The organism is Massilia orientalis (assembly GCF_030411975.2).
Taxonomy (GTDB): Bacteria; Pseudomonadota; Gammaproteobacteria; order Burkholderiales; family Burkholderiaceae_D; genus Telluria; species Telluria orientalis.
The window spans coordinates 115344-170969 of sequence record NZ_JASNRB020000011.1 but is presented as its reverse complement, the minus strand read 5'-3'; the positions used below and the strand labels follow the sequence as shown (position 1 = coordinate 170969).

Annotated in this window: 59 protein-coding genes (2 of these 59 running past the window's edge); 42 read left to right on the top strand and 17 right to left on the bottom strand. The window is 64.9% G+C overall.

The window, feature by feature from the left end; translation table 11 throughout:
- On the bottom strand, positions 1-32 hold the start of the coding sequence (locus tag QPK29_RS19010) for an FMN-dependent NADH-azoreductase (RefSeq protein ID WP_056126056.1). Its footprint begins 568 nt before the window's first position; 32 of the gene's 600 nt are visible here — the first part of the coding sequence; it begins with the start codon at positions 30-32; its stop codon lies beyond the left edge, outside the window.
- 113 nt (positions 33-145) lie between these two features.
- On the opposite strand from QPK29_RS19010, the gene QPK29_RS19005 reads away from it, so the two are divergent.
- Positions 146-1054 (top strand): LysR family transcriptional regulator, encoded by a 909-nt coding sequence (locus QPK29_RS19005; protein ID WP_371770734.1) that lies wholly within the window; start codon positions 146-148, stop codon positions 1052-1054.
- A 50-nt stretch (positions 1055-1104) separates the two neighbouring features.
- A complete protein-coding gene (locus QPK29_RS19000; protein WP_400189801.1) occupies positions 1105-1512 on the top strand; it encodes a MarR family winged helix-turn-helix transcriptional regulator in 408 nt (135 codons plus the stop codon).
- Positions 1513-1517: 5 nt separating this feature from the next.
- Here the strand turns inward: QPK29_RS19000 and QPK29_RS18995 are convergent, their stop codons facing one another.
- Positions 1518-2060 carry a PaaI family thioesterase gene (locus tag QPK29_RS18995; RefSeq protein ID WP_371770732.1) on the bottom strand — a complete coding sequence of 181 codons (543 nt, stop codon included), beginning with the start codon at positions 2058-2060 and terminating at the stop codon, positions 1518-1520.
- Between the two features lie 131 nt (positions 2061-2191).
- Between QPK29_RS18995 and QPK29_RS18990 the strand changes: the two genes are divergently transcribed.
- The gene (locus QPK29_RS18990) at positions 2192-2635 is read left to right on the top strand and encodes a MarR family winged helix-turn-helix transcriptional regulator (protein ID WP_036233287.1); all 444 of its coding nucleotides are present in this window, start codon (positions 2192-2194) and stop codon (positions 2633-2635) included.
- Between the two features lie 99 nt (positions 2636-2734).
- Complete coding sequence (locus QPK29_RS18985; protein WP_371770731.1) at positions 2735-3922, top strand: thiolase family protein; 1188 nt, start codon at positions 2735-2737, stop codon at positions 3920-3922.
- 126 nt (positions 3923-4048) lie between these two features.
- Here QPK29_RS18985 and QPK29_RS18980 read toward each other — a convergent pair whose 3' ends face one another.
- Positions 4049-4948: a LysR family transcriptional regulator gene (locus tag QPK29_RS18980; RefSeq protein WP_371770730.1), complete on the bottom strand. Its 900-nt coding sequence runs from the start codon at positions 4946-4948 to the stop codon at positions 4049-4051.
- Positions 4949-5043: 95 nt separating this feature from the next.
- On the opposite strand from QPK29_RS18980, the gene QPK29_RS18975 reads away from it, so the two are divergent.
- Positions 5044-6057 (top strand): zinc-binding alcohol dehydrogenase family protein, encoded by a 1014-nt coding sequence (locus QPK29_RS18975; protein ID WP_371770729.1) that lies wholly within the window; start codon positions 5044-5046, stop codon positions 6055-6057.
- On the opposite strand, the gene QPK29_RS18970 is transcribed toward QPK29_RS18975, so the two are convergent.
- The 8 genes from QPK29_RS18970 to QPK29_RS18935 form a co-directional block, all read right to left on the bottom strand.
- Entirely contained in the window at positions 6058-7086 is a 1029-nt protein-coding gene (locus QPK29_RS18970) for a hypothetical protein (protein ID WP_371770728.1), read from the bottom strand.
- A 45-nt stretch (positions 7087-7131) separates the two neighbouring features.
- Positions 7132-7695 carry a GNAT family N-acetyltransferase gene (locus tag QPK29_RS18965; RefSeq protein ID WP_371770727.1) on the bottom strand — a complete coding sequence of 188 codons (564 nt, stop codon included), beginning with the start codon at positions 7693-7695 and terminating at the stop codon, positions 7132-7134.
- A 4-nt stretch (positions 7696-7699) separates the two neighbouring features.
- Positions 7700-8827: an acyl-CoA dehydrogenase family protein gene (locus QPK29_RS18960; RefSeq protein ID WP_371770726.1), complete on the bottom strand. Its 1128-nt coding sequence runs from the start codon at positions 8825-8827 to the stop codon at positions 7700-7702.
- Between the two features lie 29 nt (positions 8828-8856).
- The gene (locus QPK29_RS18955) at positions 8857-9525 is read right to left on the bottom strand and encodes an SDR family oxidoreductase (RefSeq protein WP_056126071.1); all 669 of its coding nucleotides are present in this window, start codon (positions 9523-9525) and stop codon (positions 8857-8859) included.
- Between the two features lie 76 nt (positions 9526-9601).
- Positions 9602-10801, bottom strand: coding sequence for an acetyl-CoA C-acyltransferase (locus QPK29_RS18950; RefSeq protein ID WP_056126073.1), 1200 nt, complete (start codon positions 10799-10801; stop codon positions 9602-9604).
- Positions 10794-12623: a bifunctional isocitrate dehydrogenase kinase/phosphatase gene (gene aceK, locus QPK29_RS18945; protein WP_400189800.1), complete on the bottom strand. Its 1830-nt coding sequence runs from the start codon at positions 12621-12623 to the stop codon at positions 10794-10796. The genes QPK29_RS18950 and aceK overlap by 8 nt, the downstream gene beginning before the upstream one ends.
- A gap of 168 nt (positions 12624-12791) precedes the next feature.
- Positions 12792-13976 carry an isovaleryl-CoA dehydrogenase gene (locus tag QPK29_RS18940; RefSeq protein WP_056126077.1) on the bottom strand — a complete coding sequence of 395 codons (1185 nt, stop codon included), beginning with the start codon at positions 13974-13976 and terminating at the stop codon, positions 12792-12794.
- Between the two features lie 89 nt (positions 13977-14065).
- Positions 14066-14500 carry a MerR family transcriptional regulator gene (locus QPK29_RS18935; protein ID WP_371770724.1) on the bottom strand — a complete coding sequence of 145 codons (435 nt, stop codon included), beginning with the start codon at positions 14498-14500 and terminating at the stop codon, positions 14066-14068.
- Between the two features lie 136 nt (positions 14501-14636).
- Between QPK29_RS18935 and QPK29_RS18930 the strand changes: the two genes are divergently transcribed.
- The 3 genes from QPK29_RS18930 to QPK29_RS18920 all read left to right on the top strand — a co-directional run bounded on the left by QPK29_RS18930 (position 14637) and on the right by QPK29_RS18920 (position 16848).
- On the top strand, positions 14637-15689 hold the full coding sequence (locus QPK29_RS18930) for an MBL fold metallo-hydrolase (RefSeq protein WP_371770723.1): 1053 nt from the start codon (positions 14637-14639) through the stop codon (positions 15687-15689).
- A 336-nt stretch (positions 15690-16025) separates the two neighbouring features.
- A complete protein-coding gene (locus QPK29_RS18925; RefSeq protein WP_036233319.1) occupies positions 16026-16439 on the top strand; it encodes a transcriptional regulator in 414 nt (137 codons plus the stop codon).
- A gap of 235 nt (positions 16440-16674) precedes the next feature.
- Positions 16675-16848: a hypothetical protein gene (locus QPK29_RS18920; protein ID WP_200948981.1), complete on the top strand. Its 174-nt coding sequence runs from the start codon at positions 16675-16677 to the stop codon at positions 16846-16848.
- Here the strand turns inward: QPK29_RS18920 and QPK29_RS18915 are convergent, their stop codons facing one another.
- The 3 genes from QPK29_RS18915 to QPK29_RS18905 all read right to left on the bottom strand — a co-directional run bounded on the left by QPK29_RS18915 (position 16849) and on the right by QPK29_RS18905 (position 20192).
- Positions 16849-17442, bottom strand: a complete 594-nt coding sequence (locus QPK29_RS18915; protein ID WP_371770722.1) for a UbiX family flavin prenyltransferase — start codon at positions 17440-17442, stop codon at positions 16849-16851.
- Positions 17435-17752: a Grx4 family monothiol glutaredoxin gene (grxD, locus tag QPK29_RS18910; RefSeq protein WP_056126084.1), complete on the bottom strand. Its 318-nt coding sequence runs from the start codon at positions 17750-17752 to the stop codon at positions 17435-17437. Before grxD ends, QPK29_RS18915 begins: the two co-directional genes overlap by 8 nt.
- A 79-nt stretch (positions 17753-17831) precedes the next feature.
- Positions 17832-20192: a Tex family protein gene (locus QPK29_RS18905; protein WP_371770721.1), complete on the bottom strand. Its 2361-nt coding sequence runs from the start codon at positions 20190-20192 to the stop codon at positions 17832-17834.
- 138 nt (positions 20193-20330) lie between these two features.
- Here QPK29_RS18905 and QPK29_RS18900 point away from each other — a divergent pair, with 138 nt between their 5' ends.
- Positions 20331-20513 carry a hypothetical protein gene (locus QPK29_RS18900; protein ID WP_371770720.1) on the top strand — a complete coding sequence of 61 codons (183 nt, stop codon included), beginning with the start codon at positions 20331-20333 and terminating at the stop codon, positions 20511-20513.
- A gap of 11 nt (positions 20514-20524) precedes the next feature.
- Here QPK29_RS18900 and QPK29_RS18895 read toward each other — a convergent pair whose 3' ends face one another.
- Positions 20525-21295, bottom strand: coding sequence for an SDR family NAD(P)-dependent oxidoreductase (locus QPK29_RS18895; RefSeq protein ID WP_371770719.1), 771 nt, complete (start codon positions 21293-21295; stop codon positions 20525-20527).
- Positions 21296-21491: 196 nt separating this feature from the next.
- Here QPK29_RS18895 and QPK29_RS18890 point away from each other — a divergent pair, with 196 nt between their 5' ends.
- From QPK29_RS18890 to QPK29_RS18855, 8 genes are all read left to right on the top strand, one after another.
- Positions 21492-22409 carry a LysR family transcriptional regulator gene (locus QPK29_RS18890; RefSeq protein WP_056126090.1) on the top strand — a complete coding sequence of 306 codons (918 nt, stop codon included), beginning with the start codon at positions 21492-21494 and terminating at the stop codon, positions 22407-22409.
- A gap of 177 nt (positions 22410-22586) precedes the next feature.
- Positions 22587-25697 (top strand): DEAD/DEAH box helicase, encoded by a 3111-nt coding sequence (locus QPK29_RS18885; RefSeq protein WP_371770718.1) that lies wholly within the window; start codon positions 22587-22589, stop codon positions 25695-25697.
- A gap of 171 nt (positions 25698-25868) precedes the next feature.
- The gene (locus tag QPK29_RS18880; protein ID WP_056126094.1) at positions 25869-27014 is read left to right on the top strand and encodes a PAS domain-containing sensor histidine kinase; all 1146 of its coding nucleotides are present in this window, start codon (positions 25869-25871) and stop codon (positions 27012-27014) included.
- Between the two features lie 49 nt (positions 27015-27063).
- Positions 27064-27747, top strand: a complete 684-nt coding sequence (locus QPK29_RS18875; RefSeq protein ID WP_056126096.1) for a response regulator transcription factor — start codon at positions 27064-27066, stop codon at positions 27745-27747.
- A 42-nt stretch (positions 27748-27789) separates the two neighbouring features.
- Positions 27790-28488, top strand: a complete 699-nt coding sequence (locus QPK29_RS18870) for a transposase (protein WP_056330022.1) — start codon at positions 27790-27792, stop codon at positions 28486-28488.
- 339 nt (positions 28489-28827) lie between these two features.
- Positions 28828-33561 (top strand): glutamate synthase-related protein, encoded by a 4734-nt coding sequence (locus QPK29_RS18865; protein WP_371770717.1) that lies wholly within the window; start codon positions 28828-28830, stop codon positions 33559-33561.
- A gap of 198 nt (positions 33562-33759) precedes the next feature.
- Positions 33760-35223 (top strand): glutamate synthase subunit beta, encoded by a 1464-nt coding sequence (locus tag QPK29_RS18860; protein WP_056126103.1) that lies wholly within the window; start codon positions 33760-33762, stop codon positions 35221-35223.
- 72 nt (positions 35224-35295) lie between these two features.
- Positions 35296-36210 carry an NAD(P)-dependent oxidoreductase gene (locus QPK29_RS18855; RefSeq protein ID WP_371770716.1) on the top strand — a complete coding sequence of 305 codons (915 nt, stop codon included), beginning with the start codon at positions 35296-35298 and terminating at the stop codon, positions 36208-36210.
- On the opposite strand, the gene QPK29_RS18850 is transcribed toward QPK29_RS18855, so the two are convergent.
- The gene (locus QPK29_RS18850; RefSeq protein WP_371770715.1) at positions 36211-37218 is read right to left on the bottom strand and encodes a CapA family protein; all 1008 of its coding nucleotides are present in this window, start codon (positions 37216-37218) and stop codon (positions 36211-36213) included.
- On the bottom strand, positions 37208-37852 hold the full coding sequence (locus QPK29_RS18845; protein WP_371770714.1) for a dienelactone hydrolase family protein: 645 nt from the start codon (positions 37850-37852) through the stop codon (positions 37208-37210). The genes QPK29_RS18850 and QPK29_RS18845 overlap by 11 nt, the downstream gene beginning before the upstream one ends.
- A 368-nt stretch (positions 37853-38220) precedes the next feature.
- On the opposite strand from QPK29_RS18845, the gene QPK29_RS18840 reads away from it, so the two are divergent.
- From QPK29_RS18840 to QPK29_RS18720, 25 genes are all read left to right on the top strand, one after another.
- Positions 38221-39024, top strand: coding sequence for an ABC transporter ATP-binding protein (locus QPK29_RS18840; RefSeq protein ID WP_371770713.1), 804 nt, complete (start codon positions 38221-38223; stop codon positions 39022-39024).
- Positions 39021-39800 carry a lipid asymmetry maintenance ABC transporter permease subunit MlaE gene (mlaE, locus tag QPK29_RS18835; RefSeq protein ID WP_371770712.1) on the top strand — a complete coding sequence of 260 codons (780 nt, stop codon included), beginning with the start codon at positions 39021-39023 and terminating at the stop codon, positions 39798-39800. The genes QPK29_RS18840 and mlaE overlap by 4 nt, the downstream gene beginning before the upstream one ends.
- Positions 39801-39822: 22 nt before the next feature.
- Positions 39823-40296: an outer membrane lipid asymmetry maintenance protein MlaD gene (mlaD, locus tag QPK29_RS18830; RefSeq protein ID WP_160407266.1), complete on the top strand. Its 474-nt coding sequence runs from the start codon at positions 39823-39825 to the stop codon at positions 40294-40296.
- Entirely contained in the window at positions 40293-41156 is an 864-nt protein-coding gene (locus QPK29_RS18825) for an MlaA family lipoprotein (RefSeq protein ID WP_082577524.1), read from the top strand. Before mlaD ends, QPK29_RS18825 begins: the two co-directional genes overlap by 4 nt.
- A 77-nt stretch (positions 41157-41233) precedes the next feature.
- Complete coding sequence (locus tag QPK29_RS18820; RefSeq protein ID WP_371770711.1) at positions 41234-41887, top strand: MlaC/ttg2D family ABC transporter substrate-binding protein; 654 nt, start codon at positions 41234-41236, stop codon at positions 41885-41887.
- A 2-nt stretch (positions 41888-41889) separates the two neighbouring features.
- A complete protein-coding gene (locus QPK29_RS18815; RefSeq protein WP_160407269.1) occupies positions 41890-42165 on the top strand; it encodes an STAS domain-containing protein in 276 nt (91 codons plus the stop codon).
- A 141-nt stretch (positions 42166-42306) separates the two neighbouring features.
- Positions 42307-43224, top strand: coding sequence for an ABC transporter ATP-binding protein (locus QPK29_RS18810; RefSeq protein ID WP_371770710.1), 918 nt, complete (start codon positions 42307-42309; stop codon positions 43222-43224).
- Positions 43221-43988, top strand: a complete 768-nt coding sequence (locus tag QPK29_RS18805; protein WP_371770709.1) for an ABC transporter permease — start codon at positions 43221-43223, stop codon at positions 43986-43988. Before QPK29_RS18810 ends, QPK29_RS18805 begins: the two co-directional genes overlap by 4 nt.
- A 6-nt stretch (positions 43989-43994) precedes the next feature.
- Positions 43995-44231, top strand: a complete 237-nt coding sequence (locus QPK29_RS18800; RefSeq protein ID WP_198117862.1) for a BolA family protein — start codon at positions 43995-43997, stop codon at positions 44229-44231.
- A 3-nt stretch (positions 44232-44234) separates the two neighbouring features.
- Positions 44235-45485 carry a UDP-N-acetylglucosamine 1-carboxyvinyltransferase gene (murA, locus tag QPK29_RS18795; RefSeq protein WP_056126127.1) on the top strand — a complete coding sequence of 417 codons (1251 nt, stop codon included), beginning with the start codon at positions 44235-44237 and terminating at the stop codon, positions 45483-45485.
- 181 nt (positions 45486-45666) lie between these two features.
- Positions 45667-46341, top strand: coding sequence for an ATP phosphoribosyltransferase (gene hisG, locus QPK29_RS18790; protein ID WP_056126129.1), 675 nt, complete (start codon positions 45667-45669; stop codon positions 46339-46341).
- 5 nt (positions 46342-46346) lie between these two features.
- Positions 46347-47672: a histidinol dehydrogenase gene (gene hisD, locus QPK29_RS18785; RefSeq protein WP_160407423.1), complete on the top strand. Its 1326-nt coding sequence runs from the start codon at positions 46347-46349 to the stop codon at positions 47670-47672.
- Entirely contained in the window at positions 47669-48490 is an 822-nt protein-coding gene (locus tag QPK29_RS18780; RefSeq protein ID WP_056126133.1) for a DNA-methyltransferase, read from the top strand. Before hisD ends, QPK29_RS18780 begins: the two co-directional genes overlap by 4 nt.
- On the top strand, positions 48487-49581 hold the full coding sequence (gene hisC / locus QPK29_RS18775; protein WP_371770708.1) for a histidinol-phosphate transaminase: 1095 nt from the start codon (positions 48487-48489) through the stop codon (positions 49579-49581). The genes QPK29_RS18780 and hisC overlap by 4 nt, the downstream gene beginning before the upstream one ends.
- 20 nt (positions 49582-49601) lie before the next feature.
- Complete coding sequence (hisB, locus tag QPK29_RS18770) at positions 49602-50192, top strand: imidazoleglycerol-phosphate dehydratase HisB (RefSeq protein ID WP_036233394.1); 591 nt, start codon at positions 49602-49604, stop codon at positions 50190-50192.
- An 8-nt stretch (positions 50193-50200) separates the two neighbouring features.
- Positions 50201-50842 (top strand): imidazole glycerol phosphate synthase subunit HisH, encoded by a 642-nt coding sequence (gene hisH / locus QPK29_RS18765; protein ID WP_082577525.1) that lies wholly within the window; start codon positions 50201-50203, stop codon positions 50840-50842.
- A 25-nt stretch (positions 50843-50867) separates the two neighbouring features.
- Positions 50868-51644, top strand: coding sequence for a 1-(5-phosphoribosyl)-5-[(5-phosphoribosylamino)methylideneamino]imidazole-4-carboxamide isomerase (hisA, locus tag QPK29_RS18760; RefSeq protein WP_056126140.1), 777 nt, complete (start codon positions 50868-50870; stop codon positions 51642-51644).
- Positions 51645-51780: 136 nt separating this feature from the next.
- Positions 51781-52542, top strand: coding sequence for an imidazole glycerol phosphate synthase subunit HisF (hisF, locus tag QPK29_RS18755; protein ID WP_371770707.1), 762 nt, complete (start codon positions 51781-51783; stop codon positions 52540-52542).
- A gap of 18 nt (positions 52543-52560) precedes the next feature.
- The gene (gene hisI / locus QPK29_RS18750; protein WP_056126210.1) at positions 52561-52992 is read left to right on the top strand and encodes a phosphoribosyl-AMP cyclohydrolase; all 432 of its coding nucleotides are present in this window, start codon (positions 52561-52563) and stop codon (positions 52990-52992) included.
- Between the two features lie 7 nt (positions 52993-52999).
- Positions 53000-53341 (top strand): phosphoribosyl-ATP diphosphatase, encoded by a 342-nt coding sequence (locus QPK29_RS18745; protein ID WP_056126145.1) that lies wholly within the window; start codon positions 53000-53002, stop codon positions 53339-53341.
- 50 nt (positions 53342-53391) lie between these two features.
- Positions 53392-53766 carry a histidine triad nucleotide-binding protein gene (locus tag QPK29_RS18740; protein ID WP_056126146.1) on the top strand — a complete coding sequence of 125 codons (375 nt, stop codon included), beginning with the start codon at positions 53392-53394 and terminating at the stop codon, positions 53764-53766.
- 97 nt (positions 53767-53863) lie between these two features.
- The gene (gene tatA / locus QPK29_RS18735) at positions 53864-54106 is read left to right on the top strand and encodes a Sec-independent protein translocase subunit TatA (protein WP_056126149.1); all 243 of its coding nucleotides are present in this window, start codon (positions 53864-53866) and stop codon (positions 54104-54106) included.
- An 18-nt stretch (positions 54107-54124) separates the two neighbouring features.
- Positions 54125-54631, top strand: a complete 507-nt coding sequence (gene tatB / locus QPK29_RS18730) for a Sec-independent protein translocase protein TatB (protein ID WP_056126151.1) — start codon at positions 54125-54127, stop codon at positions 54629-54631.
- A 36-nt stretch (positions 54632-54667) separates the two neighbouring features.
- Positions 54668-55423, top strand: a complete 756-nt coding sequence (gene tatC / locus QPK29_RS18725) for a twin-arginine translocase subunit TatC (protein WP_371763190.1) — start codon at positions 54668-54670, stop codon at positions 55421-55423.
- Positions 55424-55460: 37 nt separating this feature from the next.
- Positions 55461-55626 carry the beginning of a hypothetical protein gene (locus QPK29_RS18720; protein WP_371770706.1) on the top strand. It continues 173 nt past the right edge of the window, so only the first 166 of its 339 coding nucleotides appear in the window; its start codon is at positions 55461-55463; the stop codon falls past the right edge of the window.

Genomic DNA, 55626 nt, shown 5'->3' with positions numbered 1-55626 from the left:
CGGGCGCTACCGTTGATTTGCAGGATGTTCATCGTGTTCTCCAGAAGTGTTGGGTCGATGGAGAACATTGTATTGAGACTCTGCGACGGGATTAAGCCGGGTTTCCGGATATCATTGTTCCATTTATGGGACGGGAGTCTGGGCCATGGTGGATGCAAACGATCTGATCCTGTTCGTACGGGTCGTCGACGCGGGCAGTTTTTCGCAGGCGGCCGAGCGGGCCCACCTGCCGAAGTCGACGCTGTCGCGCCGCCTGACCCTGCTGGAAGAAGCGCTGGGCGAAAAGCTGTTCGTGCGCAGCACGCGGCGCGTGGCGATCACGGCGTTCGGCGAGCGCATCCTGGAGCATGCGCGCCGCCTCGTCGACGAAACGGAGGAAGTCGCGGCGCTGGCCCAGCACCGGCAGGAAACGCCGCACGGCGAATTGCGCGTGTCGATGCCGCCCGACCTCATCGAATTCGACTTCGTCGCCTTCTGCCAGGCGTTCCAGGCGCGCTATCCGGCCGTCCGGCTGCGCATCGACCTGTCCCCGCGCCGCGTGGACCTCCTGAGCGAACGTTTCGACGTGGCCGTGCGCGCCGCCCAGCACCTGCCCGACGATGCGACGCTCGTCGCGCGCAAGCTGTTCGACGTGGGCCAGGGTTTGTTTGCCTGCCCGGATTACCTGGCCGAACACGGCACACCGGCGACGCCCGATGACCTTGTCGAGCATGCCTGTCTTGCCTACGCCGGACACGACGGTACGACGCTGCCGTGGGTGCTGGCGCGCGGCGACGCGCGCTGGGAGCAGGTCGTGCAGGGACCGCTCGTATGCAATTCGCCCCGGTTGCAGCGCGAGATGGCGTACCGCGGCGCAGGCATCGCCGCGCTGCCGGTCGACGCCGCCCTGCGCGACTGGATCGGCAACGGCCGCCTGCGCCGCGTCCTGCCGGACTGGTCGCTGCCGACGGCCAGCCTGTGGTGCGTGATGCCGGGACGGCGTTTGATGCCGGCGCGCACGCGCGTGTTCGTCGACATGTTGCAGGCGCACATGGATGCCCTCATGAACGGGTAATTTCTGTGAAAACGCTTGACATGTGTGCGTACGCACATAAAACTATGCCCATGACCGCTTCCGAACGACTCATTGCCTGCAACTGCTTCGCCTCCCGCAAGGCGGCGCGTCTGGTTACGAAGATGTATGAAGACCACCTGTCGCGCGTGAACCTGACGAGCACGCAGTTCTCGATCCTGGTCTACATCGACGAGGTCAAAGAGGGCTCGATGAAGGATCTCGCCGAGGCGATGGTGATGGAGCGCACGAGCGTGATCCGCGCGCTGCAGCCTTTGGCCCGCGACGGCCTCGTGGCCATCGGACCGCATGAGGACGACGCGCGCCGCAACGTCGTGCGCCTCACCGATGCGGGCCGCGCCAGGCTGGCGCAAGCGATGCCCGTGTGGCAGACGGCGCAGGCGGAGTTCGAAAGCCGGTTCGGTGCGGAACTGGCCGGGCAGCTCCGCGGCGTGGGCTGATCGGTTCAGCGGGCCTCGAACACGAGGCACGTGGTCGTTGCATGCGCATACAGCCGGCCCTGCGCATCGACGATCTGCCCTTCTGCCGTCGCGAGCTGGCGGCCGCAATGGAGCACCGTGCCGATCGCACGCAGCGGCCCGCCGTCGAGCCGCGCGCCGCGCACGAGGTTCACGCTCAGCTCCGCCGTCGTGTAGGCGTATCCCGGTTCGAGCGCCGTCTGCACGGCGCAGCCGACGGCCGAGTCGAGCAGGGTCGCGTGCCAGCCGCCGTGCACGGTCCCCATCGGATTCAGGTGTTTTGCCTGCGGCGTGCCCTGGAACGTGGCCTTGCCCTTCTCGACCTCGACGAGGAAGAAGTCGAGCGTCTCGGCGATGGGCGCATACGGGAAGCGGCCGTCGAGCAGCGCTTCCATGATGGCCAGGCCCGTCATCCCGCGCGCTTCCTGCGCCGGCACGACGCCCGGACGTCCGCCGCCCCGCTCGATGCGCGCACGCACCGCGCGCAGTTGTTCTTCCCATTGTCGTGCCACCGTCGGCTGCGTCTCCATGCGATCCTCCTGTCGTGTGATTGGGTGTATATGCAAGGCTCCGGGCGGATTATGCACGGGTTCCGGCATCCCCGGGGTTATACTCGCTAGAGGGACGGCACTAACGCCATCCCGGCAATGGAATACGGTACATGACATCGAACGACCCCCTGTGCAACTGCCTCGCCCTGCGCCAGGCGTCGCGTTACATCACCGGCGTGTACGACCAGGTGCTGAGCGAGGCCGGCCTGCGCGTCACGCAGTTCTCCATCCTGTACAAACTGCTGGGGCTCGGGCCGATGACGGTCAACCAGATGTCCGCCGAACTGGTCATGGACCGCACGACCCTCACCCGCAACCTCAAACCGCTCGAGCGCGATGCCCTCGTGACGACCGGTCCCAGCGAGCACGACAAGCGCGAGCGCGTGATCGTCCTCACGCCGGCCGGCAAGGCAAAAGTAAAAGCCGTGCTGCCGCTGTGGCGCCGCGCCCAGCAGACCTTCGAACAGAACTTCGGCAGCGAACGCGCACTCGAACTGCGCATGCTGCTGCGCGCCGTCGTCGAGACGGGCATCCACGAGCCCGAAGTCAAATAAATCCGCTCGCCGGCAGGGCGCACGTCATGCACCTTTCAAAATACGTGTATATACTCCTATTTGCGTGATCCCGCCATCCACCCCGAAAGGAGAGTCATCATGTCTGCCCGCGACATCGTCCTGTGTGCCCCCGTGCGTACCGCCATCGGCGCGTTCAACGGTTCCCTGAAATCCATCCCCGCCGTCGAACTGGGCGCGGCCGCCGTGCGCGCCGCCGTCGAGCGCGCGGGCATCGCGCCGGACGCCATCGACGCGGTCCTGATGGGCAACGTGATCCAGGCGGGGAACCGCATGAACCCGGCGCGCCAGGCCGCGGTCCACGGCGGCATTCCCGTCAGCGTGCCCGCGATGACGCTGAACCGCGTGTGCGGCTCGGGCGCGCAAGCCATCGCGTCGGCCGCGCACGAGATCCTCGCGGGAGACGCCCATGTCGTGCTGGCCGGCGGCATGGAAAACATGGACCAGGCGCCGTACCTGATGCCGCAGGCCCGCTGGGGCGCGCGCATGGGCCACGCGCAGATCTACGACAGCCTGCTGCACGACGGCCTGAACGACGCGTTCTCCGCGCAGCACTCGGGCTGGCACACGGAGGACTTGATAAAAGACGTGGATATCACCCGTGCCGCGCAGGACCGCTGGGCCGAGCGCTCGCAGCGCCGCTTCTCGGACGCCCAGGCGGCCGGCGCGTTCGAGGATGAAATCGTGGCGATCGAGATCGCGGGCAAGCGCGGCGTGCAGCTGTTCGACACCGACGAAGCGAACCGCCCGGACACCACGCTGGAGACGCTGGCGAAACTGAAACCGGCATTCCGGCCGGACGGCACGATCACGGCCGGCAATGCGCCGGGCCTGAACAGCGGCGCGGCCGCCGTCATCGTCGCCGACCGCGCGACGGCCGAGCGCCTGGGGCTGCAGCCGATCGCGCGCCTCGTCGCCTCGGGCGTGGCGGCCGTGGAGCCGGGCATGTTCGGTCTCGGTCCGGTGCCGGCCGTGCAGAAAGCCCTCGCGCGCGCGGGGTGGAACGTTGGCGACGTCGATCGCTACGAAATCAACGAAGCGTTCGCCGCCGTGCCGCTGGCGGTGGCCAGAAAACTGTCGCTGGCGGAAGACGTCATCAATGTCGAAGGGGGCGCGGTGGCGCACGGTCACCCGATCGGCGCGACGGGGGCCGTGCTCACGGTGCGGCTGCTGCATGCGATGCGGCGCGGGCTGGCGCGGCGTGGCGTCGTCACGCTGTGCATCGGAGGCGGGCAGGGGATTGCGCTGGCGCTGGAGCAGATCGCATGAACACGCGGACGCTAAACAATACGCGAACGTAAAACGGCGTCGTCCCCGCGCAGGCGGGGATCCAGTTTTCAAGCGTTACGTCGACGCATGCAGAATTTGGGCCCCCGCCTGCGCGGGGGCGACGGATTACGCCGCCACCATCTCCCGCATCCGCTCCACCAAAAACTCCCTGAGCACCCTGACGGCCGGCGACACCTGCCGCCGGTTCGCCAGCACCATGTACAGCGGCTGGTTGTTGCCCTCCCAGTCCGCGCACACGATGCGCAATGCGCCGCTTGCGAGATCGGCCTGCACGTCGATGCGCGAGCGGTAGCACAGCCCCAGGCCGTCCAGTGCCCAGCGCCGCACGATCTCGGAATCGTCGGCCACGCGGTCGCCGCGCACCGTCACCTCGATCTCCGCGCCGTCCTGGTAGAAGCGCCAGCGGTCGTTGACCGCCTCGTCCAGCATGAAGCACAGGCAGTTGTGCGCGGATAGATCGTGCGGCGTCTCCGGCGCGCCGTGCCGCGCCAGATACGCAGGCGACGCGCACAGCACGCGCCGATTCGTTTCCAGCAGCGGCAGCGCCACCATGCTGGACTCTCTCGGCTTGCCGAAGCGGAGCGCGATGTCGACCGGCTCGCGGTAAATGTCGGCCAGCCGGTCCGTCAGCTGCAACTTCAGGCGCACGGCCGGATGCCGTTCCTGGAACGCGTTCAGCCACGGCAGCACGACGTGGCGGCCGAGGTCGGACGGCATCGAGATCTGCAATTGACCCTCGATCGTGTTTTCTCCCGCACGCACTTCCGCCTCGGCGTCGCGCAGGCCGTCCAGCAGCGGGCGGCAGCGGGCCAGCAGGCGTTCGCCGGCCACCGTCAGGCGCATGCTGCGCGTCGTGCGCACGAACAGCGCCGTGCCGAGATCCGCCTCCAGCCGCTTCAGGCTCGCGCTGGCGACGGCAGGCGATACATCCAGCGCGCGCGCGGCCGCGGAGAGGCCGCCTTGCTCGGCCGTGGTGACGAACAGTTCGAGGTCGCGCAGATTCATTTTCAAATAAAAATTGAAATTGATTTCGTAATTGCGCAGTTTATCAAAAAGATCGAAGCGCCCAGAATGATCACATCGATCACCAAGGAGCCACCATGAAAGCCATCGCCTACCAGAACAACCTGCCCATAGCTCACGCCGACGCCCTCGTGGACATCACCTTGCCGGACCCGGTCGCGGCCGGCCATGACCTGCTCGTCGACGTGCGGGCCGTGTCCGTGAACCCGGTCGACGTGAAAGTGCGCGCCGGCGCCAAACCGGCCGACGGCGAGTGGAAAGTGCTGGGCTGGGATGCCGCCGGCATCGTGAAGGCCGTCGGGCCGGACGTGACGTTGTTCCGTCCGGGCGACCGCGTCTGGTACGCCGGCTCCATCGCCCGCGCCGGCAGCAACAGCGAGCTGCAGCTGGTCGACGAGCGCATCGTCGGCAGGATGCCGCAGTCGCTGGACTTCGGCGCCGCCGCCGCGCTGCCGCTGACGAGCCTCACGGCGTGGGAACTGCTGTTCGACCGTCTGGAAGTGCCGACCGACGAGCGCGGCGAAGGCAAGACGTTATTGGTGATCGGTGCGGCGGGCGGCGTCGGCTCGATCCTCGTGCAGCTGGCGCGCCGGCTGACGCGCCTGACGGTCGTCGGCACGGCATCGCGTCCCGCAACGCGCGACTGGGTGCTGCAGCACGGCGCCCACCACGTGATCGACCACGGCAAGCCGCTCGCCGACGAGATCCAGCGTGCGGGCCTGGGCGCGCCGGACTACGTGATCAGCCTCACGCACACGGAGCAGCACTTCGACCAGATCGTCGAGATCATCGCGCCGCAGGGCAAATTCGGCCTGATCGACGATCCGGCCCCGATCGACGTCCGCAAGTTCAAGCGCAAGGCCGTGTCGCTGCACTGGGAACTGATGTTCACGCGCGCGCTGTTCTCGACGCCGGACATGATCCGCCAGCACGAGATCCTGAACCGCGTGGCGGACCTGATCGACGCGGGCACGATCCGCTCGACGGCCAACGAGAATGTTGGACGCATCGATGCCGCGAACCTCAAGCGTGCGCACGCGCTGATCGAGTCGAACCGCGCGCAGGGCAAGATCGTGCTGGCGGGATTCTGATTACAAGCGCCGCGTAAATTCCATCGAAATCGGATACACCATCTCGCACGGCTGCCCGTGGCAGACGGCGGGCTTGTAGCGCATGGCCATCGCGGCGCTCGCGACGTAGCGGATCACGTCGTCGTCGAAGCTGCCCACCTTGCGCACCTCCTTCGCCTTGCCGTCGGCGCCCACGAGCACGTGCAGGCGCAGCAGGCCGCGCGCGTCGTACTTGCCGGCGACAGCCACCGCGAGCCGGTTGAATTCGACGGTGCCGTTCTGCGGATACGGCGGATCGTCGCCCGGCTCCAGCGCCGGATAACCGTTGCGGACGATGTCCTTCTGTTCGGGCGTGAGGCCGTCCCAGCCGACGTTGGTCGGCAGCGGCGAGCGCACGTCCGTCTTCGCCAGCAGCGTGCCCGTGTCCGGCTCGGCCTGGCGCTGCTGGAACGTGTTCTCCGCCTTGGGACGGGCCAGCGCCGCGTTGCGGGCGGCAGCATCGAGCGTGCCGGCGCGGCCGCTGCCCGCATACGTGATGCGGTCGCCGTCGACTGGACGGCCGTCGCGGAACTCGCCTTCGACCATGCCGCCGAGGGCATACGTGAGGCGTCCCTGGCCGTTCGGCCGGTCGGCGTGGAATTCGCCCTGGTAGACGTCGCCGTTCGGATAGATCTGCACGCCCTTGCCCTCGCGCCGCATCATCTTGAGGCCGCCTTCGTAGCGCAGCTCGCTGGCAAAGCGCAGGTAACCCTCGCCGTCCGGCACGCCGTCGGTCAGCGAGCCGATGTACGTGAATTTGTCGCCCGCCTTCAGCTTCGCTTCGCCGCTGACGGCGCCGTGCGCGAGCGTGCCTTCGATGCGGCGCGTGATGCCGTCCTTCGTCGTCCATTCGAGCACGCCCTTGCCGTCCGCATAGCCATCCTTGCAGGGGCCGGTCCAGTGCACGGACTGGTCGGTGGGTGCCGGGAGAAGTTTGCCGACCTGGCAGTCGCCGGCGTGGGCCGCTTGTGCGATGCAGGCAGCCAGGAGAAGAGGCAGGGCGGTTTTCATCAACCCACTCTAGCATGCGGATCCGGACCGCATGCTCACCGATTCTCACCGCTGGCGCAGCCTGAACGTCATGTAGCTCAAGTCATGGCTATCCCCCGCGATCCTGAGCATGTCCGCCACGCGCGCGACGGTCGTGAAGCCGGCGCGCGCATACAGTTCGATGGCCGGCCCGTTTTCGGACAAGACTTCGAGATCGATCCACTCGATGTCCGTCTCGGCCCGTGCCCAGGCGGCCGCCGTTTCGAGCAGGCGCCGCCCGAGTCCGCGCCGCCGCCACACGCGGTGCACGCCCATGCCGAGCATGGCGCGGTGCGTCGCGGCCGGTTCCGGGCGGCCGCGCAGGTCGAGGTGGCCCGCGATGTCGCCGTACGCGTCGATCGCGAGCCACAGGCGGCGCCAGCCCGGCTGGCCGATGGGGATGTCGATGCCCTTGATGAACGCGATGCGCAGCCCGGCGGGCAGGCGCGGCTGGCCCGGTGCGATCGGCTGGAACAGCGGCGTGCCGTCGGCGCCGTTGTCGCGCAGGTGGTCGTCCAGGTAGGCGAAGAACGGCGCCAGGTCGGCTTCACCGGCCGGGCGGATCGTCAATGTCGCGGCGCCGTCCATCATGCGTTCACAGGGCCCGTGCGATCAGGATTTTCTGGATGTCGCTCGTGCCTTCGTAGATCTGGCACACGCGCACGTCGCGGTAGATGCGCTCGACGGGGAAGTCGGCCACGTAGCCGTAGCCGCCGAACACCTGCATCGCCGACGACACCACGCGCTCGGCCATCTCGGACGCGAACAGCTTGGCCATCGCGGCTTCCTTCAGGCAGGGCAGGCCGGCGTCCTTCATCGATGCGGCGTGCAGGATCAGCTGGCGCGCGGCCTCGATCTGCATCGCCATCTCGGCCAGGCGGAACTGCACCGCCTGGTGGTCGAAGATCGGCGTGCCGAAGCTTTCGCGCTCCTTCGCATACGCCAGCGCCGCCTCGAACGCGGCGCGCGCCATGCCCACCGATTGCGACGCGATGCCGATGCGGCCACCTTCCAGTCCCGACAGCGCGATCTTGTAGCCTTGTCCTTCTTCGCCGATCAGGTTGTCGACCGGGACGCGGCAGTTGTCGAACACGATCTGCGCCGTGTCCGACGAATGCTGGCCCATCTTCTGCTCGATGCCGGCGACGATGTAGCCGGGCGTATCGGTCGGCACCCAGAACGCGCTGATGCCCTTCTTGCCGGCCGCCTTGCTTGTTACGGCCATGACGATCGCGACGTCGCCGTTCTTGCCGCTCGTGATGAATTGCTTCGTGCCGTTCAGGACGTAGTGGTCGCCATCGCGCACGGCCGTCGTGCGCAGGGCGGCGGCGTCGCTGCCCGTGTGTGGTTCCGTCAGCGCAAAGGCGCCCAGCAGATCGCCCTGCGCGAGCGGACGCAGCCAGCGTTCCTTCTGCGCCGCGTTCGCGTACGTCATCGCGATCGAGCACACGGGGCAGTTGTTGACCGAAATGATGGTGGAGGTGCCGCCGTCGCCGGCCGCGATCTCTTCCAGCACCAGCGCCAGCGCGACGTAGTCGAGGCCCGCGCCGCCGTACTGCTCGGGCACGGCCACGCCGAACGCGCCCAGCTGGGCCAGTTCCTTCAGCTCGTCTTTCGGAAAATGGTGCTCGCGGTCCCAGCGCGCCGCGTTGGGCGCCAGGCGTTCCTGCGCGAAGGTGCGCAGGGCGTCGCGGATCATCTGGTGTTCTTCGGTCAGAATCATTTGTCTCGTCTATCGTTATCTTGGACGGCTCACCATGGGATGGGCGTGCCGTCGTAATTGAGGAAGGCGCCGTTCTGCGCCGGTGTCGCCCTGGCCAGGGTGGCGCGCAGCCCGGCCGCGCTCTGCTCGACGGTGAGCGTGGCGCTCGCGCCGCCCATGTCGGTCTGCACCCAGCCGGGATGGAACGTCAGGCATGTCGCGCCCTGCGGGCCATACGTCAGCGCGGCGTCGGCCAGCACGGAATTCAGCGCGGCCTTGCTGGCGCGGTACAGCGACCCCTGGTTGCTCGTGCGCGCGCCGATGGAACCCATGCGCGACGAGATCACGGCCACCTTGCCGCGCGTGGCAGTCACCAGCGGCGCGACGATGGGCAGCAGGCGCATCGCGGCCAGCACGTTCGTGTGCATGACGTCATCGAACTCCTTCGCCGTCGGGAAGCCGGCGTGATCGGGGCCGTACACGCCCGCGACGAGCCAGGCGGCGTCGATCTTTTCGTCGTCCAGCTTCCAGCCCAGGCCGCCGATCGATTCGGCGTTGGTGACGTCGACCTGGTGCGCTTCCGCGCCCAGCCGGCGCAGCGCCTCGCAATCCGCCGGCTTGCGCGCGGTGGCGATGACGCGCCAGCCGTCGGCGCGGTATTGACGGGCCAGTTCGAGGCCGATGCCGCGCGAGGCGCCGATGATGAGGGCTGTGGACATGGGATGCTCCTTCACGGTATGGATGACAATGACAGTCCGTCACCATACCGTGTTTTGCACATGCGCGTAGGGCGCGTCAGACCATCTCGATCGCCATCGCGGTCGCTTCGCCGCCGCCGATGCACAGCGACGCCACGCCGCGCTTGCCGCCCGTCTTCTTCAGCGCGCCCAGCAGGGTGACGATGATGCGCGCGCCCGACGCGCCGATCGGGTGGCCCAGCGCGCACGCGCCGCCATGGACGTTCACCTTGCTATGCGGTATGTCCAGCTCGTGCATCGCGGCCATCGGCACGGCGGCGAATGCTTCGTTGATCTCGAAGAGGTCGACGTCTTTCGGCGTCCAGCCGGTCTTCTTGAACAGCTTTTGCAGCGAGCCGATCGGCGCGGTCGCGAACTGGTCCGGTTCCTGCGCGTGCGTCGTGTGCGCGACGATGCGGGCGAGCGGCGTCACGCCCAGTTCCTTCGCCGTCGATTCGCGCATCATGACGAGGGCCGCGGCGCCGTCGTTGATCGACGACGACGACGCCGCCGTGATGACGCCATCCTTTTTGAAGGCCGGACGCAGGGTCGGGATCTTGTCGACCTTCGCCTTGACGGGGCCTTCGTCCTTCTCGACGATCGTTTCGCCCAGGCGGTTCGCGACGGTCACCGGTGCGATCTCCCACTGGAAATCGCCGGACTCGGTGGCGTTCTGCGCGCGCTTGACGGATTCGATCGCGAACGCGTCCAGCTGCTCGCGCGAGAAGCCGTATTTCGCGACGCACTCCTCCGCGAACGTGCCCATCGAGCGGCCTTCGCCCGTCTTCTCGTTGCGCGAATATGCGTCTTCCAGGCCGTCCATCATCATGTGGTCGAACATGACGCCATGGCCGAGGCGATAGCCGCCGCGCGCCTTCGGGATCAGGTACGGGGCATTGGTCATCGACTCCATGCCGCCCGCCACGACGACGTCCGCGCTGCCGGCCTTGAGCACGTCGTGCGCGAAGATCGCGGCCTGCATCGCGGAGCCGCACATCTTCGACAGCGTGACGGCACCGGTCGAAAGCGGCAGGCCCGCCTTGATCAGTGCCTGGCGCGCCGGCGCCTGGCCCTGGCCGGCCATCAGGCAGTTGCCGAAGTAGACGTGTTCGACGAGGCTCGCGTCGACGCCGGCGCGCTCGACCGCCGCCTTGATCGCCACGGCGCCCAGGTCGCTCGCGGATTTCGAAGAGAAGTCGCCCTGGAAGGCGCCCATCGGGGTACGGGCGGCGCCGACGATAACGATTGGATCATTCATTGTGTAAGGTCTCCAAGTAATGGGGTTGCGGCGAGGGTGTCGCCGGGTTCGTTGGGTCCGCGAGATGGAACCGGATGTGCTGCGGATACGGAAAAATGTCTTCGAGCTCGCCTGCGAGGATGCGGTCCTTGTGCGACTGCCACCAGACGCGCGTCAATAGTGCGGCATGGTGTTTCATGAACGCGGCGCGTATCTTTGGGTTCGCGAGCAGGAAGCGCGCGAATTGTTCGGGAAAGACGTCGTGCTTGCCGATGGGATACCAGGGCTCGGCGGCCATTTCATCTTCCTCGTTACGCGGCTGCGGGATGTCGCGGAAGTTGCAGTCGGTGAGGTATTCGATCTCGTCGTAGTCGTAGAACACGACGCGGCCATGTCGGGTCACGCCGAAGTTTTTGTACAGCATATCGCCCGGAAAAATATTCGCGGCGACGAGGTCGCGGATCGCATTGCCGTACTCGAACACGCCGTGTTCGATGAGGTCGTCGTCGCCGCTGCGCTGTGCACGGTCCAGGTAGATATTCAGCGGCACCATGCGCCGCTCGATGTACAGGTGCTTGATGACGATGTGGTCGCCTTCGATGTCGACGAGCGAAGGTGCGAACTGGCGCAGTTCGGCCAGCAGCTCCTCGTCGAAGCGGGACAGCGGAAAGGCCACGTCCGAGTACTCCAGCGTGTCCGCCATGCGGCCCACGCGGTCGTGGTGTTTCACCAGCAGGTATTTTTCCTTGATGCGCGCCCGTGTCGTCTCTTTCGGCGGCGGATAGAAATCCTTGATCACCTTGAACACGTACGGGAAGGAGGGCAGTTCGAACACGAGCATCACGAGTCCGCGGATGCCGGGCGCGATACGGAAGGCGTCGGAGCTGTGCTTCAGGTGCTGCAGGAAGTCGCGGTAGAACAGCGTCTTGCCCTGTTTTTGCAGGCCGAGGATCGTATAGATCTCGCTGCGCGGCTTTTTCGGCATCAGGCTGCGCAGGAATTGCACGAATGCCGACGGCACCTCCATGTCGACCATGAAATAGGCGCGCGTGAACGAGAACAGCAGGATCACCTGCTCGGGGTCGGTCAGCACCGCATCGAGGACGAGCCGGCCGGCGCGGTCGTGCAGGATCGGCACGACGAACGGATGCTCGCGGGCGCCGTTGATGGCGCGGCCGACGATGTAGGCGGCCTTGTTGCGGAAGAACAGGCTCGACAGCACGTGCAGCTGCTGGTTCGGCTCGCGCTCGTGCAAGCCGAAATGCTCGACCATGCGTGCTTCGACGAGGGCGATGTCGCGGTCGAGGTCGGCGAACGCGCAGTCGAGCTGGAAATTCGTCACCATGCGCCGCAACGAGAAGCGCAGGCCGTCCGCCGCCGGGTAGTACACGCGGTAGGTCGGGGCCGGCTCGTCCGTCTCGATGTATTCCGTCGAGACGGCCGGGCGCACGAAGATGAAATCGTTGCGGTAATAGCTGCGGTGCAGGATGTGGCAGCAGACGGAATTGAAGAAGCTTTCCGCCAGTTCGGGGCGCTTGTGGTCCGTCAGCAGGCCGATGTAATGAAGCTTTGTTTCGCGCCAGGTGTCGTCGTCGAGGTCTTCCGGCGCGTATTCGTCTTCCAGCGCATGCACGCATTCCTGCACGCGCTTGTCGTAGAAATCGATGCGCTTGCGCGCGGCCTGCTGGGCCGTCATCCAGTCGGCACGCTCGAACCAGGTCTTGGCCGTCTTGCTGGCCTGGCGGAACAGCGTGTAGTGGCGGTCGAAGCCGTCCAGGATGGTGCGCGCGATATCGAAGGCGATCTGGGACGACAGCAGCTTGGGGAAAGTGGCCTGGGTCATCGAGCGGCTCGCGCGGTGGGGAACGTTATTGTTATTGTATTACCCGATCCGTCGTTCCCGCCTGGGGGGCGGGAACGACGTTCGTGGTTTTCGGGCTACGTGGAGTGTTGTTGTTTAGCCGGCTCTTGCCGATCTTCTTGTTCGCCCGGTCTCCTCTTCTCCACAAACTTACATCGTCTCGCCGAACAGCTCGCGCCCGATCAGCATGCGCCGGATTTCGCTCGTACCGGCGCCGATCTCGTACAGCTTGGCGTCGCGCCACAGACGGCCCACGGGATATTCGTTGATGTAGCCGTTGCCGCCCAGCGTCTGGATCGCTTCGCCGGCCATCCACGTCGCCTTTTCCGCGCTGTACAGGATGGCGCCGGCCGCGTCCTTGCGCAGGGCGCGGACCTGTTCCGGGTTCGATGCGCGGTCGCAAGCCTGGCCGACCGCGTAGACGTACGCGCGGCATGCCATCATCGTCGAATACATATCGGCGATCTTGCCCTGCATCAGTTGGAACTCACCAATTGCCTGGCCAAATTGCTTGCGCTCGTGAATATACGGGACGACGACGTCCATGCAGGCCGACATGATGCCCAGCGGGCCGCCGGAGAGCACGGTGCGTTCGAAATCCAGGCCCGACATCAGCACGTTGACGCCCTTGCCCACGCCGCCCAGCACGTTTTCGACGGGCACTTCGCAATCCTGGAACACCAGCTCGCCCGTGTGCGAACCGCGCATGCCCAGCTTGTCCAGTTTTTGGGCGATCGAGAAACCTTTAAAACCCTTCTCGATGAGGAACGCGGTCATGCCGCGCGGGCCGGCCTCGATGTCGGTCTTGGCGTAGACGACGAGCGTGTCGGCGTCCGGCCCGTTCGTGATCCACATCTTGGTGCCGTTCAGCACGTAGCGGTCGCCCTTCAGCTCGGCGCGCAGCTTCATGCTGACGACGTCGGAGCCGGCGTTCGGCTCGGACATGGCCAATGCACCGACGTGCTCGCCCGAGATCAGCTTCGGCAGGTATTTGCGCTTCTGCTCTTCGTTGCCGTTGCGCTTGATCTGGTTGACGCACAGGTTCGAGTGGGCGCCGTACGACAGGCCGACGGAGGCCGAGGCGCGCGAGATTTCTTCCATGGCGACGATGTGCGCCAGGTACCCCATATTGGCGCCGCCGTATTCCTCGCCGACGGTAATGCCGAGCAGGCCCAGTTCGCCCATCTTTTTCCACAGGTCCATCGGGAACTGGTCGGTGCGGTCGATCTCGGCCGCGCGGGGGGCAATTTCGCTCGTGGCGAACTGTTGTACGGCTTCGCGCAGGGCGGCGATGTCTTCGCCGTGGTCAAAGGTCAAGCCAGGGAGATGCAGCATGTCGTCCTCGTTCTCGTCGTCTAGTGGATGGCTGATGGCCAGGCTAGATGATAGCGCGGAGTGACGTTAACGTAAACGTCAAGCGAGGATCAGGCTGCGTCCTTTTCGCCGGCATCCTCGCCCAGCAGCGTGCCGGCAGCACCCGATTCCGCCAGCAGCCGCCGGCATTCTTCTTCATGGACCGAAATTTCCGCCAGCGACATTTCGATATCCGCCCGCTGCTGCTCCAGCGTCTCGCGCTGGTGCGCCAGCACGCCCAGGAAACGGTTGATCTGGGCCACCGTGTCCTTCGGCGTCTCGTACATGTCGATGATGCTTTTGATCTCGGACAAGGTCAGGCCGAGGCGCTTGCCGCGCAGCGTCAGTTTCAGCCGGGTACGGTCGCGCGGCGTGTAGACACGGTTGCGTCCGCCCTGGCCCTCGCGCATCGGGCTCAGCAGCCCCTGGTCTTCGTAGAAGCGGATCGCACGTGCGGTGATGTCGAATTCGCGTGCCAGTTCGGCAATGGTGTAGGTGGTGGCCATGGTGTTCTGCGGGTCAAAAGTGGCGCGGTCCGGAATCGCTTAGAATCACAGCCTGCGCCTTCCGTTTACGTTTACGTCAAAGCGTTTGCGGCATTGTAACGCGCCTGCGCCCTGCAACCATACGAAAGTCCATTGCATGAATCCCCTCGAAGCCCAGCTCAGCTATCCATCCGGCGATGCCATCCCCCCGCTCGGCACGGTCACGGACGTGGCGCCCGGCCTGTCGTGGCTGCGCATGCCGCTGCCGTTCGCCCTCGACCATATCAATCTGTGGCTGCTGGACGATGCCGCGGAAGGCAAGCGCGGCTGGTCCCTCGTCGACTGCGGCGCCGGCACCGATGCGACCCGGGCCGCCTGGGAACAGCTGTTCACAGACGCGATGGAAAACCGGCCGCTGCTGCGCGTGTTCGCCACCCACTGTCACCCGGACCACGTCGGTTTGTCCGGCTGGCTGTGCGACCGGTTCGACGCCCCGTTCTGGATCAGTACGGGCGAGTTCGGCTTCGCGCGCATGATGGCCGCCGCGCTGCCGGGCGTCGACGGTCCGTCGGCGATCCCGCATTTCCAGCGTCATGGTCTCGTCGACGCCGGCATGCTCGAGCAGATGCAGAGCCGCAAGAATTACTACCCGTCGCTCGTGCCGGCCGTGCCGGCGGCATACACCCGCCTGCAGGATGGCCAGCGGGTCGTCATTGGCGCGCGGGAATGGCTCGTGATCACCGGTTTCGGTCACTCGCCAGAACATGTCTCCTTGTACGATGAACAAGACCGCATCCTGATCTCGGGCGACATGGTGCTGCCGCGCATTTCGACGAACGTTTCCGTGTTCGCCGTCGAGCCGGAAGGCAACCCGCTGCAGCTGTACCTGGATTCGCTGGACAAGTTCGCCGACTTGCCCGACGACACGCTCGTCCTGCCCGCGCACGGCAAACCGTTCCGCGGCTTGCACACCCGCATCGCGCAGTTGCGCGCGCACCATGCGGCGCGGCTGGACGAAGTCCGCGCCGTCTGCGCCGAGCCGAAATCCGCAGTTGACATTGTCCCGTTGATGTTCAAGCGACAACTCGATGCGCACCAGCTCAGTTTTGCGATCGGCGAGGCCTTGGCCCATCTTCATTATCTTTGGTACAACGGTAACCTCGCACGTGTAACCGGCGACGATGGCATCGTGCGTTTTAAGTTGACTTAAAACAACATATTGAGGCCGATGGGTGTCGCAAAAATCACGACAATCTAACCGGACTTCTCGCTACTTTGTTGACTCTTGGCATCTTTTGTCGTGCCAAGAGGAAGAAATGTTCTAATTTCTAGTAGGAAATTGAACGAGCAAACGTTTTCCTTTTCCTGTAGGATATTTTTCACACATATCTCACGGCATGCTGAATACAACGGGAATTGCTGGACAGCACTGTGAGAATTGATCAATACTCACCTATTTGTTACCTACAGCCTCTCCTGCCGTCACAGACGGTCTGGTCAACGGAGCGACCTAATGACGGCTTTGCATGAACCCTTAGTGCCACCCATGAATTCGACTAACGAACGGGAGAGCTTCAGCGAGCGCCTGCAGCAAGCCCTGAAAAACGCCCATTATTCTCCGGACAGTCCCACCCGGCTCGCGCGGGAATTTAACATTCGCTTCGAGGGCCGTCCGATTACGGTCCACGCGGCACGTAAATGGCTGGTCGGAGAGGCGATCCCGACCCAGGAAAAACTGCGCATGATCGCGCAGTGGCTGGGCGTGCCGGCCGACTGGCTGCGCTTCGGCGGTTCGGAGAATGCCGCCGCCAATGGCGACGGCGCCGACGGCAGCACCCGGTTCGAATCGGCCGACGTCAAGCTGATCGCGGACCTGCAACGCCTGGACGAGCACCACAAGCAGCTGGCGCGCGAATTCATCCGCATGCTCGTGCGCATGAATCACCAGCAGCAGAAATAATCCTTCCTGATCGCCATCGGATTCACGATGGCCGAATCCCATGACGCGGCGTCCGGCAAGCTCCGGGCGTCGCGTCATGCACTTCTGTACTGCAATTTTTTTCTGCGATTAGTCCGCACAAACCGCCGAGTCTCGCGCATAATCGGTAACGCTAACGGAACGTCGCAACGGTCGAGTTCGCGTTCCTGCCTGGCGTCCGCCAGTGTTATCGGTCATATAAGGATGCAGTCGCCTCATGATTAATAACTACAGCAACACCGCGCAGTTGAAGGACCTCATGACAGCACCGCCGATGACGGCGGCCCAGCACGCAGAAATCATGCGCAAGCGTAACGAGCAGCGCAGAAAAATCGAAGACGCAAGAGAACAGCAACGGGCCGAACGCGACCCGTACGGCGACCACGCCTGATCAGGGCGTAGCGCCGTTCATGCCGCCCCAGCGCGGGGCGAGATCGTTCGTCACGCCCAGCAGGTCCATGACGCGCGCCACCGTGTGGTCGACCATCTCGGCTATCGTGGCGGGGCGGTGATAAAAGCTCGGCAGCGGCGGGAAGACGATGCCGCCCATTTCCGTGACCGCCGTCATGTTGCGCAGGTGCGCCAGGTTGAACGGCGTTTCGCGCACCATCAGGATCAGGCGCCGGCGTTCTTTTAAGACAACGTCAGCTGCGCGCGCGATCAGGTTGTCCGACAAGCCATGCGCGACCGCGGCCAGCGTCTTCATCGAACAGGGAGCGATCACCATGCCGGCCGTCTGGAACGAGCCGCTGGCGATTGCGGCGCCGATCTCGCGGTTGCGGTGCACCACATGGGCGAGCGCTTCCACGTCGCGCCGTTGCAGGCCGACTTCCTGGTGCAGGGTGAGGGTGGCGGCGTCGGAAATGACGAGGTGCGTCTCGACGCCGGGTACGGCGGCCAGCCGCCGCAGCAGCTGCACGCCATAGATCGCGCCGGTCGCGCCGGTGATGGCGACGACGATCCGGCGCGGGCCGGGATCAGCCATTCTTCTTGAGCAGGGCCTGCAGTTCGCCGGACTCGTACATTTCCGTCATGATGTCCGAACCGCCGACGAATTCGCCGTTCACGTACAGCTGCGGAATGGTCGGCCAGTTCGAGTATTCCTTGATGCCCTGGCGGACTTCCGCGTCTTCCAGCACGTTCACGGTGGCGATGTTATCGACGCCGCAAGCCTTCAGGATTTGGATCGCGCGGCCCGAAAAACCGCATTGCGGGAACTGGGCGGTGCCCTTCATGAACAGCACGACAGGCGTGGCGGTCACGGTCTCTTTGATCCAGGATTGTACGTCGCTCATTTGGTTCTGCCTTTGGTGAGAATTTGAGTAGATGACGGCATTTTATAAGAAAACCGGGACGGGTGTCCCGGCCGTCGCTTCAACGCTTCAACTTGGCAAACGCCGCCGCCATCGCGCCGCCGCTCGGCGCCGAACGCTCCTGTTTCTGATGCTTGTTCTGGTGATCCGCCATGCGCTTGCGGTCATCGCGGTCCGCACGCTGCTGAGGCTGCGCCCCCGCCTGCGGCGCGCTGTCCGACAAGCGCATCGTCAGCGCGATGCGCTTGCGCTTGACGTCCACTTCCAGCACTTTCACCTTCACGACCTGGCCCGCCTTGACGACCGTGTGCGGATCCTTCACGAACGTGTTCGACAGCGCCGAGATGTGCACGAGGCCATCCTGGTGCACGCCGATGTCGACGAATGCGCCGAACGCCGCGACGTTCGTGACGACGCCTTCCAGGATCATGTCCGGGCGCAGGTCCGAGATCTCCTCGACGCCTTCCTTGAACGTGGCCGTCGTGAATTCCGGACGCGGATCGCGGCCCGGCTTTTCCAGCTCTTTCAGAATATCGGTCACGGTCGGCACGCCGAATTTGTCATCCGCATACTTGGCCGGATTCAGGCGTTTGACGAGCGCGCTGTCGCCGATCACCGATTTGATGTCCTTCTGGATATCGGCCAGGATCTTCTCGACGACCGGGTACGATTCCGGGTGCACGGCCGATGCGTCCAGCGGATTGTCGCCGTTCACGATGCGCAGGAAACCCGCGGCCAGTTCGAACGTCTTGTCACCCAGGCGCGGCACCTTCTTCAGCGCCGCGCGCGAGGCGAACGCGCCTTGCTGGTCGCGGTAGTTGACGATGCTCTGCGCGACGCTGCTCGACAGGCCCGACACGCGCGCGAGCAGCGGCGCCGATGCCGTGTTGACGTCCACGCCGACCGCGTTCACGCAGTCCTCGACGACGGCGTCGAGCTGGCGCGCGAGCTGCGTCTGCGAGACGTCGTGCTGGTACTGGCCCACGCCGATCGACTTCGGATCGATTTTCACGAGTTCCGCGAGCGGATCCTGCAGGCGGCGCGCGATCGAGACGGCGCCGCGCAGCGACACGTCCAGCTCCGGCAGTTCGCGCGACGCGAATTCCGACGCCGAGTACACCGACGCGCCGGCTTCCGACACGACGATCTTCGTCAGTTTCAGCTCCGGGTTCTGCTTGATCAGGTCCTGCGCGAGTTTATCGGTCTCGCGCGACGCCGTGCCGTTGCCGATCGAGATCAGGGACACGTTGTGCTTCGCGGCCAGCTTCGCCAGCGTGTGCAGCGAACCGTCCCAGTCGTTGCGCGGCGCGTGCGGGTAGATGGTCGACGTGTCGACCACCTTGCCGGTCGCGTCGACGACGGCGACTTTCACGCCCGTGCGCAGGCCCGGGTCGAGGCCCATCGTCGCGCGCGGGCCCGCGGGTGCCGCGAGCAGCAGATCCTTCAGGTTGCGCGCGAAGACCTGGATCGCATCGCCTTCCGCCTTTTCGCGCAGAAGCCCCATCAGCTCCGTCTCGATGTACATGAAGCTTTTTACGCGCCACGTCCAGCGCGCCGTGTCGAGCAGCCATTTGTCGGCCGGGCGGCCCGCGCCCCTGATGCCGAAGCGCGCGGCGATGCGGCTTTCGCACGGGTTGTGCGGCGCGTCCCATTTCGGTTTTTCCGGCTCGGAATCGAGGCGCAAGGTCACGTCCAATATACCCTCGCGGCGGCCGCGCATCAGCGCCAGCGCGCGGTGCGACGGCACGGTCGCCAGCGTTTCCGAGTAATCGAAATAGTCGGCGAATTTCTCGCCTTCTTCCTGCTTGCCGTCGACCACCTTCGATTCGACGACGCCGTGTTCCTGCACGTATTCGCGCAGCGACTGCAGCAGTTCCGCGTCTTCCGCGAAGCGCTCCATCAGGATCTGGCGCGCGCCGTCCAGCGCGGCCTTCGTGTCGGCCACGCCGGGGTTCGCGACGCCGTCCGCGTTCGTGAATCCTTCACGCAGATATGTCGCGGCTTCGGCTTCCGGATCGCGCGCCGGGTCGTCGAGGAGGTCGTCGGCCAACGGCTTCAGGCCGGCCTCGATCGCGATCTGGGCCTTCGTGCGGCGCTTCTGCTTGTACGGCAGGTACAGGTCTTCCAGCCGCGTCTTGTCTTCCGCGAGCGAAATCGCCTGCAGCAGCTCCGGCGTCATCTTGTTCTGTTCCGTGATGGACGAGATGATCGCGGCGCGGCGGTCTTCCAGTTCGCGCAGGTAGCGCAGGCGTTCTTCCAGCAGGCGCAGCTGGATGTCGTCGAGGCCGCCGGTGGCTTCCTTGCGGTAGCGGGCGATGAAGGGGACGGTCGCGCCTTCGTCGAGCAGGGCGACGGCGGCGGCCACCTGTGCGGGTTTGGCGGACAGTTCTTGAGCGAGGCGTTGTTCGATCGAAGGGAGCATGAGTTCGGGTCAGTCGGTGAATCGAACGGGCAATGATACGCAATCGCGGGCGATGCGCCAGTCTTGACAGGCACGATGATCTACGGTGGCGTGGGAAAGCGTGAACTTTCCAGGGAGGAATGCTGGTACGCTGCCGTCATGAAAAAATTCTTACCGACCGCGTTTGGCGTCGCGCTGGGCACGCTGATCTACACGCGCTGGCTGGGCAGCGAGCATGCCTTCGACTGGACGCGTGCCATCTTCGTGGGCGTCGTGTGCGGAATCGTCGCCGCCGTCTGGCCGGACAAGCGTGCCGGCAAGGCCGGCGGCGACGGACGATAGCCGGTCGAGCATCAGATCTGCGCCTGGCCGCCATCGACGAACAGCTCGGTGCCGTTGACGAAGCTGGCGTCGTCGGACGCGAGGAACACGGCGGCTTTCGCGATCTCGTCCGGCTCGCCGACGCGGCCCAGCGGGATCTGCGCGGCCAGGTAGTCGACGAGGCCCTGTTGCGCGGCGGCGTCGTTGCCGGCCAGTTCGACGAGGCCGGGGGTGCGGGTGGCGCCCGGGCTGATCGTGTTGACGCGGATGCCGCGGTCCTTCAGGTCCAGGATCCAGTTGCGGGCAAAGGCGCGCACGGCGGCTTTACTTGCTGCGTAGACGCTGAAGGCCGGGGTGCCGCTGCTGCCGGCCGTCGAGCCGGTCAGGATCACCGAAGCGCCTTTGGACAGCAGCGGCAGTGCTTTCTGCACGGTGAACAGCGTGCCTTTCACGTTGCGGCCGAAGGTGTCGTCGAATTGTTCTTCCGTGATCTCGCCCAGCGGCAGCATCGAACCGCCGCCGGCGTTGGCGTACAGGACGTCCAGGCGGCCGAAGCGGGCGCGGATCTCTTCATACAGGCCGTCCAGTGCGGTCAGGTCGCTGGAGTCGACGCGCAGGCCGATCGGGCGGCGCTCCGCTGCATCCTGACTGATCTTTTCGACGGCGGCGTCCAGTTCGGCCTGGCGGCGGCCGGTGACGATCACCTGCGCGCCTTCGAGGGCGAAGCGTTGGGCGGTGGCCAGGCCGATGCCGCTGGTGGCGCCGGTGACGAGAGCGATTTTGTTGGCGAGTTTGGCAGTCATGATGTTCTCCGTTTGATTGATGTCGAAGTCGACGGAAACCATCGTACCGGGGTCAACTAGACATTAAAATAGCATTGATCGCAAACTATCTTTGCATTTTTGTCGTGCCTACTTCGGAAGGCCGATAGGCACCGGCGCCGGGATGCCGTAACATGTCGGGTTCGATAACTCATCGGTTCCCCGCCGACGACGAACGATGTCCCTGTTGCCCGATTTCGAAGGTCTCGCGATGTTCGCCAAGGTGGCCGAGGAACGCTCGTTCGCCGGCGCCGCGCGTGCGCTCGGGGTGTCGGTGGCGACCGTGTCGCGGGCCGTCGCGCGGCTCGAGGAGCGGCTCGGTGCGCGGCTGCTGAATCGGACGTCGCGCCAGCTGGCGCTGACGGAATTCGGCCGCACCATCGCGGACAGCGCATTGAAGATTTATCGCGAAGCCGAAGAGGCGGAGCATGCCGCGCGCGAGATGTCGGCGCGGCCGCGCGGGCTCGTGCGGCTGGCCGTGCCGATGTCGTTCGGGGTGCGCTGGGTCGCGCCGCTGATGCCCGCGTTCTTCCGTGAATACCCCGACGTGCAGATCGACCTGCACCTGTCCGATGCCACCGTCGACCTCGTGGGGCAGGGCTTCGATGCCGCCCTGCGCATCGCCGTGCTGCCCGATTCGTCGCTGGTGGCGCGCAAGCTGTGTCCGGTGGCGCAGATCATCGTCGCCTCGCCCGAGTATCTGGCAACGCGGGGAACGCCGCGGCATCCGTCCGAACTCGCGGATCATCCCTGCCTCGGCTATACCTATCGCGCGCGCATCGACGTGTGGCGCTTCACCAACGCGGACGGGGAGGAAGTCGTCATCAAGCCGGAAGGACCGCTGCGGGTGACGAATTCGGATGCGCTGCTGCCCACCGTATTGGAGGGCCTGGCGATTGCCGAGTTCCCGGAATTTATTGCGGCAGATCACGTGCGCGCCGGGCGGCTTGTCCCCATACTGGAGGGCTGGCAGATGGCGCGGGGTGGCCTGTACTTCGTCACGCCATCGGCACGCACACGGCCGGCCAAGGTGGAAGCCCTGGCCGAGTTCTTCATGAAGCACCTGAGTGCGCCGGACTGGCGCCTCGTGTCATGACGCACTCGCAAAAAAATGCGTGATGGGGGCTGGCAAAGCGAGGCGCCAGAGTGTAACTTCTACTCTTTTCGTCTCGTAAAGTTTTACCCGCTACGTGCGATCCTTAACAAAGCTGTTCGGGTCGCATGACGGATAATAGGTATTGTTGTTTTTTCAAATTAAAGACTCGTGAGACCCATGCACACAGTTGATTTTCATCGCGACGACACCAGCGACGCACCGCCGGCTCGAGCACCTGCACGCGCTCCGGCCCTGCCCGCACCGGTGTTAAGCTGGCTGCAAAGGGTCGAGGCGGCAGCACATCCCCAGCCGAAGCTGACCGCGGAAGTCACTGACCCCAAGGCCGTCCAGTACAAATTCGTTTATGTCATGGCCCCGACCAGCGGCGGCCGCCACGTCGCGGTCTGCCTGTGCAAGGCGCGCCTGCGCCCGAACGGGGACGTCGCCGCGGCCAGCCCGGTGAGCGAAGTGTTCTCGCTGCTGTCGGCGCCGCCCGCCTACCTCGAAGGCGACGACGAGGACCTGGTGCGTTTCTTCATCGCCATGCGCAGCGGCTCCAACCAGAGCACGAGCGCGACCGAGCCCAAGGGCAAGGTCGGCGCCATCCTGCTGCAGCAACTGCTCGCGCAAGGGAAACTGCTGTGGGCGAACTCGTGGTCCGACATGACCAATGGCCTGCTGTATCCGCTGCAGGCGGGGCCTGTGCGCAAGGCCAATCTCACGTGGCGCGACGAAGGCCGCGCGGCCAAGCTCGGCTGGTCGGTGGAACCGGCCAAGGGCGCGACGCACGCCGGCGCCGACCTCGTCGACTACATGCTGCCGACGGATCCGCCGTGGTACATCGACAACCTGTCGTGCGGCCCGCTGGACCTGAACCGCGGCGGCATCGACATCTCGCTGGCCGACCTGCAGGCACTCGTGTCGCAGGCGCCGGCGCTGGCCGGCAACGACAAGAAACGCGTGTCGCAACTGCTGCTGGCGCATGGCCTGCAACAGCTGATGCCGCTGCCGCAGCCGCTCACGCAGCGCATCCGCACCGACGTGAAACCGCAGCCGCACCTGCTGCTGGACGCCATCCCGCAGGCCGAGGGTAACGGCCAGCGCTGGCAGGACTTCGCCGTGCTGTCGTTCGACTACGACGGCCAGCGCATCTCGTTCGACCCGGCCCAGCGCGTCGTGCGCCAGATCGGCGACGTCACCGAAGTCATCGAGCGCGACGACGCGCTGGAAGCGGTCGCGCTGGACACCCTGAACAAGCTGGGCTTCCGCAAGCCGGCCACGACGCCCCTGTCGGCCCTGTCCGGCGCGCTGCTGCTGGACGGCCAGGCGCACTGGCTGCGCTTCGCCGAAAACGACCTCGACGCGCTGTCCGACCTCGGCTGGCACGTGCAGAAATCGCCGAAATACCGCTACGACGTCGTGCCGGTCGAAGAGTGGTATGCCGACATCGACGAGCCGCCCGAGGCCGGCAACGCGTGGTTCGAGCTGGAGCTGGGCATCGTCGTCAACCGCAAGCGCGTGCCGCTGCTGCCCGTGCTGGTGCAACTCATTCGCACGGCGCCGCTGGACTTCAATCCGGACGTGCTGGCCGCGCACGCGGAAGCCGACCAGATGCTGGCGACCCTGCCCGATGGCGTGCGCGTGGCGCTGCCGTGGGGCCGCGTGAAGCCCATCCTGTCGACCCTGGGCGAGCTGTATTTCAACGACAAGATCAAGAACAAGGTTCGCCTGTCGACGCTCGATGCGGCGCGCCTGGAAGAACTCGCCAAAGGCACCGAACTGACCTGGACGGGCGGCGAGCGCCTGCGCGAAACGGGCCGCAAGCTGAGCCAGTTCGGCAAGGTCAAAAAAGTCGATGCGCCGAAGGGCCTGCAGGCCACGCTGCGCGATTACCAGCTGGACGGTCTCGCGTGGATGCAATTCCTGCGCGAATACGACCTGGGCGGCATTCTCGCCGACGACATGGGCCTCGGTAAAACCGTGCAGACGATCGCCCACATCCTGACGGAAAAGGAAGCTGGCCGCCTCACGAACCCGGCGCTGGTCATCGCGCCGACGAGCCTCATGACGAACTGGATGGAAGAAGCCGCGCGCTTCGCGCCGGACCTGAAGGTGCTGCTGTTGCAGGGCAAGGAGCGCATGGATCTGTTCGACCAGATCGATGGCGCCGACATCGTGCTGACGACGTACGCGCTGCTGCCGCGCGACGAGGAAAAGCTGCGCGAGCACGAGTACCACCTCGTGATCCTCGACGAATCGCACTACATCAAGAACACGCGCTCGAAGGCGGCGCAGACGGCCGGCTCGCTGAACGCGCGCCACCGCCTGTGCCTGTCCGGCACGCCGCTGGAAAACCACCTGGGCGAGCTGTGGTCGCAATTCCACTTCCTGCTGCCGGGCCTGCTCGGCGACGAGAAGACCTTCAATACGCAGTTCCGTCACCCGATCGAGCGCCAGGACGACCCGGTGCGCCGCATGCTGCTGAACCGCCGCATCAAGCCGTTCCTGCTGCGCCGCACGAAGGACCACGTGGCGAAAGAGCTGCCGGAAAAGACGGAGATGATCCGCCGCATCGAGATCACGGGCCCGCAGCGCGACCTGTACGAGACCGTGCGCCTGGCGATGGACAAGAAGGTGCGCGACGAGATCGACCGCAAGGGCGTGGCGCGCAGCCAGATCGTCATCCTGGAAGCGCTGCTGAAACTGCGCCAGGTCTGCTGCGACCCGCGTCTGGTGAAGGCGATGCCGGGCAAGAAGAACACGGCGGCCGTGTCGGCCAAGCTCATCGACCTGATGCAGATGGTCGACGACCTGCTGGGAGAAGGCCGCAAGATCCTCGTGTTCTCGCAGTTCACGAGCATGCTGGGCCTCATCGAAGAAGAACTCGATGCGCGCAAGATCCCGTACGCGATTCTCACCGGCGAGACGCGCGACCGTTCCGCGCAGGTGGCGGCATTCCAGCAGGGCGCCGTGCCGATCTTCCTGATCAGCCTCAAGGCCGGCGGCGTGGGCCTGAACCTGACCGCGGCCGACACGGTCATCCACTACGACCCGTGGTGGAACCCGGCGGCCGAGAACCAGGCGACGGACCGTGCATGGCGCATCGGGCAGGACAAACCGGTGTTCGTCTATAAACTGATCGCGAAGGGCACGCTGGAAGAAAAGATCCAGCTGCTGCAGCAAAAGAAATCCGAGCTGGCGGCGTCGATCCTGGCCGAAGGCGAATCGCAGAAGATGGCGCTCACGCAGGAAGACCTGCAGGCGATCTTCGCGCCGCTGGACGAGTAAACGCGGCAGCGTCGTGGTCAAGAGGGCAAGCCTGTGCGGCTTGCCCTTTTTATTTGCGTATGCATATATTGAATATGCGTGTTTGACGCAACGGCGGCTCCCGGTTATCTATGCAAAGCGTTATATCGGGCACTATACTTATTGTCTGGAATCATTCTCATTAAGGCCATCATGACGCGCAGCGCATCCGTCTCGGCGGACATCTCCACGGCGGACGCCTTTCGCACGATTGCCGAACTGGGCGGTGACCTGGCCTTCATCCTCGATTGCACCACCGGTGTGCCGGCGTATGTCAGCCCCGGCGTCGACGACATGCTCGGCTATTCCATCGCCGACATCCGCGCGCAGATGGACAAGGGCGGCGACGGCCCGCTGGCGGCCTTGTGCGCCGGCCTGCCGGAGCGGCTGCGCCGGTTTGCCGCCGGCGACGGCTCGCGCCTGCGCGTGATGCGCGAGTTCGACCTGCGCCGGCCGGATGGGAGCGAGGTGGCCGTCGAGGTGATTTCGACCCTGGCGCTGGACGACGCCGGCCAGCCGCGGGCGCTGCTGGGCCTCGTGCGCGACGTGTCCGCGCGGCGCGAGCGGGAGCGCGAGAGAAAGCGGTTTGCCAGCATGCTGAACCATGAATTCCGCACGCCGCTGTCGACGATCGACGGCGCGATCCAGCGCCTCGAAGCACTGGGCACGAAGGCGGATGAGGCGACGCGCGAGCGCTACCGCAAGATCGCCACCGCGACGGACCGCCTGATCGCAATGCTGGACGACTATCTGTCCCCCGAGCGCATGGCCGCGCTCGGCAGCCAGCGCCGCGAGAACAAGGTGGGGCCGAAGCTGCTGCTGGAAGAACTGGTGGCACAGGCGCGCGCGGCCGGACGTCCCGTGACCCTGCAAGCCAGCGACCTGCCGGCCGCGCTGCGAGGCGAACCGTCCGGCCTGCGCCTGGCGCTCAAGGTGTTATTGGACAATGCGCTGCGCTATACACCGGCCGGCACCGCGCTGCACGTGGCGGGACGGCGGGTCGACGGCGGCGTCGAGCTGGCGCTGCGCGACGAGGGACATGGCGTGCCGGCGGACGACGTCGCACGCATCTTCGACAAGGGTTACCGCGGCGCGAATGTCGAGGGTGTCGCGGGCAGCGGGCTCGGACTGTACATGGCGCGCTCCGTGGTGGAAGTGCACGGCGGCAGTTTGACATATGCATGTCCTCCAGAGGGCGGCGCCGAGTTCAGACTATGGCTGCCGGCACAGGCGAGCGGGGCAAAAAGTCTTGCTTCCGGAATGACCAGCAGTGATAATCGGCATGGCGACCGGGGTTAGCCGCCCGACAACGAAGCCGGGAATACGAAACAAGGAATTGGCAAAACCCATGACGCAAATATTGATTGTTGAAGACAATGGCGAATACGCAGGCGATATGGCCGATTTCCTCAAGGAACTCGGCCACGACGTCACGATCGCGACCACCGCCAGCGATATGTGGGCCGCGCTGACGCGCACGCCGGCGGCCGTGGTCGTGCTCGACCTGGGCCTGCCCGACGAGGACGGCTTCAACGTGATTCCACGAATGCGCCAGCTGTATCCCGAGATCGGGCTGCTGGTGCTGACGGGCCGCGTGGCCTTCGACAACCGCATCCTCGGCCTGCGCCTCGGCGCCGACCACTATCTCACCAAGCCGATCAAGTTCCCGGAACTGGCTGCCCACATCGAGGCGCTGGACCGCCGCGTGCGGCCGTCGTCCGAGCCGGCGCCCGCGCCGAGCAAGTGGACCCTGCGCGTCTCGGCCCGCCAGCTCGAGCTGATGGGCAAGGTGATCGACCTGACGGAAAAAGAGTGCAACTTCCTGCACCTGCTGACCATCAACACCCGGCCCGTCCCACGCCAGGTGATCGTGGCCGGCATGGGTGGCGACGATCCGGATGCCAGCCGCCGCGTCGACATGCTCGTCTACCGCCTGCGCAAGAAGGCCCGCACCGGCCTCGGCCAGGATCTGCCGCTGCGCAGCGCCTATGGCGAGGGCTACAGCCTGTCCGCCGGCTTCACGCTGGCGTGATTAATCGGGGACAGAGCGAGGCGGTCGCGTTAGAATGACGCCATGGCCCGCCAACCCCGACTCATCCTGCCGCACCAGCCGCACCTGATCGTCCAGCGCGGCAACGACAACCAACTGATCTTCCGCGACGACGAAGACCACCGCCGCTTCCTGGAATGGCTGCGCGAGAGCGCGAAGTTCTACCGCGTGGCCATCCACGCGTACGTCCTGATGCCGAACCACCTGCATGTGCTGGCGACGCCGTCCGACGAGGACGGCCTGGCGGCGATGATGCAGAAGGTGGGGCGGTTATACGTTCCCTGGTTCAACAACAAATACGGCCGCTCCGGCACCCTGTTCCAGGGCCGCTTCCGCACGTCCGTGATCGACCCGGACGCGTATTTCCTCGCCTGTATCCGCTACATCGAATTGAACCCGCTGCGCAGCCAGCTGGCGTTCGATCCGCTCGACTATCCGTGGTCGAGCTACGCGCATCACGCCGGCGTGCGGCCGGATCCGCTCATTACCGACCACGCCAAGTACTGGGAACTCGGCAACACGCCGTTCCAGCGCGAAGCGGCGTTCATCGAGCTGGCGCAGCAGGGCATGTCGGGGCAGGAACTGGACACGATCAATGCGGCGGTGCTGAAGGGGGCGCCGCTCGGGACGCATGCGTTCAAGGTCGAGCTGGAGCACAAGACCAAGCGGCAGATCCTGCCGGCGAAGCGGGGGAGGCCGTTCAAGGTCAAGGCTGCGGAATAGATTTGTGCGCAGCGTCATTGCAACAAATACACAAGGGAGACGGTTGCCTCCCTTTTTTTGTACTCGTCATTCCCGCGAAAGCGGGAATCCATACTGAGTATCCCGGGCCAGCTCAGCATGGGTTCCCGCTTTCGCGGGAACGACGGTTTTTCGGATAACTATATGATTTTATTGGTGCGATAGGCGAAATCCACGCCTCATATTACTATGTCCCCATTTAATTTACGACTAAAAAACTCGGCATTTAATTCTACTCCGACCCTAATTATTGCTATTGATGTTTACCGAAGTCTGCTCTATCCTCGGCCTTCAATATCTTCAAAATGCTGCGGAGCCCCCATGATTGCCCAAGGTTTGTACGATCCCGCCAATGAACACGACGCCTGTGGCGTCGGTTTCGTCGCCCATATCAAGGGCAACAAGAGCCACTCCATTATTGAACAGGGTCTGCTGATCCTGAAAAACCTGGACCACCGGGGCGCCGTCGGTGCCGATGCCCTGATGGGCGACGGTGCCGGTATCCTGATCCAGATTCCCGACCAGTTCTACCGCGACGAGATGGCCAAGCAGGGCATCGAACTGCCGCCGCCGGGCGAATATGGCGTCGGCATGATCTTCCTGCCGAAGGAACACGCTTCGCGCATCGCCTGCGAACAGGAAATCGAGCGCGCCGTGCGCGCCGAAGGCCAGGTCGTGCTGGGCTGGCGCAACGTGCCGGTGGACGACACGATGCCGATGTCGCCGACCGTCCGCACGAAAGAGCCGGTGATCCGCCAGATCTTCATCGGCCGCGGCCCGGACGTGATGGTCACGGACGCGCTCGAGCGCAAGCTGTACGTCATCCGCAAATCGTCGGGCCACGCGATCCAGGCCCTGAAACTCATCCACGGCAAGGAATTCTTCGTGCCGTCGATGTCCGCCCGTACCGTCGTCTACAAGGGCCTGCTGCTGGCGGACCAGGTCGGCGTGTACTACAAGGACCTGCAGGACCCGCGCTGCGTCTCCGCGCTGGCCATGGTGCACCAGCGCTTCTCGACGAACACGTTCCCGGAGTGGCCGCTGGCCCACCCGTACCGCCTGCTGGCGCACAACGGCGAGATCAACACCGTCAAGGGCAACTTCAACTGGACCCGCGCCCGCGAAGGCGTCATGAAGTCGGCCGTGCTGGGCGACGACCTGCAGAAACTGTTCCCGCTGATCTATGAAGGCCAGTCGGACACCGCCTGCTTCGACAACGCGCTCGAACTGCTGGTCATGGCCGGCTACCCGATCGCCCAGGCGATGATGATGATGATCCCGGAAGCCTGGGAAAACCACGCGACGATGGACGAGAACCGCCGCGCGTTCTACGAATACCACGCCGCGATGATGGAACCGTGGGACGGCCCGGCCGCCATGGCCTTCACCGACGGCCGCCACATCGGCGGTACGCTGGACCGCAACGGCCTGCGTCCGGCCCGTTACATCGTCACGGACGACGACCTGGTCGTCATGGCCTCGGAATCGGGCACGCTGCCGATCCCGGAATCGCGCATCGTCAAGAAATGGCGTCTGCAGCCGGGCAAGATGTTCCTCATCGACCTGGAAGCCGGCCGCATCATCGACGACAAGGAACTGAAAGACACCTACTCGAACGCCAAGCCCTATAAAGCATGGATCAAGTCGGTGCGCATCAAGCTCAACGAAATCAAGCTGTCGGAAAGCCAGCTGTCGCAGAACCGTGCCAAGGACACCCTGAGCGCACAAGGCGCTCAGGGTGAAAAAGCTGCAATTTCCCTGCTGGACCGCCAGCAGGCATTCGGCTACACCCAGGAAGACCTGAAGTTCCTGATGGCCCCGATGGCCGTGCTGGGCGAAGAAGCCACCGGCTCGATGGGTAACGACTCGCCGCTGGCCGTCATGTCGAACAAGCTGAAGCCGCTGTACTCGTACTTCAAGCAGCTGTTCGCCCAGGTCACGAACCCGCCGATCGACCCGATCCGCGAAGCGATGGTGATGTCGCTCGTATCGTTCATCGGTCCGAAGCCGAACCTGCTGGACACGAACAACGTCAACCCGCCGATGCGCCTCGAAGTGTCGCAGCCGGTGATCGGCTTCGACGACATGGCCCGCCTGCGCAGCATCAGCCTGCACACCGGCGGCAAGTTCAAGTCGTATGAACTGAACATCTGCTACCCGGTCTCGTGGGGCAAGGAAGGCATCGAAGCATCGCTGGCCTCGCTGTGCGCGGAAGCCGTCGATGCCGTCAAGTCGGGCCACAACATCCTGATCGTCTCGGACCGCAACGTCAACGCCGACCAGGTCGCGATCCCCGCGCTGCTGGCGACGTCCGCGATCCACCAGCACCTCGTCCAGCGCGGCCTGCGCGCATCGACGGGCCTCGTCGTGGAAACCGGTTCGTGCCGCGAGACGCACCACTTCGCCCTGCTGGCCGGCTACGGCGCGGAAGCCGTGCACCCGTACCTGGCGCTGGAAACGCTGGTCGACCTGGCGCACACGCTGCCGCACGAGATGGCTGCAGATAAAGCCATCTACAACTACACCAAGGCAGTCGGCAAGGGCCTCATGAAGGTCATGTCGAAGATGGGCATCTCGACCTACATGTCGTACTGCGGCGCCCAGATCTTCGAAGCCATCGGCCTGAACAAGTCGCTGGTCGACAAGTACTTCCGCGGCACGTCGTCGACGGTGGAAGGCATCGGCCTGTTCGAAGTGGCCGAGGAAGCCCTGCGCCTGCACGGCCTGGCCTTCGGCAAGGATCCCCTGCTGGCCAACGCGCTGGACGTCGGCGGCGAATACGCCTACCGCGTGCGCGGCGAAGACCACCTGTGGACGCCGGACGCGATCGCCAAGCTGCAGCACTCGACCCGTGCCAACAACTACAGCACGTATAAAGAGTACGCGCAGCTCATCAACGACCAGACCCGCCGTCACCTGACCCTGCGCGGCCTGTTCGAATTCAAGATCGATCCGACCAAGGCGATCCCGCTGGACGAAGTCGAGCCGGCAAAAGAGATCGTCAAGCGCTTCGCCACCGGCGCGATGTCGCTGGGCTCGATCTCGACCGAAGCCCACGCCACGCTGGCCATCGCCATGAACCGTATCGGCGGCAAGTCGAACACGGGCGAAGGCGGTGAAGATCCGGCGCGCTACATGGGCGAGTTCAAGGGCATCAAGATCGCCAAGGGCGAGACCCTGGCCTCGATCCTGGGCAAGGACCGCGTCGTCGCCGACATCCCGCTGGTCGAAGGCGATTCGCTGCGTTCGAAGATCAAGCAGGTGGCATCGGGCCGCTTCGGTGTGACCGCCGAATACCTGGCGTCCGCCGACCAGATCCAGATCAAGATGGCGCAGGGCGCCAAGCCGGGCGAAGGCGGCCAGCTGCCGGGCCACAAAGTGTCCGAGTACATCGCGTCGCTGCGCTTCTCGGTGCCGGGCGTGGGCCTGATCTCGCCGCCGCCGCACCACGACATCTACTCGATCGAAGACCTGGCGCAGCTGATCCACGACCTGAAAAACGTGAACCCGCACGCGTCGATCTCCGTGAAGCTGGTGTCGGAAGTCGGTATCGGTACGGTCGCCGCCGGTGTGTCGAAGGCGAAGGCCGACCACGTCGTCGTCGCCGGCCATGACGGCGGCACCGGCGCATCGCCGCTGTCGTCGGTCAAGCACGCCGGCACGCCGTGGGAACTGGGCCTCGCCGAGACCCAGCAGACCCTCGTGCTGAACGGCCTGCGCAGCCGTATCCGCGTCCAGGCCGACGGCCAGATGCGTACCGGCCGCGACGTCGTCATCGCCGCCCTGCTGGGCGCGGACGAAGTGGGCTTCGCGACGGCACCGCTGGTCGTCGAAGGCTGCATCATGATGCGTAAGTGCCACCTGAACACCTGCCCGGTGGGCGTGGCCACGCAGGATCCGGAACTGCGCGCCAAGTTCTCGGGCAAGCCGGAACACGTCGTGAACTACTTCTTCTTCGTCGCCGAAGAAGCGCGCCAGATCATGGCCCAGCTGGGCATCCGCACGTTCGACGAACTGATCGGCCGTTCCGACCTGCTGGACAAGTCGAAGGCCGTCGGCCACTGGAAGGCACAGGGCCTGGACTTCTCGAACATCTTCTACCAGCCGAAGGTCGACGACAAACGCCAGCTGCTGCACTCGGACGGCCAGGACCACGGCCTGGACAAGGCCCTGGACCACAAGCTGATCGCACAGGCCAAGGCCGCGCTGGAGAAGGGCGAGCGCGTCTCGTTCATCTCGCCGGTGAAGAACGTCAACCGCACGGTCGGCGCGATGCTGTCGGGCGAAGTCGCCAAGCGCTACGGCCATGCCGGCCTGCCGGACGACACGATCCACATCCAGCTGCAGGGCACCGCGGGCCAGTCGGCCGGTGCGTTCCTGGCACACGGCATCACGCTGGACCTGGTCGGCGAAGGTAACGACTACGTCGGTAAAGGCCTGTCGGGCGGCCGCATCATCGTGCGTCCGAACACGGAGTTCCGCGGCTGGGCCGTCGACAACATCATCGTCGGCAACACGGTGCTGTACGGCGCGATCGCCGGTGAAGCGTTCCTGAACGGCGTGGCCGGCGAGCGTTTCGCGGTGCGTAACTCGGGTGCGACCGCGATCGTCGAAGGCGTGGGCGACCACGGCTGCGAATACATGACCGGCGGTACCGTCGTCGTGCTGGGCGACACCGGCCGCAACTTCGCGGCGGGCATGTCGGGTGGCGTGGCGTATGTCTACGATCCGAAGGGCGACTTCGAGCAGAAGTGCAACACCGCGATGGTGGCACTGGAGAGCGTGCAGTCGACCAAGGAACAGAGCGACAAGGCCAGCTGGCATGCACAGACCCGCAACGGCGAGCGCGAGTCGGACGAAGCGATCCTGAAGCGCCTGATCGAGCGTCACTTCAAGCACACGGGTTCGACCCGTGCGCGCAACCTGCTGGACGACTGGGCCAACAGCCGCAGCAAGTTCGTCAAGGTCTTCCCGACCGAGTACAAGCGCGCACTGGAAGAGATGCACAACAGCAGCATGGAAGAAGCCAACGACAAGATCGAACTGGCTGCCTGATGCTGCAAGGGCCGCGTGGCCGCGAGCTGAACTTGGGTTCCCGCCTTCGCGGGAACGACGGATCAAACGTAGCGTTCGTCATCACCGCTAGCGTTTGAACGTCATCCCCGCGAAGGCGGGGATCCAAGCTGAGCTACCGAAGCCGCGGCCACTGCATCTCCTCGAACCGAACAGAACACGACATACCAAGGAATACAAATGGGTAAGATCACCGGCTTCATGGAATTTCAGCGCCAGGAAGAAGACCACCTGGAACCCGCTGCCCGCCTCAAGAACTACAAGGAATTTTCGATCACCCTGACCGACGCGCAAGCGAAGGTGCAAGGTGCGCGCTGCATGGATTGCGGCATCCCGTTCTGCAACACCGGCTGCCCCGTCAACAACCAGATCCCCGACTGGAACGACCTGGTTTACCACGGCAACTATCGCTACGCCGTCGACAACCTTCACTCGACGAACAACTTCCCGGAATTCACGGGCCGCATCTGCCCGGCGCCGTGCGAAGCCGCCTGCACGCTGGGCATCAACAATGAGCCGGTCGGCATCAAGTCGATCGAGCGCAAGATCGCCGACGCCGGCTGGGAACACGGCTGGATCGTCCCGCAACCGGCCGCCGTCAAGACCGGCAAGAAGGTCGCGATCATCGGTTCCGGCCCCGCAGGCCTGGCCGCGGCCCAGCAGCTGGGCCGCGCCGGTCACGACGTGACGGTGTTCGAGAAGAACGACCGCGTCGGCGGCCTGCTGCGCTACGGCATCCCCGACTTCAAGATGGAGAAAGACCTGATCGACCGTCGCGTCGAACAGATGAAGGCCGAAGGCGTCACCTTCCGTACGTCGACCCTGATCGGCAAGGATTTCCCGACCACCGTCAGCAACATGGCGCGCGACACCATCTTCCCGGAAGACCTGGTGAAGGATTACGACGCCGTGATCATGGCCGGCGGCGCCGAGGCACCGCGTGACCTGCCGGTCCCGGGCCGCGACCTGAAGGGCGTGCACTTCGCGATGGACTTCCTGCCGCAGCAGAACCGCGTCAACGCCGGCGACAAAGTCAAGGACCAGATCAAGGCCACGGGCAAGCACGTGATCGTGATCGGCGGCGGCGATACCGGCTCCGACTGCGTGGGCACGTCGAACCGCCACGGCGCCGCATCGGTGACCCAGTTCGAACTGATGCCGATGCCGCCGGAACAGGAAAACAAGCCGCTCGTGTGGCCGTACTGGCCGACCAAGCTGCGCACCTCGTCGTCGCACGAAGAAGGCTGCGAGCGCGACTTCGCCGTCGCCACCAAGCGCTTCGAAGGCAAGGGCGGTAAAGTGGAAAAAATCATCGCGTGCCGCGTCGAGTGGAAAGACGGCAAGATGACGGAAGTGGCCAACTCGGAATTCGAACTGAAGGCCGACCTCGTGCTGCTGGCCATGGGCTTCGTCTCGCCGGTGCAGCAGGTGCTGGACGCGTTCGGCGTGCAAAAGGATGCCCGCGGCAACGCGCGTGCCACGACCGATGGCGATGTCTGCTACCAGACGTCGGTGCCGAAAGTCTTTACCGCCGGCGACATGCGCCGCGGCCAGTCCCTGGTCGTGTGGGCGATCCGCGAAGGCCGCCAGTGCGCGCGCGCCGTCGATGAATTCCTGATGGGTTCGTCGGTACTGCCGCGCTGATCTGCCAGCGCCTGTTTGGATGAACGGCCCGGGTGTGCAGCCCGGGCCGTTTTTTTTACGCGAACTGCTAGCATGCAGATTCTGACAATCACGGAGAACAATATGGAGATCGGCTACGTCGGCCTGGGCGGCATGGGACATGCCATGGCAAGCAACCTCATTAGTAAGGGCCATACGCTGCGCGTGTGGAACCGCTCGCCCGGCAAGGCGGCCGACCTCGTCGCCCAGGGCGCCACGCTGGTCGAGCATCCGGGCCAGGCCGCGGCCGGCGACGGCATCGTGTTCACGATGGTGGCCGATGACGCGGCGCTGGAGCAGGTCGTCGGCGGGCCGGACGGCATCGCGGCAAGACTGGGTCCGGGCGGCATCCACGTGTCGATGAGCACGGTGTCGCCGGAGACGACGCAGCGCATCGCCGCCCTGCACGCCGAACGCGGTGCCGCCTTCGTCGCCGCCCCCGTGTTCGGCCGCCCGACCGCCGCGGCCGCCGCCATGCTGTTCATCCTCGTCGCGGGTGAAGCCGGCGCGCGCGATAAAGTCCTGCCGTTGCTGGAAACGATGGGCCAGCGCGTGTTCCCGCTGGGCGACGACCCCGTCGCCGCCAGCATCGTCAAGCTGAGCGGTAACTTCATGATCATGGGCGTCATCGAGGCGATGGCGGAAGCGGCGACCCTGTGCGAGAAATACGGCGTCGAGCGCTCGGCCATGATGGACGTGATGACTCAATCGATCTTCGCCACGCCGCTGTACGTCAATTACGGCAAGCTGATCGCGCAGCACGACTACGCCAACCCCGGCTTCAAGCTGTCGCTGGGTTTCAAGGATGCGAATCTCGTGATGGCGGCCGCGCGCAAGGCCCACGTGCCGATGCCGCTGGCCAGCATGATGCACGACCGCTTCCTGTCCGCGCTGGCGAAGGACCGCGGCGAGCTCGACTGGACTGCGGCGGCGCTGAACGTGTCGGAAGACGCCGGTCTGCGAAGCTGATCACTCGTGCGGCGTGGTGGCATCCGGCTCGATGACGAGCAGGCCGCCGTCCAGCCGCGCTGTCGTGCCGAGATCGCGGCACAGCGCCTGCATGCGCGTATAAATCCACGTGCGTTGCGTGTGGTCGGCAGGCAGCACGCGGCCGTGGCGGATGAACACCGGATGCAGCACGATGCGGCGCAGGGCGTCCTCGCCCAGATGCACTTCGAACAGCAGTTGATGGTCGTTGCGCAGGTCCGCGTCGACGGCGTAGTCGTCGACGAGGTCGCCAGTCGCGTACAGGATCGGCCAGCCCCGGTACAGCTCGATGCCGTGGAAGATGTGCGCGCTGTGGCCGTAGACGATCTTCCAGCCGACGTCGATCGCGGCGTGTGCGAGGCGGCGCAGGTGCGGTGCGGGCGCCGTCACCCTGTTCGGACCCCAGTGCAGCGACAACACCGGCCAGCGCACGCCGGCCGCGCGCAGGGGCGCGAGCGCGCGTGCGAAGGCGTCGGTGGCGGCCGTCTCGTCGTGCAGGCCGAGCCAGGCGATGCCGGGGTGATCGTCCGTCGCGGCGAAATCGGCCTGGTGGTCGCAGAATGCCGCCATCCCGACGAGCACCTCGCCGCACGCCACGACGGCCGGAGACAGCGCCCATGCGAGGTCCGGGCCGGCGCCGGTGTGGGCGATGCCGTGTACGTCCAGCGTGCGCAGCGTGTCGGCCAGGCCTTGCGCGTCGTAGTCGAGGCTGTGGTTGTTCGCGAGGCTCACCATGCGGATGCCGGCATCGGCCAGCGCCTGGCCGGCCGCCGGCGGCGCGGCGAAATAAAAGACCTTGGGGACGCCGTGCCAGCGCTCCGGGCTGTCAGTGAGTGCACACTCAAGGTCGACGATGGCCGCGTCGGCCGCACGCAGCAACGGAGAGACGGCTTCCAGTGGTGCGTGGATGCCGTCGCGCAGCATGACGTCGCGGACGTGGCGGCCCAGCATGACGTCGCCGCCGAACACGAGGCGCAGGTCAGGGCTCATGGGTGAAGTAAGTCGTGAACCATTCGGCCGCCAGCCGCGCCACCTCTTCCAGTGTGCCAGGTTCCTCGAACAAATGCGTCGCACCGGGCACGATCGCCAGCCGTTTTACGCAACCCAGCTCGGCATAGGCTTGCCGGTTCAGGGAGATGACGGGTTCGTCGGCGCCGCCCACGATGAGGAGTGTCGGCGCCTCGACGGCGCGCAAGGCGTCGCTGCCGGCGAGATCCGGCCGCCCGCCGCGCGCCACGACGGCCGCGACGGGCACCGCCGGGTCGGCCGCCAACTGCAACGCGGCGGCCGCGCCCGTGCTGGCGCCGAACAGGCCGAGCGGCAACGGGGCCGTTGCGTCCTGCGCGTCCAGCCACGTTGCAGCCGCGCGCAGGCGGCCCGTCAGCAGGGAAATGTCGAATCGGTTATGGTATTGACGGTCTTCGTGCGGCGTGAGCAGGTCCAGCAACAGCGTACCGATGCCGGCGTCGCGCAGCACGTGCGCGACGTGGTTGTTGCGCGGGCTCAAACGGCTGCTGCCGCTGCCGTGCGCGAACAGCACGACGCCGGAGGGCGTGTCGGGCAGCTCGAGCATGCCTTCCATCGTCGCCGCGCCGCTGTCGATGTGGACCAGGGCTTTTGTCATGATCGTTAGACCATCTGGCAGGGGCAAAGATTCGGCATCCGATTGTTAAATTGGGGCGTGACCGAAAGTCCGGTATTTGCCCATTCCCGACGTCCGGGACAGGACGCCGAATCGCGATGTCGTGGATCTTCAGCAGACCCTCATAAAAGGGTTTCTTTCAGGCATTTGTAAAGATTGTTTACTGATGTGAAACAATGTGTTGTATGCATAAGTTATTAAAAACAAGCACTTAGGTTCTAAAATAGCTGACTCGTGATTTAGTAATGTTGTAATATCACGTCGATAACATGCCAGGAATTGGGCCGTGTCCTGCAGGCCTTGCCGTTTCTGCACTACAATACGAGATTCTCCAAATACCAATATCCACTGTGTCCAACCTCGTCGAAATTCGCGATCTGCATTTTTCGTATGGCGATCGCCCGATCCTGCAGAACCTGAGCATGGACTTCCCGCGCGGCAAGCTGATTGCCGTGATGGGCGGCTCCGGCTCGGGCAAGACGACGGTCCTGCGCCTGATCGGCGGCCAGATCAAGCCGCAGCGCGGCACCGTCGCCGTGAATGGCGAGGTGGTGAGCCAGCTCGACACCGAAGGCCTGTACAGGTTGCGGCGCAAGATGGGCATGCTGTTCCAGTTCGGCGCGCTGTTCACCGACCTGACCGTGTTCGAGAACGTGGCCTTTCCGCTGCGCGAGCACACGGAACTGCCGGAAGAACTGATCCGCGACCTGGTGCTGATGCGCCTGAATGCCGTCGGCCTGCGCAATGCCGCGGACCTGAAGCCGAACGAGATCTCGGGCGGCATGGCGCGCCGCGTGGCGCTCGCCCGTGCCGTCGCGCTCGACCCGGCGCTGATCATGTACGACGAACCGTTCGCCGGCCTCGATCCGATCTCGATGGGCGTGACCGCCAACCTGATCCGCAACCTGAACGATGCGCTCGGCTCGACGTCGATCCTCGTCTCGCACGACGTGAACGAAACTTTCTTGATCGCCGATTACGTGTATTTCCTGTCCGCGGGCCGGATCGTCGCCTCGGGCACGCCGGACGAGATGCGCCGCTCGACCGATCCGTACGTCAAACAATTCGTGAACGCCGAGCCGGACGGCCCCGTGCCGTTCCACTATCCCGGCAAATCGCTGGCCGAGGACCTGGGCCTGGGAGGCAAGCGATGACCAATCCTCTCGCACTCCTCGGTGGCTTCGTCCTCGACACCTTCGCCCGCGTCGGCTTCGTCACCCGCTCGTTCGGCGGCCTGCTCGGCAAGGCCCCGGGCGCGCTGCGCCGTCCGACCCTGATCTCGGAACAGGTCCACTTCATCGGCAATTATTCGCTGCTGATCATCACCGTGTCCGGCCTGTTCGTCGGCATGGTGCTGGGCCTGCAGGGCTATTACACGCTGAGCCAGTTCGGCGCCGAGGAAAAGCTGGGCCAGCTGGTGGCGCTGTCGCTGCTGCGCGAGCTGGGCCCGGTCGTGACGGCGCTGCTGTTTGCGGGCCGTGCCGGTACGTCCCTCACGGCGGAAATCGGCCTCATGAAGGCCGGCGAGCAACTGACCGCGATGGAAATGATGGCCGTCAACCCGATCCAGCGTGTGCTGGCGCCCCGGTTCTGGGCGGGCCTGATCGCCATGCCGGTGCTGGCGGCCGTGTTCTCCGCCATCGGCGTGGTCGGCGGCTACCTGGTCGGCGTGCAGCTGATCGGCGTGGACGAAGGCGCGTTCTGGTCGCAGATGCAGGCGAACATCGACGTGCGCCGCGACATCATGAATGGTGTCATCAAGAGCGTTGTATTCGGCATGGCCGTGACGTTCACGGCCCTGTTCCAGGGCTATGAAGCGCAGCCGACGCCGGAAGGCGTGTCGCGCGCCACCACGCGCACCGTCGTGATCGCGTCGCTGATGGTGCTGGCGCTGGACTTCGTCATGACCGCCTTGATGTTCAACAAGTAATCTGAAGAGTTGGGAAAAACTTATGCATCGTAAATCCATTGACGTCTGGGTCGGCCTTTTTGTCCTGTTGGGTGCGTTAGCGCTCCTTTTCCTGGCCCTCAAGGCCGGTAACATGAGCACGATTTCGTTCAGCAAGACGTACGCCATCACGGGCAAGTTCGACAACATCGGCGGCCTGAAGCCGCAATCGCCCGTCAAGAGCGCGGGCGTGGTCGTGGGCCGCGTGGGCGACATTGCGTTCGACGATAAAAGCTTCCAGGCGATCGTCCGCCTCGATTTGAATCCTGCTTACAAGTTCCCGAAGGACAGCTCCCTGAAGATCCTGACCTCGGGCCTGCTCGGTGAGCAATACATCGGCATCGAGGCCGGTGGCGACACGAACAATCTCGTCGAAGGCGACCGCATCACCCGTACGCAATCGGCCGCAGTGCTCGAAGACTTGATTAATCAATTTATCTATAGCAAGGCAGCCGAAGGAAAGGACAGTAGCAAATGACGAACCGCAATGACTCCGCCTCGCCGCGTACCCGCACTGGCCTGGCGCTGACACTCGGTGCAGCCGTATTGCTGAGTGGCTGTGCGACGACCGCCAACCCGAAAGACCCGTTCGAGAAGTTCAACCGGGCCATGTTCAGCTTCAACGACACGGTCGACCGCGTCGCCCTGAAGCCGGCCGCCACCGCCTACAAGAACGTCACGCCGACCTTCGTGCAAACGGGCGTGAACAATTTCTTCGGTAACTTGACCGATTTGTGGAGCTCGCTGAACAATTTTGCCCAGCTGAAAGGGCAAGACGGCTTGAACGATTTCATGCGTTTTGCCGTGAACTCCACGCTGGGTCTCGCCGGCGTGCTGGACATCGCCACTCCGGCCGGCATGCGCAAGCATAACGAGGACTTCGGCCAGACCCTCGGATATTGGGGCGTGCCGAGCGGTCCCTACTTGATGTTGCCGCTGCTGGGCCCATCTACGATCCGTGACACCGCGACCTTGCCCGCCGACTGGTGGGGCGATGCGTGGACCCACGTGAACGATGTGCCGTGGCGCACCAGTGGCATCGTCCTGCGCGCGGTCGACCAGCGTGCCAGCGTGCTGGACGCGTCGAACCTGCTGGAAGACGCCGCCCTCGACCGTTACGAATTCATCCGTGACGGCTACATGCAGCGTCGCAACAGCAAGGTGCTCGACACGGACAAGGCGCAGGAACGCGCCGACAAGGTCCACGAAAAACTGGAAAAGGTCCAGGAAAAGGTCGAATCGAAGCTGGGCGTGAAACTGGGGCCGAAACCGGTGCCCGAAGATGGCGCGGAAGAGCCCGCAGCGGCGCCCGTGTCATCCGAACCGGCCAGCAAATAGTTAACGACGGTACAGCCAGGCCGTCCGCGCAGCACGCGGGACCGCTTGGCCAGACCCAACCAAATTAAAGGAAGCGTATGAAGCCCATCGCAAAACTGATCGTGACCGCCGCCGCCGTGGCCATGTCCACCGCCGTTCTCGTCGCGCCGGCCCGCGCCGCCGTCGAGGCACCGGATGCCCTCGTGAAACGCGTCTCCACCGACGTCATCGATAGCGTCAAGGCCGACAAGGACATCCAGGCCGGCAACAGCAGGAAAATCATGGATCTGGTCAACAGCAAGATCCTGCCGTACGTCGATTCCGACAAGATGACGGCCCAGGCCGCCGGCCGCTTCTGGCGACAGGCGACGCCGGAGCAGCAAAAGCAGCTGGCGGCCGAGTTCCGCACGCTGCTCGTGTACACCTATGCCGGTGCGCTGTCGCAGATCAAGAACGAAACGATCGAATTCAAGCCGTTCCGCGCCGACCCGGCCGACACGGAAGTCGAGGTGAAATCGCAGGTCAACCTGACCCGCGGCGAGCCGATCACCCTGAATTACCGTCTGGCCAAGGGCCCGCAGGGCTGGAAGATCTTCGACCTGAACGTGCTGGGCGCGTGGCTGGTGGAAACCTACAAGAGCACCTTCGCGTCGGAAATCGGCAAGAACGGCATCGACGGCCTGATCAAGAAGCTGCACGACCGCAACGAGCAGCTGGCCAACAAGCCGCTGGCCAAGTCCGCGCAGAAGTAAGCATGGCGGAAGCGAACCCCATGCTCTCGCTGGAAGCCCTGACGTTCGACAACGCGCAAGCGGCGTTGGCGCAGGGCTGCGCGGCCGTGTCCGCCGGCGAAACCGAGTTCGACCTCGGCGGCGTCAAGGCCGCCGACTCCTCGGCCCTGGCCCTGATGCTGGCCTGGCAGCGCCGCGCGCAGGGACTGGGGCGCAGCCTGAAGTTCATCAATGTGCCGGCCAACGTCGATGCGTTGGCAAAGTTATACGGCGTCGACGGGTTGTTGGGCCGCGCGTAACTTTGTAGGCAAGTGATTGATGCCCCCGGCATCAATCACTTGCCCCACCCTCGAAAACGCCACGGCCCGGAACGCCGTGGCGTTTTCTTCTATAATGGCTCGTTTCACCCGCACGGTTCCGGTCCTTCGGATCCCCAACGCATGACAGCAGCCATCCAGATCGACAGCGTCGAGAAAAGCTACAAGGGCTTCAAGGCCCTCAAGGGCGTTTCACTGAACATCGAACAAGGCGAATTCTTCGGTCTCCTCGGCCCGAACGGCGCCGGCAAGACGACCCTGATTTCGACCATCGCCGGCCTCATTCGTCCGGACGTCGGCAGCGTGCGCATCCATGGCCACGACGTCGTGAAGGATTTCCGCGAGGCGCGCATGAAGCTGGGCGTCGTGCCGCAGGAACTCGTGTTCGACCCGTTCTTCACCGTGCGCGAGACCTTGCGCCTGCAATCGGGCTATTTCGGCCTGAAGAACAACGATCCATGGATCGACGAGGTCATGGAAAACCTCGACCTCACGCCCAAGGCGGACGTCAACATGCGCGCGCTGTCCGGCGGCATGAAGCGCCGCGTGCTCGTCGCCCAGGCCCTCGTCCATAAACCGCCCGTGATCGTGCTGGACGAACCGACGGCCGGCGTCGACGTCGAACTGCGCCAGACGCTGTGGAAATTCATCGCGCGCCTGAACCGCGAGGGGCATACGGTCGTCCTGACGACGCACTACCTGGAAGAAGCGCAGGCCATGTGCCAGCGCGTGGCCATGCTCAAGACGGGCAACGTCGTCGCGCTGGACACCATGGCGCAGCTGCTGCGCCGCGTGTCCGGCTCGTCGCTCGTCGTGCACCTGAAGCACGGCGCCTTGCCGGAAGGCCTGCGCCACCTCGTCGCGCACGACGAACACAATGGCGGCAACACCTACACCCTGCGTGTCAACGAGTACAGCGAGGTGGAAGGCATCCTCGCGCGCCTGCGCGAATCCGGCGCCGAGATCGACGAGATGCAGTTGCAGCAGGCCGACCTGGAAGACATTTTTATCCAGATCATGGAAGGGAGCCCCGTACGATGAACGCGTTTTCCGTAGGCTTCCGCACCCTGTTTTATAAAGAAATCCTGCGCTTCTGGAAGGTCGCCACGCAGACCATCGCGGCGCCCGTCGTCAGCGCGATGCTGTATCTGCTGATCTTCGGCCACGTGCTCGACGGCCGCGTCGAGATGCTCGATGGTGTCAGCTACACGTCGTTCCTCGTGCCCGGCCTCGTGATGATGAGCGTGCTGCAGAACGCGTTCGCCAACTCGTCGTCGTCGCTGATCCAGTCGAAAATCACGGGCAACCTCGTGTTCATCCTGCTGCCGCCGCTGTCGCACGTGGAGATCCTGTCCGCATATGTGACGGCGTCCGTCGTGCGCGGCCTGGCCGTCGGTTTCGGCGTGTTCATCATCACGGCGTGGTTCGCGCACCTGTCGTTCGTCGCGCCGCTGTGGATCATCGTGTTCGCGCTGCTGGGCGCCGGCATCCTCGGCACGCTGGGCGTCATCGCCGGCATCTGGGCGGAAAAATTCGACCAGCTGGCCGCTTTCCAGAACTTTTTGATCACGCCTGCAACATTTTTGGCCGGTGTGTTCTATTCCATTAAGAAACTTCCGCCGTTCTGGCTCGCAGTCTCGCATTTCAACCCGTTCTTTTATATGATTGACGGGTTCCGCTATGGTTTCTTTGGCCAGTCCGACGTGTCGCCCTGGACCAGCCTGGCCATCGTCGCCGTCTTCTTCGTGGCCCTGGCCGCTATCGCAATCAATCTGCTTCGCCGCGGCTACAAGCTGCGTCACTGAAAAAACATGGTTACTACACCCGAACTGATCCACGGCTACCTCCAAAAAGGCCTGGAATGCACCCACCTGGAAGTGGAGGGCGATGGCCAGCATTTCAGCGCCGTCATCGTCTCGCCTGCATTCGCCGGCAAGAGCCGCATCCAGCGCCACCAGATCGTCTACGCCGCCCTGGGCGACCGCATGCGTGAGGAAATCCACGCGCTGTCGATGAAGACGCTGACCCCGGACGAGTATCAAGGATAATCAATGGACAAGCTCCAGATCGTCGGCGGCAAGCGCCTGAACGGTGACATCCCCATCTCGGGCGCCAAGAACGCGGCGCTCCCGATCCTGTGCGCGGGCCTGCTGACGGCCGGCGACCTTGCCCTGTCGAACGTGCCGCGCCTGCACGACGTGCGCACGATGCTGCGCCTGCTCGAACAGACCGGCCTGAAGGTCACGCAGGACGACGAGAACGTCGTGCTGAACGGTTCCGCCATCAACACCCTCGTCGCACCGTACGAGCTGGTGAAGACGATGCGCGCATCGATCCTCGTGCTGGGCCCGATGCTGGCGCGCTTCGGCGAAGCCAAGGTGTCGCTGCCGGGCGGTTGCGCGATCGGTTCGCGTCCCGTCGACCAGCACATCAAGGGCCTGCGCCAGATGGGCGCCGACATCACGATCGAGGGCGGCTACATCTACGCGAAGGCATCGCGCCTGAAGGGCGCCCGCATCCACACGGACATGATCACCGTGACGGGCACCGAGAACCTGCTGATGGCCGCCACGCTGGCCGACGGCGAGACGATCCTGGAAAACGCCGCGCGCGAACCGGAAGTGACGGACCTCGCGAACATGCTCGTGGCGATGGGCGCGAAGATCGATGGCATCGGCACCGACCGCCTCGTGATCCAGGGCGTCGACAGCCTGCACGGCACCGAACATGGCGTCATCTCCGACCGCATCGAAGCGGCCACGTTCCTGTGCGCCGTCGCGGCGACGGGCGGCGACATCCGCATCACCCGCACCCGCACCGACATCTTCGACGTGGCCATCGACAAGCTGCGCGAGATGGGTGTCCAGCTGACCGTGGAAGGCGACAGCATCCGCGCGCGCATGGACGGCCGTCCGCAGCCGGTGTCGTTCCGTACCACGGAATACCCGGGCTTCCCGACCGACATGCAGGCCCAGTTCATGGCCGTGAACACGATCGCGAACGGCTCGAGCCGTGTCACCGAAACCATCTTCGAAAACCGCTTCATGCACGTGCAGGAAATGAACCGCCTGGGCGCGCAGATCTCCACCGAGGGCAACATGGCCTTCATCAAGGGCGTCGACCGCCTCGTCGGCGCGCCCGTGATGGCGACCGACCTGCGCGCATCGGCGTCCCTCGTGATCGCCGGCCTGGCCGCCGAGGGCACGACCCTCGTCGACCGCATCTATCACCTCGATCGCGGCTACGACCGGATGGAGGCGAAGTTGTCGGCTGTTGGGGCGGATATCGTACGCATCAAATAAAGATAAGATCGGAATTACCGCAAAATAGATCAACGTCATTCCCGCGCAGGCGGGAATCCATACTGAGGCCCCGGTAGCCGGTTCACCAAATCACCGTTGGCCTCATTCGGAAGCTCAGCATGGGTTCCCGCTTTCGCGGGAACGACGGTGTGAGTGCGGTCTCCCAAAACTGAACAGTCAAATGAACGACACTACTCGGGACAGCTCGCAGCTGATCCTCGCCCTCTCGAAGGGCCGCATCTTCGAAGATACGCTGCCGCTGCTGTCCGCGGCCGGTATCGAGGTACTGGAAAATCCGGAAACCTCGCGCAAGCTGATCCTCGCCACCAACGATCCCGGCATCCGTGTGCTGATCGTGCGCGCCAGCGACGTGCCGACCTATGTCCAGCATGGCGCCGCCGACTTTGGCGTGGCCGGCAAGGACGTGCTGCTCGAGCATGGCGGCGAAGGGCTGTATCAACCGATCGACCTGCGCATCGCCTGCTGCCGCATGTCCGTGGCCGCCAACGCCGGCTTCGACTACGACAACGCCGTGCGCCAGGGCGCGCGCCTGCGCGTGGCCACCAAGTTCGTGCACACGGCGCGCGAGCACTTCGCGAAGAAGGGCGTGCACGTCGACCTGATCAAACTGTATGGCTCGATGGAGCTGGCGCCGCTGGTCGGCCTGTCCGACGCCATCGTCGACGTCGTGTCGACGGGCGGCACGCTGCGCGCCAACAACCTGGTCGAAGTGGAAAAGATCATGGAGATCTCGTCGCGCCTCGTCGTCAACCAGGCCGCGCTGAAACTCAAGCGCGAGCGCCTGCAACCGATCATCGACGCGTTCGAACGCGCGTCCAAGCAGCAGCAATGCTAACGACCATGTCCATCACGATCCGCAAACTCGATTCCACCGCCGCCGATTTCCAGCAGACCCTGAACACGCTGCTCGCGTTCGAAGCGGAGACCGACGACGCCATCGAAACCGCCGTGGCGAACATCCTCGCCGACGTGAAGGCGCGCGGCGACGCCGCCGTGCTGGAATACACGAACAAGTTCGACCGGCTCCCGAACGGCGGCGCCACCAGCATGGCCGCGCTCGACGTCACGCAGGAAGAGCTGCAGGAAGCGTTGAATGCGCTGCCGGAGTCGCAACGCGCCGCACTGCGCACGGCGGCAGAGCGCATCCGCGTCTTCCACGAGCGCCAGAAGCAGGAACTGAACGGCTTTACGTACACGGAGCCGGACGGCACGGTGCTGGGCCAGCGCGTCACGCCGCTGGACCGCGTGGGCATCTACGTCCCGGGCGGCAAGGCCGCGTATCCGTCGTCCGTGCTGATGAACGCGATCCCGGCGCAGGTCGCGGGCGTGAAGGAAATCGTGATGGTCGTGCCGACGCCGGACGGCGTCAAGAACCGCATGGTGCTGGCCGCCGCGGCGATCGCCGGCGTCACGCGCGTGATCACGATCGGCGGCGCACAGGCCGTCGGCGCGCTCGCGTACGGCACGGCGACCATCCCGCCGGTCGATAAAATCGTCGGCCCCGGCAATGCCTATGTCGCCGCCGCCAAGCGCCGCGTGTTCGGCACGGTGGGCATCGACATGATTGCCGGCCCGTCGGAAATCCTCGTGCTGTGCGACGGCACGACGGACCCGGACTGGGTCGCGATGGACCTGTTCTCGCAGGCCGAGCACGACGAGCTGGCGCAGGCGATCCTGCTGTGCCCCGACGCGGACTACATCGCCAAAGTGGAAGCGAGCATCCACAAGCTGCTGCCGACGATGCCGCGCAAGGACACCATCGCCACGTCGATGACGGACCGCGGCGCGCTGATCCGCGTGCGCGACATGGATGAAGCGTGCGCCATCGCGAACGCCATCGCGGCCGAGCACCTGGAGATCTCCGCCGAGGAGCCGCAGCAGTGGGCCGATAAAATCCGTCACGCGGGCGCGATGTTCCTGGGCCGCTTCTCGTCCGAATCGCTGGGCGACTATTGCTGCGGCCCGAACCACGTGCTGCCGACGTCGCGCACGGCGCGCTTCTCGTCGCCGCTGGGCGTGTACGATTTCCAGAAGCGCTCGTCGATCCTGTTCGTGTCGCAGGCCGGCGCGCAAACCCTGGGCAAGGTCGCGGCCGAACTCGCGTACGGCGAGGGCCTGCAGGCGCACGCGCGCAGCGCAGAATTACGGATCGAATCGGGATCATGACGGCCTGGCTCGATCAGGTCTTCTGCGAGGATGCGCTCGAAGGCATGGCGCGCATTCCCGATCGCAGCATCGACCTGATCCTGACGGACCCGCCGTACAATCTCGGCAAGGATTACGGCAACGGCTCGGACCAGCAGAGCGTGGAGGATTACCTCGCGTGGACCGAGCGCTGGATCGATTGTGCGCTGCCGAAATTGAAGGACAACGGCAGCCTGTACATCTTTCTCACGTGGCGCTTCGCGCCCGAGATCTTCGTCATGCTCAAGCGGCGCATGACGATGATGAACGAGATCATCTGGGACCGCCGCGTCCCCTCGATGGGGGGCAGCACCAGGAGCTTTTCCTCGGTGCACGACACCATCGGCTTCTTCGTGAAGCGCAAGGATTATTATTTCGACTTGGACTCCGTGCGTATCCCGTACGACGCCGAGACGAAGAAGGCGCGATCGCGCTCGATCTTCGTGGGCGCCAAGTGGCTGGAAGTGGGTTACAACCCGAAGGACCTGTGGAGCGTGTCGCGCCTGCATCGCGAACATGCGGAACGGGTCGACCATCCGACCCAGAAACCGCTCGAGATCATCGAGCGCATGGTCAAGGCGTCGTGCCCGCCGGGCGGCGTCGTGCTCGACCCGTTCATGGGCAGCGGCACGACGGCTCTGGCTGCAAAACGCCTCGGCCGGCATTTCACCGGTTTCGAGCTGAACCCCGCCTACTGCGCGACCATCGCGGAACGTTTGTCCGCTCCCGCGCAGCCGGCCACCAAGAAACGCAAGGGCGTCCGCGTGGACGCCGCCACCGAAGGAGTAGACCAAGCATGACCAGCATCGACAAGCTCATCGCCAACACGATCCGCGAGGACGTCCGTGCCGGCCATATCTACAACGTGCCGGATTCGAGCGGCTACATCAAGCTGGACGCGATGGAAAACCCGTACCAGCTGCCGGATGCGCTGCGTGCCGAGCTGGCCCAGCGCCTGGCGGACGCCGTCCTGAACCGCTATCCGGTGCCGTCGTATGCCGGCATCAAGGAACGCATCCGCGCCAAGCTGGGCGTGCCGGCCGGGTTCGACGTCATCCTCGGCAACGGCTCCGACGAGATCATCTCGATCCTGTGCACCGCCACCGCGCGTCAAGACAAACGCGCGGTCGTGCTGGCCCCGATCCCCGCGTTCGTGATGTTCCAGCGCTCCGCCCAGTTCGCGGGCATGGACTTCGTCGGCGTGCCGTTGAAAGCCGACTTCTCGCTGGACCGCGCCGCCATGCTGGCCGCGATCGCCGAGCACAAGCCGAGCCTCGTGTTCCTCGCCTACCCGAACAACCCGACCGGCAACCTGTACGACGAGGCCGACATGGTCGCCATCATCGAAGCGCTGGGCGAGAATGGCATCGTCGTGGCCGACGAGGCGTATCACCCGTTCGCCCGCACGAGCTTCATGGACAAGCTGCCGCAGTATCCGAACCTCGTCGTGATGCGCACGCTGTCGAAGCTGGGCCTGGCCGGCATCCGCCTGGGCTACCTCGCTGCCGCACCGGCGCTGCTGGAACAGTTCGACAAGGTGCGGCCGCCGTACAACGTCAACGTATTGACGCAGGTGGTGGCCGAATTCGCGCTCGACCACGTCGAGGTGCTGGACGAGCAGGCCGCCCGTTTGAACGAGGCGCGCACGGAACTGGCCGCCGCCATGGCCGCGCTGCCGGGCGTGACGGTGTTCCCGTCGAGTGCCAATTTCATCACCTTGCGCGTGCCGGACGCAGAAAAGACCTGCGCTAAACTGTTCGCAGAACGGGTACTGATTAAAAATTTGAGTAGAATGCATGAATTGCTGGCCAATTGCATCCGTGTTACGGTCAGCACCCCGGAAGAAAACTCCGTATTCCTGAATGCCCTGAAGGCTTCGCTGCAAGCCTGAACACCGCCGAGCACCTAGCAATGACCCGCACCGCAGAAATCACGCGCAACACGAGCGAAACGCAGATCCGCGTCGCGCTCAACCTGGACGGCACCGGCCGCCAGAAACTCAATACCGGGGTGCCGTTCCTCGACCACATGCTGGACCAGATCGCGCGCCACGGCCTGATCGACCTGGAAGTCGAGGCCGTCGGCGACCTGCACATCGACGACCACCACACCGTCGAGGATACGGGCATCACGCTGGGCATGGCGGTCGCCAAGGCCATCGGCGACAAGAAGGGCATCCGCCGCTACGGCCATGCCTACGTCCCGCTGGACGAGGCGCTGTCGCGCGTCGTGATCGACTTTTCCGGCCGCCCGGGCCTGGAATGGCACGTGCCGTTCACCCGCGCGACCATCGGCCGCTTCGACGTCGATCTGACCATCGAGTTCTTCCGCGGCTTCGTCAACCACGCCGGCGTGACGCTGCACGTGGATAATCTGCGCGGCGTGAACGCGCACCACCAGTGCGAGACCGTCTTCAAAGCATTCGGCCGCGCGCTGCGCATGGCGTCCGAGCTGGATGCGCGCGCCGCGGGCACGATCCCGTCCACCAAGGGCAGCCTGTAAAGAGAATCATGAACAAGATTGTTGTTGTCGACTACGGCATGGGCAACCTGCGTTCGGTTGCGCAAGCCCTGCGCGCCGTCGCGCCCGAAGCCGACGTCCAGATTTCCGGCGACGCGGCCGCCATCGACGCGGCCGACCGCATCGTCCTGCCTGGCCAGGGCGCCATGCGCGACTGCATGCGCAGCCTGCGCGAATCCGGCGTCGAGGACGCCCTGCTGCGCGCAGCGAAAACCCGGCCGATGATGGGCGTGTGCGTGGGCGAGCAGATGCTGTTCGATTCGAGCGACGAGAACGGCGGCGTGCCCGGCCTGGGCCTGCTGCCCGGTAAAGTCGTGCGCTTCGAACTCGATGGCAAGCTGCAGGCCGACGGCTCGCGCTTCAAGGTGCCGCAGATGGGCTGGAACCGCGTGCACCAGAAGCGCGCCCACCCGCTGTGGGAAGGCGTCGCCCCGGACAGCTATTTCTATTTCGTGCACAGCTATTACGCGAAGCCCGCCGAGGCGCAGGACGCCATCGGCGAGACCGACTACGGCGGACAATTCTGCTGCGCGGTCGCGCGCGACAACATCGTCGCCACCCAGTTCCACCCCGAGAAAAGCGCGGCCGCCGGCCTGCGCCTGTATCGCAATTTCGTCCACTGGAATCCCTGAGTTACCTAATCAACCGACTACGACCATGCTGCTGATCCCCGCCATCGACCTGAAAGACGGTCACTGCGTTCGCCTGAAACAGGGCGACATGGACCTCGCCACCGTGTTCTCCGAAGATCCCGCCGAGATGGCGCTGCACTGGCTCAAGAAGGGTGCGCGCCGTCTGCACCTGGTCGACCTGAACGGTGCGTTCGCGGGCAAACCGAAGAACGAAGAGGCGATCAAATCGATCCTGCAAGTCGTGCAGGAGTACGCCGAAGACAACGACCTGGACGAGATCCCGGTCCAGCTGGGTGGCGGCATCCGCGACCTGGACACCATCGAGCGCTACCTGGACGACGGCATCACCTACATCATCGTGGGCACCGCGGCCGTCAAGAACCCGGGCTTCCTGCACGACGCCTGCGGCGCCTTCCCGGGCAGCATCATCGTCGGCCTGGACGCCAAGGACGGCAAGGTCGCGACCGACGGCTGGAGCAAGATGTCCGGCCACGAAGTCATCGACCTGGCCCAGAAGTTCGAAGGCTACGGCGTCGAATCGATCATCTACACCGACATCGGCCGCGACGGCATGATGGGCGGCGTGAACATCGAAGCGACCGTGCGCCTGGCGCAGGCCGTCAAGATCCCGATCATCGCCTCGGGCGGCCTGCACAACCTGGCCGACGTGGAAGCCCTGTGCGCCGTGCAGGACGAGGGCATCGAAGGCGTGATCTGCGGCCGCTCGATCTACGAAGGCACGCTCGACCTGACCAGCGCGCAGGAGCGCGCGGATGAACTCACCGAGGGCGCGCAGGCGTAATTCGCCCTCAACCCGTCATCCCCGCGAAAGCGGGGATCCATGCTGAGTTTGCGGCAACGGCACCGTCAACATTGAGGCAGACTCAGTATGGGTTCCCGCTTGCGCGGGAACGACGTTTCAAGCAAATACTAATCTTATGCTCGCAAAACGCATCATCCCCTGCCTGGACGTCACCGGCGGCCGCGTCGTCAAGGGCGTCAACTTCACCGAACTGCGCGATGCCGGCGACCCCGTCGAGATCGCGCGCCGTTACAACGAGCAGGGCGCCGACGAGATCACCTTCCTCGACATCACCGCCTCGAGCGACGGCCGCGACCTGATCCTGCCGATCATCGAAGCGGTCGCGTCGTCCGTGTTCATTCCGCTGACCGTGGGCGGCGGCGTGCGCAAGGTCGAGGACGTGCGCCGCCTGCTGAACGCCGGCGCGGACAAGGTGTCGATGAACACCTCGGCCGTGACCAACCCGCAGCTCGTGTACGACGCGTCGCAGAAACACGGCGCCCAGTGCATCGTCGTCGCCATCGACGCCAAGCAGGTCGCGCCCGGCAAGTGGGAAGTCTTTACCCACGGCGGCCGCAACGCGACCGGCATCGATGCCGTCGAATGGGCCCGCAAGATGGAAAGCCTGGGCGCCGGCGAACTGCTGCTGACCAGCATGGACCGCGACGGCACCAAGTCCGGCTTCGACCTGGGCCTGACGCGCGCCGTGTCGGACGCCGTCGGCATCCCCGTGATCGCCTCGGGCGGCGTGGGCGGCCTGAAGGATCTCGCCGACGGCGTGCAGGAAGGGCATGCCGACGCCGTGCTGGCCGCGAGCATCTTCCACTACGGGCAGCACACGGTCGGCGAAGCGAAACGCTTCATGGCGGACCGCGGCATCCCGATGCGCCTCGACTGATTGATGGAACCGACGACCATGGTGACCCCGCCCACCCCCCCGACGATCCCGGCCCAGCCCTGGCTCAAGAAAGTCCAATGGGACGAGCACGGCCTCGTGCCGGTGATCGCCCAGGAAGCCGCCACCGGCGACATCCTGATGTTCGCCTGGATGAACCGCGAAGCCCTGGCCAAGACCGTGGAGCTTGGCGAGGCCGTGTACTGGAGCCGCTCGCGCAAGAAGCTGTGGCACAAGGGCGAAGAGTCCGGCCACGTGCAGAAAGTGCTGGAAATCCGCCTCGACTGCGACGAAGACGTGGTGCTGCTGAAGGTCGAGCAGGCCGGCGGCATCGCCTGCCATACCGGCCGCCATTCCTGCTTCTTCCAGAAGTTCGAGGACGGCGACTGGAACAGCGTCGAGCCCGTGCTGCAGGACCCGGATACCATCTACACCAACCAGAAGAAGAAATAGCGCACACATGAGCACGCAACTGGAACGCCTCGCGGCCGTCATCGAATCCCGCAAGCCGGCCAACGGCGGCGATCCGACGGCATCGTACGTCGCGAAACTGTTCGCCAAGGGCGACGACGCCATCCTGAAAAAGATCGGCGAGGAAGCCGTCGAGACCGTGATGGCCGCGAAGGACGTGCGCGCCGGCGCGGATGTGTCGAAGCTGCTGTACGAGACGGCCGACCTGTGGTTCCATTCGATCGTCCTGCTGGCGCAGTTCGGCCTCACGCCGCAGCAGGTGCTGGACGAACTGGCACGGCGCGAAGGCATTTCCGGCATCGAGGAAAAAGCGTCGCGTCCGAAAGACTGAGCCCGGCTGTCACGCCGGCGTCATCCCGTATCCGTAGAATGTGAGACAACATGGACAACTGCATCTTTTGCAAGATCATCGCCAAGCAGATCCCGGCCAGTGTGGTGTACGAGGACGACGAGCTGCTCGCGTTCAAGGACATCAACCCGGCCGCGCCCGTCCACCTGCTGGTGATCCCGAAGCAGCACGTGGCCAGCCTGTCCGACTGCACCGATGCGCACGCGCCCGTGCTGGGCAAGATGCTGGCGCTGGCGCCGAAGCTGGCGGCCGAACACGGCATCGCAGTCAAGACCGGCCCGGACGGCGAACGCAGCGGCGGCTACAAGACGCTGTTCAATGTCGGTCCGGACGGCGGGCAGGAGGTGTATCACCTGCACCTGCACGTGTACGGCGGCCCGCGTCCGTGGCGTGGCCTGGGAACGTAATTCCCCTAAGGAAAAAGGGCATTCCGGCCCTAAACCGCTTATACTGGCGTAGCTTTAGCTTACGCTGATCGGGTTATCGCCCGGCAAGGAGAAAACAATGGGTTCGATGAGTCTCTGGCACTGGTTGATCGTGCTGGTCGTGGTGGTGGTGGTGTTCGGTACGGGCAAGCTGCGCAATGCGGGCTCGGACCTGGGCAAGGCCGTCAAGGGTTTCAAGGATGGCATGAAGGGCGATGAAGACGGCAAGACGCCCGCCAGCCAGACGGCGCAACAGACCGCGCAACAGGTGGCCGACAAGTCGACCATCGACGTCGACGCGCGCGAAAAGACCCGTCATTAAGCCGGTGCTTGACCCCGCATGATCGATCTCGGTCTTACCAAACTCGCCATCATCGGCGCGGTGGCGCTGGTCGTGATTGGCCCCGAGAAACTGCCTAAGGTGGCGCGCATGGCCGGCACCCTGTACGGCCGCGCCCAGCGCTACCTGCACGACGTGAAGTCGGAGGTCTCGCGCGAGATCGAAATGGAAGAATTGCGCAATCTGCACAAGGATATCCAGGACAGCGCGCAAAGCTTCAAGTCCGAGGTCGAGACGTTCAAGTCCGAGGTCGAGAACACCGTCTCGACCCACATGGACGAGGTCGAGTCCGCCTGGCGCGGCGACACGGCCGTGATGCCCACGACGGCCTCGACGGACGACATCGAGCGCAAGGCGCGCGACTTCCGCCGCAAGAAGCTGGCGAAGACGTCGAGCATGCCGGCCTGGTACAAGAACCGCCAGGGCACGCGCCAGCATGTGCTGTCCGGCGCCGCCCGCGTGCGCAAGTTCCGTCCCGGCGCCACTTCCAACACCAAATTTTTCTGATGACGGCCGCCGTTGGGCGCCGCCTCCTAGCGCCAGATGACTGAAGAAACCGCGGGCGAAGAAACCTTCATCTCCCACCTGGTCGAGCTGCGCGACCGCCTGATCAAGGCGACGTACGGCATCGTCCTCGCGTGCATCGTGCTGATGCTGTGGCCGGGCCCGGCACAGATCTACGATTTCCTCGCCGCCCCGATGCTGGCCGCGCTGCCGGCCGGCTCCAAGATGATCGCCACCGGCGTCGTTTCGCCGTTCCTCGTGCCGATGAAGGTCACGCTGCTGATCGCCTTCATCCTCGCGCTGCCGTGGGTCTTTTATCAGGTATGGGCGTTCGTCGCGCCGGGCCTGTACGCGCACGAAAAGCGGCTCGTGCTGCCGCTCGTGATCTCGTCGTCGTTCCTGTTCATCGCCGGCGTCGCGTTCTGCTACTTCTTCGTGTTCGGCCGCGTGTTCCACTTCATCGGCAACTTCTCGCCGACGTCCATCGCCGTGATGCCGGACATCGAGAACTACCTCGACTTCGTGATGTCCATGTGCCTCGCGTTCGGCGCCACGTTCGAGGTGCCGGTCGTCGTCGTGATCCTCGTCCGGATGGGCATCGTCAGCGTCGAGAAGCTGCGCTCGATCCGTCCGTACGCCATCGTCGGGGCGTTCGTCATCGCCGCCATCGTCACGCCGCCGGACGCCGTCAGCCAGCTGGCGCTGGCCATTCCGATGTGCCTGCTGTTCGAGCTCGGGCTGCTGATGGCGCCGATCTTCGTCAAGGCGACGCAGGCGCCGCAGGAACAGTCCTGATCCGAACAAACGGCGCCCGCGAGGCGCCGTTTTCGTCATGACCAAGCGCGAATTTCTTCGTGGCCCGTCGTCCCGTGATAGCAAATCGATGCGCAAGAAACTGCTGGCCATCGGCGGGGCGATCGTAATGTCGTGGCTTGCGCTCCTCGTGAATGCCGTTACGTCACCGGTCGTCTTCCTGCATTACTCCGCCGACGCCGTCG

Coding starts and splice junctions, on each gene's coding strand:
- QPK29_RS18955 (WP_056126071.1), bottom strand. CDS start 9,525: ATGTCCACAGCCCTCATCATCGGCGCCTCGCGCGGCATCGGCCTCGAA.
- QPK29_RS18980 (WP_371770730.1), bottom strand. CDS start 4,948: ATGAATCTGCGCGACCTCGAACTGTTCGTCACCACGGCCGAGCAAGGC.
- QPK29_RS18745 (WP_056126145.1), top strand. CDS start 53,000: ATGAGCACGCAACTGGAACGCCTCGCGGCCGTCATCGAATCCCGCAAG.
- QPK29_RS19000 (WP_400189801.1), top strand. CDS start 1,105: ATGACCGCTTCCGAACGACTCATTGCCTGCAACTGCTTCGCCTCCCGC.
- QPK29_RS18965 (WP_371770727.1), bottom strand. CDS start 7,695: ATGATGGACGGCGCCGCGACATTGACGATCCGCCCGGCCGGTGAAGCC.
- QPK29_RS18940 (WP_056126077.1), bottom strand. CDS start 13,976: ATGCTGCATCTCCCTGGCTTGACCTTTGACCACGGCGAAGACATCGCC.
- QPK29_RS18885 (WP_371770718.1), top strand. CDS start 22,587: ATGCACACAGTTGATTTTCATCGCGACGACACCAGCGACGCACCGCCG.
- QPK29_RS18985 (WP_371770731.1), top strand. CDS start 2,735: ATGTCTGCCCGCGACATCGTCCTGTGTGCCCCCGTGCGTACCGCCATC.
- hisB (WP_036233394.1), top strand. CDS start 49,602: ATGACCCGCACCGCAGAAATCACGCGCAACACGAGCGAAACGCAGATC.
- QPK29_RS18960 (WP_371770726.1), bottom strand. CDS start 8,827: ATGATTCTGACCGAAGAACACCAGATGATCCGCGACGCCCTGCGCACC.
- hisF (WP_371770707.1), top strand. CDS start 51,781: ATGCTCGCAAAACGCATCATCCCCTGCCTGGACGTCACCGGCGGCCGC.
- QPK29_RS18800 (WP_198117862.1), top strand. CDS start 43,995: ATGGTTACTACACCCGAACTGATCCACGGCTACCTCCAAAAAGGCCTG.
- hisD (WP_160407423.1), top strand. CDS start 46,347: ATGTCCATCACGATCCGCAAACTCGATTCCACCGCCGCCGATTTCCAG.
- QPK29_RS18915 (WP_371770722.1), bottom strand. CDS start 17,442: ATGGCTGATCCCGGCCCGCGCCGGATCGTCGTCGCCATCACCGGCGCG.
- tatB (WP_056126151.1), top strand. CDS start 54,125: ATGATCGATCTCGGTCTTACCAAACTCGCCATCATCGGCGCGGTGGCG.
- QPK29_RS18905 (WP_371770721.1), bottom strand. CDS start 20,192: ATGCTCCCTTCGATCGAACAACGCCTCGCTCAAGAACTGTCCGCCAAA.
- murA (WP_056126127.1), top strand. CDS start 44,235: ATGGACAAGCTCCAGATCGTCGGCGGCAAGCGCCTGAACGGTGACATC.
- QPK29_RS18870 (WP_056330022.1), top strand. CDS start 27,790: ATGGCCCGCCAACCCCGACTCATCCTGCCGCACCAGCCGCACCTGATC.
- QPK29_RS18740 (WP_056126146.1), top strand. CDS start 53,392: ATGGACAACTGCATCTTTTGCAAGATCATCGCCAAGCAGATCCCGGCC.
- mlaE (WP_371770712.1), top strand. CDS start 39,021: ATGACCAATCCTCTCGCACTCCTCGGTGGCTTCGTCCTCGACACCTTC.
- QPK29_RS18935 (WP_371770724.1), bottom strand. CDS start 14,500: ATGGCCACCACCTACACCATTGCCGAACTGGCACGCGAATTCGACATC.
- QPK29_RS18865 (WP_371770717.1), top strand. CDS start 28,828: ATGATTGCCCAAGGTTTGTACGATCCCGCCAATGAACACGACGCCTGT.
- QPK29_RS18930 (WP_371770723.1), top strand. CDS start 14,637: ATGAATCCCCTCGAAGCCCAGCTCAGCTATCCATCCGGCGATGCCATC.
- QPK29_RS18995 (WP_371770732.1), bottom strand. CDS start 2,060: ATGGAGACGCAGCCGACGGTGGCACGACAATGGGAAGAACAACTGCGC.
- QPK29_RS18900 (WP_371770720.1), top strand. CDS start 20,331: ATGAAAAAATTCTTACCGACCGCGTTTGGCGTCGCGCTGGGCACGCTG.
- QPK29_RS18975 (WP_371770729.1), top strand. CDS start 5,044: ATGAAAGCCATCGCCTACCAGAACAACCTGCCCATAGCTCACGCCGAC.
- hisC (WP_371770708.1), top strand. CDS start 48,487: ATGACCAGCATCGACAAGCTCATCGCCAACACGATCCGCGAGGACGTC.
- QPK29_RS18920 (WP_200948981.1), top strand. CDS start 16,675: ATGATTAATAACTACAGCAACACCGCGCAGTTGAAGGACCTCATGACA.
- hisG (WP_056126129.1), top strand. CDS start 45,667: ATGAACGACACTACTCGGGACAGCTCGCAGCTGATCCTCGCCCTCTCG.
- hisA (WP_056126140.1), top strand. CDS start 50,868: ATGCTGCTGATCCCCGCCATCGACCTGAAAGACGGTCACTGCGTTCGC.
- QPK29_RS18950 (WP_056126073.1), bottom strand. CDS start 10,801: ATGAATGATCCAATCGTTATCGTCGGCGCCGCCCGTACCCCGATGGGC.
- QPK29_RS18925 (WP_036233319.1), top strand. CDS start 16,026: ATGAATTCGACTAACGAACGGGAGAGCTTCAGCGAGCGCCTGCAGCAA.
- hisI (WP_056126210.1), top strand. CDS start 52,561: ATGGTGACCCCGCCCACCCCCCCGACGATCCCGGCCCAGCCCTGGCTC.
- QPK29_RS18780 (WP_056126133.1), top strand. CDS start 47,669: ATGACGGCCTGGCTCGATCAGGTCTTCTGCGAGGATGCGCTCGAAGGC.
- mlaD (WP_160407266.1), top strand. CDS start 39,823: ATGCATCGTAAATCCATTGACGTCTGGGTCGGCCTTTTTGTCCTGTTG.
- QPK29_RS18825 (WP_082577524.1), top strand. CDS start 40,293: ATGACGAACCGCAATGACTCCGCCTCGCCGCGTACCCGCACTGGCCTG.
- QPK29_RS18850 (WP_371770715.1), bottom strand. CDS start 37,218: ATGAGCCCTGACCTGCGCCTCGTGTTCGGCGGCGACGTCATGCTGGGC.
- QPK29_RS18815 (WP_160407269.1), top strand. CDS start 41,890: ATGGCGGAAGCGAACCCCATGCTCTCGCTGGAAGCCCTGACGTTCGAC.
- QPK29_RS18805 (WP_371770709.1), top strand. CDS start 43,221: ATGAACGCGTTTTCCGTAGGCTTCCGCACCCTGTTTTATAAAGAAATC.
- grxD (WP_056126084.1), bottom strand. CDS start 17,752: ATGAGCGACGTACAATCCTGGATCAAAGAGACCGTGACCGCCACGCCT.
- QPK29_RS18845 (WP_371770714.1), bottom strand. CDS start 37,852: ATGACAAAAGCCCTGGTCCACATCGACAGCGGCGCGGCGACGATGGAA.
- QPK29_RS18855 (WP_371770716.1), top strand. CDS start 35,296: ATGCAGATTCTGACAATCACGGAGAACAATATGGAGATCGGCTACGTC.
- QPK29_RS18990 (WP_036233287.1), top strand. CDS start 2,192: ATGACATCGAACGACCCCCTGTGCAACTGCCTCGCCCTGCGCCAGGCG.
- QPK29_RS18875 (WP_056126096.1), top strand. CDS start 27,064: ATGACGCAAATATTGATTGTTGAAGACAATGGCGAATACGCAGGCGAT.
- aceK (WP_400189800.1), bottom strand. CDS start 12,623: ATGACCCAGGCCACTTTCCCCAAGCTGCTGTCGTCCCAGATCGCCTTC.
- QPK29_RS18820 (WP_371770711.1), top strand. CDS start 41,234: ATGAAGCCCATCGCAAAACTGATCGTGACCGCCGCCGCCGTGGCCATG.
- QPK29_RS19005 (WP_371770734.1), top strand. CDS start 146: ATGGTGGATGCAAACGATCTGATCCTGTTCGTACGGGTCGTCGACGCG.
- QPK29_RS18860 (WP_056126103.1), top strand. CDS start 33,760: ATGGGTAAGATCACCGGCTTCATGGAATTTCAGCGCCAGGAAGAAGAC.
- QPK29_RS18880 (WP_056126094.1), top strand. CDS start 25,869: ATGACGCGCAGCGCATCCGTCTCGGCGGACATCTCCACGGCGGACGCC.
- QPK29_RS18810 (WP_371770710.1), top strand. CDS start 42,307: ATGACAGCAGCCATCCAGATCGACAGCGTCGAGAAAAGCTACAAGGGC.
- QPK29_RS18895 (WP_371770719.1), bottom strand. CDS start 21,295: ATGACTGCCAAACTCGCCAACAAAATCGCTCTCGTCACCGGCGCCACC.
- QPK29_RS18890 (WP_056126090.1), top strand. CDS start 21,492: ATGTCCCTGTTGCCCGATTTCGAAGGTCTCGCGATGTTCGCCAAGGTG.
- QPK29_RS18970 (WP_371770728.1), bottom strand. CDS start 7,086: ATGAAAACCGCCCTGCCTCTTCTCCTGGCTGCCTGCATCGCACAAGCG.
- tatC (WP_371763190.1), top strand. CDS start 54,668: ATGACTGAAGAAACCGCGGGCGAAGAAACCTTCATCTCCCACCTGGTC.
- tatA (WP_056126149.1), top strand. CDS start 53,864: ATGGGTTCGATGAGTCTCTGGCACTGGTTGATCGTGCTGGTCGTGGTG.
- hisH (WP_082577525.1), top strand. CDS start 50,201: ATGAACAAGATTGTTGTTGTCGACTACGGCATGGGCAACCTGCGTTCG.